The organism is Janthinobacterium sp. GL_088, from assembly GCF_057837845.1.
In genome coordinates this window covers 4,218,086-4,275,756 of sequence record NZ_CM174453.1, presented here as the reverse complement: position 1 = coordinate 4,275,756, position 57,671 = coordinate 4,218,086, and the positions used below count along the sequence as shown (strand labels likewise).

The 57,671-nt window shown below is 59.9% G+C and carries 39 protein-coding genes (2 of these 39 running past the window's edge); 23 read left to right on the top strand and 16 right to left on the bottom strand.

What is annotated here, in order from left to right:
- A protein-coding gene (locus AC3IQ7_RS19110; protein ID WP_489207039.1) for a phospholipase D family protein crosses the window boundary here: on the bottom strand, positions 1 to 627 show its 5' portion. The gene continues 606 nt to the left of window position 1, outside the view; only the first 627 of its 1,233 coding nucleotides appear in the window; it begins with the start codon at positions 625 to 627; its stop codon lies beyond the left edge, outside the window.
- A gap of 501 nt (positions 628 to 1,128) precedes the next feature.
- Here AC3IQ7_RS19110 and AC3IQ7_RS19105 point away from each other — a divergent pair.
- Both AC3IQ7_RS19105 and AC3IQ7_RS19100 read left to right on the top strand, forming a co-directional pair.
- Positions 1,129 to 1,635, top strand: coding sequence for a hypothetical protein (locus tag AC3IQ7_RS19105; RefSeq protein ID WP_489207038.1), 507 nt, complete (start codon positions 1,129 to 1,131; stop codon positions 1,633 to 1,635).
- Positions 1,628 to 2,581, top strand: a complete 954-nt coding sequence (locus AC3IQ7_RS19100; protein ID WP_489207037.1) for a pentapeptide repeat-containing protein — start codon at positions 1,628 to 1,630, stop codon at positions 2,579 to 2,581. Before AC3IQ7_RS19105 ends, AC3IQ7_RS19100 begins: the two co-directional genes overlap by 8 nt.
- Before the next feature lie 675 nt (positions 2,582 to 3,256).
- Here AC3IQ7_RS19100 and AC3IQ7_RS19095 read toward each other — a convergent pair.
- The 5 genes from AC3IQ7_RS19095 to AC3IQ7_RS19075 form a co-directional block, all read right to left on the bottom strand.
- Entirely contained in the window at positions 3,257 to 7,894 is a 4,638-nt protein-coding gene (locus AC3IQ7_RS19095; RefSeq protein WP_489207036.1) for an NACHT domain-containing protein, read from the bottom strand.
- A gap of 371 nt (positions 7,895 to 8,265) precedes the next feature.
- Positions 8,266 to 8,811: an RNA 2'-phosphotransferase gene (locus AC3IQ7_RS19090; RefSeq protein ID WP_489207035.1), complete on the bottom strand. Its 546-nt coding sequence runs from the start codon at positions 8,809 to 8,811 to the stop codon at positions 8,266 to 8,268.
- Positions 8,812 to 9,009: 198 nt separating this feature from the next.
- A complete protein-coding gene (locus AC3IQ7_RS19085) occupies positions 9,010 to 9,660 on the bottom strand; it encodes an HAD domain-containing protein (protein WP_489207034.1) in 651 nt (216 codons plus the stop codon).
- A gap of 736 nt (positions 9,661 to 10,396) precedes the next feature.
- Positions 10,397 to 11,548 carry a hypothetical protein gene (locus tag AC3IQ7_RS19080; RefSeq protein ID WP_489207033.1) on the bottom strand — a complete coding sequence of 384 codons (1,152 nt, stop codon included), beginning with the start codon at positions 11,546 to 11,548 and terminating at the stop codon, positions 10,397 to 10,399.
- A gap of 751 nt (positions 11,549 to 12,299) precedes the next feature.
- The gene (locus AC3IQ7_RS19075) at positions 12,300 to 13,016 is read right to left on the bottom strand and encodes a hypothetical protein (RefSeq protein ID WP_489207032.1); all 717 of its coding nucleotides are present in this window, start codon (positions 13,014 to 13,016) and stop codon (positions 12,300 to 12,302) included.
- Between the two features lie 87 nt (positions 13,017 to 13,103).
- Here AC3IQ7_RS19075 and AC3IQ7_RS19070 point away from each other — a divergent pair, with 87 nt between their 5' ends.
- From AC3IQ7_RS19070 to AC3IQ7_RS19055, 4 genes are all read left to right on the top strand, one after another.
- On the top strand, positions 13,104 to 13,433 hold the full coding sequence (locus AC3IQ7_RS19070; RefSeq protein ID WP_489207031.1) for a helix-turn-helix domain-containing protein: 330 nt from the start codon (positions 13,104 to 13,106) through the stop codon (positions 13,431 to 13,433).
- A gap of 547 nt (positions 13,434 to 13,980) precedes the next feature.
- A complete protein-coding gene (locus AC3IQ7_RS19065; RefSeq protein WP_489207029.1) occupies positions 13,981 to 14,169 on the top strand; it encodes a hypothetical protein in 189 nt (62 codons plus the stop codon).
- 147 nt (positions 14,170 to 14,316) lie between these two features.
- Positions 14,317 to 18,312 (top strand): reverse transcriptase domain-containing protein, encoded by a 3,996-nt coding sequence (locus tag AC3IQ7_RS19060; RefSeq protein ID WP_489207028.1) that lies wholly within the window; start codon positions 14,317 to 14,319, stop codon positions 18,310 to 18,312.
- A 307-nt stretch (positions 18,313 to 18,619) separates the two neighbouring features.
- Positions 18,620 to 19,138 (top strand): thymidine kinase, encoded by a 519-nt coding sequence (locus AC3IQ7_RS19055; protein WP_230504817.1) that lies wholly within the window; start codon positions 18,620 to 18,622, stop codon positions 19,136 to 19,138.
- Position 19,139: 1 nt separating this feature from the next.
- Here the strand turns inward: AC3IQ7_RS19055 and AC3IQ7_RS19050 are convergent, their stop codons facing one another.
- Positions 19,140 to 19,412, bottom strand: a complete 273-nt coding sequence (locus AC3IQ7_RS19050; protein WP_099378798.1) for a putative signal transducing protein — start codon at positions 19,410 to 19,412, stop codon at positions 19,140 to 19,142.
- Positions 19,413 to 19,463: 51 nt separating this feature from the next.
- Positions 19,464 to 21,434, bottom strand: coding sequence for a methyl-accepting chemotaxis protein (locus AC3IQ7_RS19045; protein ID WP_489207027.1), 1,971 nt, complete (start codon positions 21,432 to 21,434; stop codon positions 19,464 to 19,466).
- Between the two features lie 521 nt (positions 21,435 to 21,955).
- On the opposite strand from AC3IQ7_RS19045, the gene AC3IQ7_RS19040 reads away from it, so the two are divergent.
- Positions 21,956 to 24,226, top strand: a complete 2,271-nt coding sequence (locus tag AC3IQ7_RS19040; protein ID WP_489207026.1) for a carboxy terminal-processing peptidase — start codon at positions 21,956 to 21,958, stop codon at positions 24,224 to 24,226.
- A gap of 156 nt (positions 24,227 to 24,382) precedes the next feature.
- Here AC3IQ7_RS19040 and AC3IQ7_RS19035 read toward each other — a convergent pair whose 3' ends face one another.
- Together AC3IQ7_RS19035 and AC3IQ7_RS19030 are read right to left on the bottom strand one after the other, a co-directional pair.
- The gene (locus AC3IQ7_RS19035; RefSeq protein ID WP_489207025.1) at positions 24,383 to 25,351 is read right to left on the bottom strand and encodes an IS1595 family transposase; all 969 of its coding nucleotides are present in this window, start codon (positions 25,349 to 25,351) and stop codon (positions 24,383 to 24,385) included.
- A 102-nt stretch (positions 25,352 to 25,453) separates the two neighbouring features.
- Complete coding sequence (locus AC3IQ7_RS19030) at positions 25,454 to 26,380, bottom strand: LysR family transcriptional regulator (protein WP_489207024.1); 927 nt, start codon at positions 26,378 to 26,380, stop codon at positions 25,454 to 25,456.
- Between the two features lie 120 nt (positions 26,381 to 26,500).
- On the opposite strand from AC3IQ7_RS19030, the gene AC3IQ7_RS19025 reads away from it, so the two are divergent.
- Complete coding sequence (locus tag AC3IQ7_RS19025; protein WP_322427830.1) at positions 26,501 to 27,715, top strand: MFS transporter; 1,215 nt, start codon at positions 26,501 to 26,503, stop codon at positions 27,713 to 27,715.
- Positions 27,716 to 27,883: 168 nt separating this feature from the next.
- Here the strand turns inward: AC3IQ7_RS19025 and AC3IQ7_RS19020 are convergent, their stop codons facing one another.
- Positions 27,884 to 28,567 carry a pentapeptide repeat-containing protein gene (locus AC3IQ7_RS19020; protein ID WP_233516199.1) on the bottom strand — a complete coding sequence of 228 codons (684 nt, stop codon included), beginning with the start codon at positions 28,565 to 28,567 and terminating at the stop codon, positions 27,884 to 27,886.
- A 467-nt stretch (positions 28,568 to 29,034) separates the two neighbouring features.
- Between AC3IQ7_RS19020 and alaC the strand changes: the two genes are divergently transcribed.
- Positions 29,035 to 30,252, top strand: coding sequence for an alanine transaminase (gene alaC / locus AC3IQ7_RS19015; protein WP_489207023.1), 1,218 nt, complete (start codon positions 29,035 to 29,037; stop codon positions 30,250 to 30,252).
- A 363-nt stretch (positions 30,253 to 30,615) separates the two neighbouring features.
- Positions 30,616 to 32,904 carry a 5-methyltetrahydropteroyltriglutamate--homocysteine S-methyltransferase gene (gene metE / locus AC3IQ7_RS19010; protein ID WP_489207022.1) on the top strand — a complete coding sequence of 763 codons (2,289 nt, stop codon included), beginning with the start codon at positions 30,616 to 30,618 and terminating at the stop codon, positions 32,902 to 32,904.
- A gap of 201 nt (positions 32,905 to 33,105) precedes the next feature.
- Here metE and AC3IQ7_RS19005 read toward each other — a convergent pair whose 3' ends face one another.
- Positions 33,106 to 33,294 (bottom strand): hypothetical protein, encoded by a 189-nt coding sequence (locus AC3IQ7_RS19005; protein WP_489207021.1) that lies wholly within the window; start codon positions 33,292 to 33,294, stop codon positions 33,106 to 33,108.
- Between the two features lie 135 nt (positions 33,295 to 33,429).
- Between AC3IQ7_RS19005 and AC3IQ7_RS19000 the strand changes: the two genes are divergently transcribed.
- Positions 33,430 to 34,548 carry a transketolase-like TK C-terminal-containing protein gene (locus AC3IQ7_RS19000; protein ID WP_489207020.1) on the top strand — a complete coding sequence of 373 codons (1,119 nt, stop codon included), beginning with the start codon at positions 33,430 to 33,432 and terminating at the stop codon, positions 34,546 to 34,548.
- On the opposite strand, the gene AC3IQ7_RS18995 is transcribed toward AC3IQ7_RS19000, so the two are convergent.
- Positions 34,533 to 35,024 (bottom strand): MarR family winged helix-turn-helix transcriptional regulator, encoded by a 492-nt coding sequence (locus AC3IQ7_RS18995; protein ID WP_322427837.1) that lies wholly within the window; start codon positions 35,022 to 35,024, stop codon positions 34,533 to 34,535. The genes AC3IQ7_RS19000 and AC3IQ7_RS18995 overlap by 16 nt on opposite strands.
- A gap of 134 nt (positions 35,025 to 35,158) precedes the next feature.
- On the opposite strand from AC3IQ7_RS18995, the gene aceE reads away from it, so the two are divergent.
- The 9 genes from aceE (at position 35,159) to AC3IQ7_RS18950 (ending at position 45,077) form a co-directional block, all read left to right on the top strand.
- Positions 35,159 to 37,834, top strand: a complete 2,676-nt coding sequence (gene aceE, locus AC3IQ7_RS18990; protein ID WP_489207019.1) for a pyruvate dehydrogenase (acetyl-transferring), homodimeric type — start codon at positions 35,159 to 35,161, stop codon at positions 37,832 to 37,834.
- A 17-nt stretch (positions 37,835 to 37,851) separates the two neighbouring features.
- On the top strand, positions 37,852 to 38,472 hold the full coding sequence (gene gstA / locus AC3IQ7_RS18985; RefSeq protein ID WP_489207018.1) for a glutathione transferase GstA: 621 nt from the start codon (positions 37,852 to 37,854) through the stop codon (positions 38,470 to 38,472).
- A 230-nt stretch (positions 38,473 to 38,702) separates the two neighbouring features.
- Positions 38,703 to 40,292 (top strand): aspartate:alanine exchanger family transporter, encoded by a 1,590-nt coding sequence (locus AC3IQ7_RS18980; protein ID WP_489207017.1) that lies wholly within the window; start codon positions 38,703 to 38,705, stop codon positions 40,290 to 40,292.
- Positions 40,293 to 40,439: 147 nt separating this feature from the next.
- Positions 40,440 to 40,655: a hypothetical protein gene (locus tag AC3IQ7_RS18975; RefSeq protein ID WP_158301253.1), complete on the top strand. Its 216-nt coding sequence runs from the start codon at positions 40,440 to 40,442 to the stop codon at positions 40,653 to 40,655.
- A 606-nt stretch (positions 40,656 to 41,261) separates the two neighbouring features.
- Positions 41,262 to 41,612: a VOC family protein gene (locus AC3IQ7_RS18970; protein WP_099378812.1), complete on the top strand. Its 351-nt coding sequence runs from the start codon at positions 41,262 to 41,264 to the stop codon at positions 41,610 to 41,612.
- A gap of 179 nt (positions 41,613 to 41,791) precedes the next feature.
- Complete coding sequence (locus AC3IQ7_RS18965) at positions 41,792 to 42,982, top strand: acyl-CoA dehydrogenase family protein (protein ID WP_489207016.1); 1,191 nt, start codon at positions 41,792 to 41,794, stop codon at positions 42,980 to 42,982.
- A 16-nt stretch (positions 42,983 to 42,998) separates the two neighbouring features.
- Positions 42,999 to 44,144 carry an acyl-CoA dehydrogenase family protein gene (locus tag AC3IQ7_RS18960; RefSeq protein ID WP_489207015.1) on the top strand — a complete coding sequence of 382 codons (1,146 nt, stop codon included), beginning with the start codon at positions 42,999 to 43,001 and terminating at the stop codon, positions 44,142 to 44,144.
- The gene (locus AC3IQ7_RS18955; protein WP_099378815.1) at positions 44,141 to 44,629 is read left to right on the top strand and encodes a MaoC family dehydratase; all 489 of its coding nucleotides are present in this window, start codon (positions 44,141 to 44,143) and stop codon (positions 44,627 to 44,629) included. Before AC3IQ7_RS18960 ends, AC3IQ7_RS18955 begins: the two co-directional genes overlap by 4 nt.
- Positions 44,622 to 45,077, top strand: a complete 456-nt coding sequence (locus AC3IQ7_RS18950) for a MaoC family dehydratase (RefSeq protein ID WP_099378816.1) — start codon at positions 44,622 to 44,624, stop codon at positions 45,075 to 45,077. Before AC3IQ7_RS18955 ends, AC3IQ7_RS18950 begins: the two co-directional genes overlap by 8 nt.
- Positions 45,078 to 45,111: 34 nt before the next feature.
- On the opposite strand, the gene AC3IQ7_RS18945 is transcribed toward AC3IQ7_RS18950, so the two are convergent.
- The 3 genes from AC3IQ7_RS18945 to AC3IQ7_RS18935 are packed head-to-tail and all read right to left on the bottom strand — an operon-like array spanning position 45,112 to position 46,808.
- Positions 45,112 to 45,819: a 4'-phosphopantetheinyl transferase family protein gene (locus tag AC3IQ7_RS18945; RefSeq protein WP_489207014.1), complete on the bottom strand. Its 708-nt coding sequence runs from the start codon at positions 45,817 to 45,819 to the stop codon at positions 45,112 to 45,114.
- Positions 45,820 to 45,822: 3 nt separating this feature from the next.
- On the bottom strand, positions 45,823 to 46,584 hold the full coding sequence (locus AC3IQ7_RS18940; protein ID WP_322427846.1) for a thioesterase II family protein: 762 nt from the start codon (positions 46,582 to 46,584) through the stop codon (positions 45,823 to 45,825).
- Positions 46,581 to 46,808, bottom strand: a complete 228-nt coding sequence (locus tag AC3IQ7_RS18935) for an MbtH family protein (RefSeq protein WP_489207013.1) — start codon at positions 46,806 to 46,808, stop codon at positions 46,581 to 46,583. Before AC3IQ7_RS18935 ends, AC3IQ7_RS18940 begins: the two co-directional genes overlap by 4 nt.
- Positions 46,809 to 47,114: 306 nt before the next feature.
- On the opposite strand from AC3IQ7_RS18935, the gene AC3IQ7_RS18930 reads away from it, so the two are divergent.
- The 3 genes in view from AC3IQ7_RS18930 to AC3IQ7_RS18920 are tightly spaced (each overlapping or abutting the next) and all read left to right on the top strand, a layout consistent with a single transcriptional unit that may run on beyond the window.
- On the top strand, positions 47,115 to 48,104 hold the full coding sequence (locus tag AC3IQ7_RS18930; RefSeq protein WP_489207012.1) for a TauD/TfdA family dioxygenase: 990 nt from the start codon (positions 47,115 to 47,117) through the stop codon (positions 48,102 to 48,104).
- The gene (locus tag AC3IQ7_RS18925) at positions 48,097 to 56,967 is read left to right on the top strand and encodes an amino acid adenylation domain-containing protein (RefSeq protein ID WP_489207011.1); all 8,871 of its coding nucleotides are present in this window, start codon (positions 48,097 to 48,099) and stop codon (positions 56,965 to 56,967) included. Before AC3IQ7_RS18930 ends, AC3IQ7_RS18925 begins: the two co-directional genes overlap by 8 nt.
- Positions 56,964 to 57,671, top strand: the 5' end (the start) of a protein-coding gene (locus AC3IQ7_RS18920; protein WP_489207010.1) for a non-ribosomal peptide synthetase. Its footprint extends 2,316 nt past the window's final position; the window shows 708 of its 3,024 coding nt (coding positions 1-708); its start codon is at positions 56,964 to 56,966; its stop codon lies beyond the right edge, outside the window. Before AC3IQ7_RS18925 ends, AC3IQ7_RS18920 begins: the two co-directional genes overlap by 4 nt.

The window sequence follows — 57,671 nt, the reverse complement described above, 5'->3', positions numbered from 1 at the left end:
GGTCTTCCAGTCCATGGACATCACGGGTGAGTCGATTTCGGGCTTGGTGGCGGTCATCCCTCCGAAGGTGCCGTCAAGCTTCTCTCTATCTTGAGTTTTGAGCTCCCACATCCTGCGGTAGGCATCGGCATCCTCTGGGCTTATGGTCCTGGCATCGGACGCGTAGCCCTTGATGACATCTAGGACCTCACTCAGCAGTTCTGGCGGGCCGTCTGCATGAGTAATGAGGATGGACAGCTCACTGTTATTAGTGATGGCTCCAGCGGTGAGGTTGGCGCTCCCTATGAGCACTTCCCATTTAGTATCATCCCAGAATGCAAATACTTTTGGGTGAAAGACTCCATGAGGCTGCAACACAAACTTGACGGTGGTGGAGTTAATGAACTCGTTTAGCACGTCAGGGTCGGTCTGGTAAAAGTGCGTGCCGATGACCGCACCACGGATGCTCGTCTTGGCTTCCGTGAGGGAGGTGAAGACGTCGGTCCCCGCTGATGCCCATGCGGTGCCAAAGCTGATGTTCTGATACTTCTTGATGAGCCGAATCAAGTTGGACCTGAGCGCCGTATTGGTTGAAATGAGCTTCATAGAATCTTTCTTCGTTTGAATTACAACGATTTCAATAGACACTGCTGATTCTCTTACAGATATCCGCTTCTATTGGACGGCTCCACTCACGAGATGGCGAACCCCATACGATTCAGCACCCACCCCAAAGAGCTGCGCAAGGTACGCCAATAGTACCGCGTGTTTGACGTTGTCAATGGCGTCCATTTCACGGACAGGCACCAAAGTCACCTCCGGGTCAGTGGCGCCGGCTCGAACAAAAAATCCGAGGGCTTCGCCATTCAGCCATACGGTAAACTAAGGCACCACAGATGTCGGTCCTGCGGAATATTCGCGCGTGATTGAAAGCACCACCGGCTAGGCAAAAAGCGTAGATGATGCGGATTGTGGGCGGCTATCATTTTGAAATCACACAAGGCAAAATAGACTTCTCACTGCTAATTGTTAAGCAAATACTGATACTATACGAATCATACTAAAATCGACCGAAATTTTAATGACGACGCAACGAAGTATAGAATCAATACTATGCTACCCGTAGCTTCAATAGGAAATTTTAATAACATGAACTATACTTCAATACCAGGATATGAATTTGCCACTATCCGAGATGCTAACAAAGTACAGCCACAAAAACAGCTCGACGTATATCATGGCACGGCGTATGTTACTAGCGAGCAGTGTCAACGTGAGGATGGACTACCTTTCAAGGGCATGGACATAGACTTGGTGCGTCATGTCGAGCCTCCCCCTTCAGCTGAATCTAATTCAGCATTTATCGGAACTGTTTCTTTTCCTTCATATCCTGGTACTAATGCAGGTGCGGCGTACTGGGCCAATGAAGGAGGATGGGTATATCATATTGTTGACTGGCCTGGATATGATATTAACTTATTATTGAATATGCAAATCCCAGATGGGAGAGGTGGGTTTAGGGGGCCTTTAATGTCTGGGGAACAGGAAATCGCACTGCCTGCACGAATTCCATTGGCACATATTAGCAAGATAGGATTAGTTAATAAAAAACGAGGCGGACTAGCTGTGGATTTTATTTGGAGAGCATATGAATAAGCCAAATGTTTATCAGACTACGACTATTGGCAAGAGTCCAACTAGAAATGATATGTCCAGTCGCTGGACCGCTGAAAATACATCATTGGTAAAAAATGCCATAATTGAAAAAATAGATTTGCCACGAATATTCGAACCTATTCAGGTTGAATTTCTTGGGAAGGAAATTACGCTGGAGGATTTGCGTGGAATAAACCTGCACGGAACAGATGTGGGTGAATATGATTTAGCATTCTGCGCTTTGGACTTTTCAATTCTAGATAATTGCAATTTCACTGGTACATCTTTGCAGTATTCGCGGCTCTTCAAAGCATCACTCAAAAATTCAATATTTTCTAAAGTTCAAGCATCGCCAATAGATGGTCGCTATGCAGATTTCTCTGATGCTAGGCTTACGGATTGTTATATATCCAATTCTGATTTGACTAATGCCCACTTTCAAGGCGTAAATATTGAAAGATGTGACCTATCCTCATCCGAAATGCCTGCAATTGTTACGGCTGTCAAGAGAGAGAGGGAAAAAGCAAAATTACGATTTGGGAATTTGATGGCCGAAGGACTTTATAAGATTAATCGCGCGGTGAATGATTTGCGCGAAGATTTTAATTTAATCGGAGTAGGTGGGAATCAGGCTCAGTATGGCCGACTTCATGTTGGCACAGTGCTTTCTTTGGCGGCGGGTAATAGGAAAGCCGTTGCAAGAGTCCGGGTTTTCGCAAAGAAAAAAACAATGTCGAATGGAAAAATAATTTCGCGACCGATGACATTTTTGGTTGACGCCGGCTCAACACGACTTTATGTTGGGCAGACAGTTGAAATAATTAATAAGAAAGAAGATGGCCGCGCCGAAAAGCAATCAAAAGGACGCTCCAGGAGAAATTCAAAAATTGGAGCGGTTAATCAATCTAAAACAGGCAGTAAATGGTTAATCAGCAAAGTTGGATAATATTCAGACTAAGTATTAATTTTAATGCTGAGTAAATTTACCTATATGCACGTGCGCTGGTCTACTGAAATGACCACCGGCGAACCATTTTCCGTCGCCGGCCCCTAACGGGAATGGGTCGAGGAGGATGGGAAGAGAACATTTTCGTTCATCCCGCTGACCATTGACGCCGACGACCATCCCTTCATGAGTCGCTTCCATCGACCAAGCGAGGCGAAACGTTCGTTAGTCATTGTCCCGCCCAGCGATTACGACGAGTGACTTGATTGCAAAGACCCAGAACGCGCTAGGACATATCTTCAGCCGTATCCGGCCGACCTAATGTGTGGAGAGCCGGCAACGAAGACACCTGTTGTCAAGCAACGTGAACTTTTTTAAGCTGAACGTTCTCTCTAAAAGTCGTGGAACGAGCAGCTTCAAGCGCTATATCACGGCGCAGCAATCATTGAGGTCGTTGCCTGCGGTTTACTAGGCAACCAGGTTGGCCATGGCAACGGTCGTACCGCGACTACCGGCGTCGGCGCGATAACAGGCGCGATGTTCGATGGGCGAATGTCGCCAAACCAAACATACTACACCCCGAAAATGCAATGCTGCAGCACCGCAATCGACAGTGTTCAACTACAGGTCTATTGCGAACCAGTCAAGGCGTGGGTACCGACAAACGGCCGTACATTAATTGTTCAACTTGGCAGTGTCAAAATCAGCTCGTTCAGCACAGAGGTACTCTTTGCGCCAAAGAATATCCGTCCAAGCCAAACAGTCCTTGGTATCAGGATGACGCGGCTCGTCAAATGGGCGTCCCTCTTCCCTGCGTTTGCATTCCAGCGACGCTAGAATTCGGCGAGCAGCTATAGCCGCAACCCCATCACCTTTAGCACGATGGTATAGCTGCTGCCGGAGCGGATTACATGCCTTTGGGTAGACTTCGAATTGGTTACCTCCCAAGGAAGTCTTCTGCGAAAAGAATCTCTCGAGTATCCTATATGCTGGCATGCTTTCGTCACCCGCGCGCCCCGCGTCTAAAGCTTCGAGGGCAATGTCGAGTCGCGTATCATCTAATCCATCTATTTTGAAAAGAACTTCCCCTAGAAGTGCGTCGGCAAGTGGCGAAACACTCGTTCGACATGACTCAATTAGCAGAGACAAATTTTTGGGATTACCTTCCAATGCCAAAACCACAGCTGGGACAATTTGCCTCAGCGGCCAATCATTTTGACACCACGAAAACAACGTTCCCTGGGCGACCAATTGAGCGAACTCGCTGAAATGTTTCTTGGTGAGGCACGCGCCTAGGGCAAATACAAGGTCTGCTGCGGGACTTGCCTTGGCAGGTAGTTCTGCGCCGATAGCTAGTAGCAATGTCCACGCATGTTCGGTTTTCATACCACCTAGAGTTCGCAGGACCTCAGACGGGTGCGCGAACCGCTGCCATTGGCCGAGCAAATGACTAGGCGGGAGATTCAAAAGTGTTGGCGGTTTCACAAGCAACATCAACTGACATAACTGCGCAAGCGTATGCTTAGTAGATTCCTCAATCCAATCACTACCGCTCTCACGTAGAAAGAGAGCTTCAAGCTGCTTGACAACTTTATCGTCTGAAATGACCCATCCTTGACGGGCCAGTCCCCTCAATGCGCCAACAAAACTATACAGTCCAACCAGGCCACTACTAAGAGCGTGCGTAACTGCCGCAAGGATTTCAGTACTAGGAAGGGTTGCAGCGACTTCAACCAAGCGACCGATTCGACCCTCGGCCCGTTTCGAGTTCCATTTGGGGTCAGTTTCCTTGTCAAAAAGTTGTCGGTCGACGTCGCTGCTCAAGATGCCGGCTATTGCTTTGGCCGCCTCGTCGGTCGAACCTTGATAAAGCGTCGTTGGCTGTTGAAATACTAGCCCCGCGATGCGTCGCCGATTTCCCTCTTGAATATCCGCGTTCATAGTACTGAACATTGCGTTATTCGTACTTGCCCACGGAAGACTTGCAAGATGAGTTATTACATGCGGCAGAAGGTCTAATGCGTTTTGATGCGACAACAACTGCAGCACACCTGGTAGCGCCTCAATTCCCCAATTAGCAAGAGACGACGTGACATAACCGCCTAGCGATGGATTTGCTGGGCGCTGCGTATGGGGGCGTTTTTCCCATTCGGCAAGTAACTCTTCATATTTGGTCCAGGCGTCAAGCTGGCGGCGAAGAGCCTTAAGAAGTAGTGGACTGAAGTGTACAGGGTTCACATGACTTGCAATACGAGCCAGCATAACGAACAGATGGTCCTGGAGATTTCCGGATGGTTCCACTTTTTTGCTGAAAAGGTCGAAGAATTCCTCGAACTGCTGAGAAGTCATCGACCATGGGGTGCCCCCTGTTGCTGCTTCTTCTCGCGGGGAAATGCGGCTTAAAAGCAACTCCGCCAACTCTACGGCTTGCTCATACGCGGCTTCAACACCAAGGTCCATGATAATACTTAGCAATTCATGCCCAGGTGCGTGAGCTAGTAAGTATCTGATTTGGCGTCCCCGTTCGCGCTCGGTATCGGATAGACTTTTGCCACTGCCATCACGATAACGTAACCAGGCCGTTACGCTTCGCTCGGTTTGGTGCTTACTCGAAAGTGCTCCCATAGTTTTTGCGTTAAGGCGCCGTCCGTCTCCAAGTTGCAGTGCATCCCATGCTTTTTCAAAAGCCGCCGTACGTACTTCTGGGGTATCGTCCATTAGAACCTCGCCGACCCAGTCGGGCGCCCCTTGAGGCACCCCGACTAGTTCGAAGGCAAGTGCCCTTAGGCGGACTGGCGCATGTGCTCTGGCTAGGAGTATCAGGGATTCCCAATTTCCGCTTTTCTCTTCCTTAAGCTGGGTAAGTACAACATCGGCTGCTGATGGTCCAACTTCGTCCGGGAAGATAAATGCGAGGCGTAAGCGAGATTCATCTGGAATGTCACTTGCTGCAATTACTTGCAACTGTTCGCGCACTTGGCTGCCATCGAAACCTTCTTGGAGTGCATAGCTAATATAGCGCACTAAATCTTGGTCTATCTGCACTATGAGGGGAGCGCCGAGCCATGCTTCGATGGCGCTTGTCGATGCCGGGAAGCCCCAGAATAATGCTGAAATGGCCGCTACACGGACACTCAAGTCCATATCATTAAAAGCTGTACAAACAAGATAATCGTAGTTATCGGGATTGCGGGTAATCTCGTGCATGAACTCAGAGCGTCGGATAGCGGGCCAAGCCTTAATACGTGCATCCATTTCCGGCCCGAGCTGACTCAATGAAACTGTCGAGCCGTTCAATCGATGCGAATGCAGTCGAATTTGCTGGTCAGCACTCTCGAAAAGGGCCCATAAATTATCTGCAAAAGCAGAGAAGCGTGATGCAATTTGACAGGCGATGGCAAGCTCCCGCACCTCATGAATAGTTGACCGGCTCAACTCGGTAACGCTTGCCACAAGTAGAGAGTAAAGCGCAGCATCGTCGTCCTCGTCGAATGCACATAGCCCCGCCAAATCGCAGGCGTAGGCCAAGTCGACCGTTGCGGCAGCCTTTACCAGCCTTGCACGTCCGACTGCCGAACCACCTGAAGCTTTGAGCTTGCCGGCAACAAGTTCGAGTGAGTCTGCCCATGCGGGCTCGTTGACGGAAGTATGAAGGAGCCCCATCAAGTTGTCCGGCGTACTTTCGATGCGCAGAAGGCGGGCAGCGGCAAAGTATTCTTGGAATCGATGATGAGCAAATCGAACTAAACCATCCTGGACATGCAAAAGGTGATGGTTGGCAAGTACGAGCAGAACGCTTGCAGGTTGCGGAACCGTTCCGAGAAGGCGTTTTTCCACCAAGCGACCAGCGGCGACGCTAAATGCGACTAGTGCTTCCTCTCGCGAAATGTCAGTCGACCTGTGTGCATTGAGATTGCAAGCAAGCTCCTCAAGATAATACGCTTGCATGCCGAAAACCGGACCGTCTGCAAGTACGAGACTGTGAGGTTCGCTCGCTTCGAACGACATCACTGCAGCCCCGAGCAGGTCGTACACATTGGACGAAGCTTTGGCGCCAGCTTTGACTTGGGCAATCAGACCGCGAAGAATCAAAGGGCTCCTTGCTGCATTACGCAACCGAGTGTCCTTGGCTAGGGCTTGAAGAAGCCCGTGTGCCGCCTCCTCGTCCATCTCGGAACGAATCACGGAAGACTGGCTCTGCCATGTGAGCCCGCGTACAACAATTCGTCGTGGCGATGGCAAGCTTGTCGCATCATGCTCAGTTCGAGACGCCATTGTTATTACTAAAGCAGGAGCCGTTGCTATCAGCTCGTTTAATCTATCCCTGCAGTACGCCTTCCGGTCCGCAGGGATTTCGTTCCACCCATTAATCATCAATACCAAGAAGCCAGCAGTTGCGAGCTTTGCTAGGTCGCCGGATGTCACACCGTGAGCCTGTGCCGATGAAGTACTTGCCAAGTAATCAAGGATACCTACTCCTGAGCGCGCCCACACTGCGGCATCAACGTACAAAGGGGAACGCCGCCCCAATTCCTGCGTGCACAACGATGCTAGGTCAAGTAGCAACGTTGTCTTGCCAATGCCGCCGTCGCCAAACAAGACCAAACTATGCCCGTCGTCAATGCCCTTCACAAGTTCGCAGATAGTAATTGGACGGAAATCCTTTTCGCCCTTTCCCTCATAAACATCAAGCGTGAGCGGCGCGACAAATGACGGCATCTTCCAACTTGCCTTACCGGCGGTGACCAAATCAGCAGACATGCGCCATAGGTGCTTCAGGTCCAATTCGCTTGGGAAATGACTGAGCTCTGGATGCCGTAGTACGTGGGAATGTGCGGAATTTCGTAGAGCAAGCGCATTATTGAGAGATTGCTTGGCTTTGTCGGTGGCTGATAGCTGTCCGTAGACATATGACACCACCAAATTAATCGGGCCCGTCGCGAGCTTTCTGGTTTCGCCCGTTGCACGCTCATATCGCGAAGCAAGTAGGTCTTCCGCTCGGCTCGCGTGCGCGCCGTCACCACCTGCTTTGGCAATCATGACTTCAACAAAAAGTTCGACGGCGCCCTCAGTCAGTAGCCAATCGCCAAAGGCATCGTTGCGTTGCGCTTCTGGTAGCCCGGAGCTCGTGGCAAGCTTACGTAATTCTGCTTTGACAATGTTTTCGAGGCTACCTTCGCTGGCCAAGTCGTCACCTTGAAATGCCCGCGTGCCAGCGCGTTTCTTAGAGAGCCAACCTCTAGCTCCCGACCAGGCGTATGAGAAAACGCTAACGCTTAATCTTTTTGCAACCATGAACATGTAGTCAGTCATCAATTGCGCCTGTCTTTCAATGGGGGGCAAGCCGTAGCGATGTGTGGCGAATTCTATCATTCCGTCGAGGTCGAAGGCCCTCAAGCCCCGGCAGACTTGACGATGCACTAATTATGACCGAAAGCACTCGAATTTGGCTCGACGTAATCTAATTCGGCGCTTCGGACGAAAGCTAAAATCTAGGTCTCGTTGATTGCATTGCGCTGATACCAGCATACCTCTCATATTTTTTCTCATCCGTCGCCACTTCCCTTGATGTATCGCACTGCATCCGATGAGGACAAGTCATTGGCTTAGTGGGGGGAAACTGAAGACCGTCGGTGTGCAAGAGCGACATGGTGCTACGGAGGCCTTGAGCGTCGCCTGTGCATTCATTTATCGGGGAACTGGATGTACTTTGCCGGGACGCGCTGAATTAGCCAAACGCCGTTCTCAGCACATCTGAATTGATAGCCGTCGTGGAGCAATGGGTATGTCTCGACAATGAGTACAACAGTGGTACCCCGTCGCGCACCGACCTCGTCTGCAGTTTGTTTCGTCGCAGACAGGTGTACGTCTCGTCGCGTTCCAGGCAGCAGACCCTGCCGGCGAATCGATGCGATAAACTTTTGCACCGTACCGTGAAATAGCACCGGAGGCGGGGTTTTGACCGGAAGCTTCAGGTCAACGTCGACAGAGTGCCCTTGTGCCGCGCGGATACGCGTCCGGTCCTCACTCAACGAAAATCGCTGCTTATCGTTTTCGACCACTATTTGCATCAGCTCGTTATGAGTGAGCGCGACGTCGGCACCCGCTGATTTCAAGAGCAACTCAGCTACGTCAACCCATCCACGTTTATCGATTTCAAGGCCGATTGCGTCCGGCCGGTGCCGAAGCCAGCGTGATAGCAACTTGCTCTTCTGTTCCAAAGTTGTCATTTTATTTCTCGCTTTCAATTCATAAACGCAGCCTGCATTTTTCGGAATTCACTTGGCGTTGCTGTTGTTTCCGCCCGACGAACAGTCGTCTATGCGGCGGGTGGTATCAGCTCAGCCGACCGTACACAACGAACTGAGGCACACAGACATGACACTCGAACTGCTGTGGTAGGAATATAGGGCCGCGCTACCGGACGGTTAGATAACGTTGTCACGGCGCGCTCGAGCTTGTAGGAGTATCTCCTCGACTCTGGCATCTTCTTCAAGTGCGCGGAGGACCTCGGCCTCTGTGACGTTGGGCAGTGCAAAAAGACGGTCTACCGTCGAAGTTGACCGCGCGACGTTTGTTACCGCATCAAGGGGAACTCCGGCGCAAAGGGCCTCGAGCATTATCGCCAGCTTTGCGGCGACGCCGGGCTCAATGAGCGCCAGGTATGGGTTGGTTGGGGCAACCAACTGATGCAGGCGCTCTTCCGGCCACCCGCCGTGGTCGTCGTCGAGCGATAACCAATTCGTGAGCCCCCGTTCCTCCGCGTCGATAGATATGGAGCCAAACCGAGTTGGCGCTGGCAACGTCGCAGCACCAATAACGCGCTCTTGAAGCGCCGGTGATAAGCGCTTTAACGCGTTTTCATACCCGAATGCACGTACCCAAGATGTCGCCAATACAATCCGTAAATCAGGGTGTGGGTACAAAAGGAGCTCGAGCAGCGAAACGTACCGAAAAAGAGGTTCATCGGTTGGCCTGCCACGCACATACACCCTCGGGTGCAGAGGTTCTTCAGGCGTAACGCGGACATCTGCCGGATGCAAGATGCCGTCAAAATCGAGATAGAGTACAGGGTTCATGAGCGCCAAAGTTTTGGGCATTGATGACACAGTAAGGACGCTCTGGCGTCCAGGCTGCACGCAGATGTAGGGAGGATTTGCAGTCAAAAGCTGGCCTAAACCTCTATCGGTTACTACGTCCGTTGTGCTAGGAGAATTGCTCTAGCGCGCTCCAATTGGATTCCCGTAAACCCAACCCATTCATCGCAGAACACGGTGTGCGGCTCGAGGACCGAGTCGACCAGAGTGCGGCCACTCGATAAATCGTCGAGGATGACGTACGCGAACGGTCTCGGGGCGCCGTTTGCCCTCAACCAAGCCACGATATCTGTAACACGAAATGAACCCACCTCGATTGCGCTCCGCCAGCGTGAATGTAAAGAAGCAGCGACGAAACCTAGCCCCCCCCTCGAACGAGAACGTCCTGAATCTCGTCGCGTGACATATAGGTCGACCATGATGAACTGATTACGTAACTGGGTTCAAACTCGTGGTGCAGCCGCGCTAGGTTAGCCCTCAGTTCTTGATGAAATACGTTTGCCCAAAGTTCTGTGGCCAGATACGGTTTGCCGGACCTGAGCGCTGCCACGACCACTCCTGACGTGTAGTCAGGGTGGATAGCAATGACATCGTCAAAATCGAGAAATACCAATGGCTTCACGGTCTTCCTTTGATTTGTTTCTAATTGCGCGTCGGCTACAAAGGCGCTTCCAAATATCCCAGCGCTTGGAGTGCAGCCGCACCACGTCGGACCCTGTTACTTCATTCCAGTGCTATTGTTAGTTGCGGCCTGCGCCTTGAGTTCAGCAATGCGCTGCGCTACCGCGCTGCAATCGGCCGCGAACATTTTGCCTTGAGCATCAACCTGGTAGAAGGGATAGCGGCGGGTGAAATACAGCGACGCATTGCTACGGCACGCAGTATCCATGACGAAGTCCATAACTAAGTAGCGACTCACATACTCGTTTAGACGAGGGGCGACTTTAGTGCCGGCAACAGTCCCCGCTACGTTTTGTGCCTCAGGCGTTTTCGCGTCCCGTAGTGCCTTCAGGGTCATTGTCGCGCTGGGGTTAAACGTGCCGTTCGCCCATGTCCCGACACTGATGGGCATGCCCGTACCATCCACATTGGCCAACGCGTAGCTGCCCTGAGCCGCGGCGCCGACAGCCTTGACCACCGCTTGGGCGGGCAGGTCCAGCATCACGCCGAGGTACTCCAGCCCATTCAACAGTTCTTGCCCTTGCAATGATTGGGCACCGTAATATGTCGTGTCGCTCTTGACGGCGCCTTTCAACACATTCAGGTAGACCGACTTGTCTTGCAGGAAAACGACGTTTGCAACGTCTAGTTCGAGCAGGCGCTGCATGCCCTCTACAAATGCGTTGGCCAACGTCGCGCCGCTCCGAGCGCTCGATGTCATCGCGTTAGCCGCGATATCGGTCAGCGGACTAATTTTGAAGTTGTTGTACTCAGTTGTCACGAACGGTGTTATCAGCTCCAGCGAACCACCTGGCTGAATAGTGTTGTCTGCAGCGCGGGCTACTGTTCCGCCAACCGCTACAAGACGCACCGGACCCAGTGGTGCGGCGGTTGCTGCAATGACGAACTGGCCGTTGACATCGGCAGTGGCAGTGGCACCCAATACAACACCGGAGCTGCCATCCGCCTGCACGCTATAGGCGGTCACGGCGGCACCTACATATGCGGTGCCTCGAATAGTCTGGGTAGCAACGCCTGGCGCAGCGGCGCCGGTCAAAATATTGGTTATGGTCGTTGGCGTCGCCGTTACTGGCGGCGTCACCGTAACCGGTGGCGTGGACGAGCCCGCATTGCTATTGGAACTTCCTCCGCCGCATCCACTAATGATAAGCATGGCGGCGGTTGCTGAAATTTTTTGTAGAGTTTTCATTTTTCTCAAGGATGAACAAGCGTAGGGCCACGCGGGCAGGTATAAATTTTTGTATTTGGGTTCACAGGTGAAAGCCTGAGTCGAATGGGGTGACTGCTGCGCACACAGGGCTAGCATCCATCCGGTTTCCAGTCCCATTTACCACTGATGGGGTCGTGGCAATACTGGGCTTGGAACCGCTGCGTGCAGCCATTTTCAAACGTACGTACGCAGTCGCCGCTACTGCACTGGTAGGTAGAGAGAACTGTTCGCCCAGGTGGCGGACCGCACTGCGGCTTCGGCTCCCGTTTCGCCTCATTGCGCTGGCTATATCCAGCCTCGTCCCACCAACTAATGATGTCCGTGGTCTGACAATTCCCCATTTTTTGTTGCTCGCATTGGCGAAATGCCCGGTCCACGGCATCTTGTTGCGTATCGAGGCCTGTGCTGAGATTACAGCCTGCCGCGCCGCATACTATCGCTCCGCCCCCGAACCCTTTTTGCCTATGCATTACGGCGCACGTTGCGACCTTTTTAGTGAGGCCGAGTTGTTTTGCTGCGGTTCTACATCCTTTTACAGCGGCCAAGTCAGCTGCCTTTTGAGTTTTGTAACCCCACGCCGCGTAAAGCGTACCGTGTGGTGTCCCGTCGACCTGCGCAATGGCGGTGTAGGCATGACTGACCGGCGGCATGAGGGTGGCAACTAGTAGCAGCAGATGCCGCCAGGCTCGCTTAACGAACGTGTAATTAGAGTGAACTTCGTCATGCAGTGTCATAGCTTTAACCTCAGTTTAGGTGCCCGCTTTCGAAATTCCTTTACTGCTAGTAGCACTCGTTCAAGCACATGTTCGAGCTCTACGGCGCCACCATGCTGCGTCGCAGCCGCTAATATTTTCAACGGTGTCTGGTTGTCCAAATCCGTATGTTCGGTTGTGAAGAAACGAAATTTACGAATTCCATCAATTCCAAGCAGCGCTTCTGAGACAACGGTAAGAGAAGCCCAGTCGTAGTGCGATTCAGCGAAAAAAGCAGGGTAATAGTCCTCGCCAAAGACACCCTCAACCCAGTGCGGCATCGTGAAGATTTTTCGTTCACGTACCAACTGGAGTAAGTGACCTTCAGCGGTGCCGGTCCGAAGGCACAGCTCAGTTGCGGTGATTAAGGTTCCATCGTCGATTAACTCACGTCCAGTTCTCGCCATGGCCCGGTCGAGACGGAATTCCGTGGCGTATGCCTGGGTTCGAGCACTTTCAACGCAATCTGGCTGAGCGGATATCCAATTCAAGTACTCGGTAACGCGCACCAAATCTGACTGTGCCAAGCCCTTGGTGGCTTCCCTGAACGCTTTCGCCACGGCCTTGCTATTGGCATCGCTTCGGTCTGGCGGCAGAAGCCCACTGCGGAATGCGGCCACCGCAGCTGAAAAAATACAGTAGGAAGAAAGGAATTGAGCTGAAGTCATTTCGTAATTAAAAGTCGCGAAGGTCAAAGCATCATGTGGATGCGTTCTGCTAGTAAACGAGTAGGAGTAAGCCTGCCTTAGCCATATTGATGGCAGTAAAAATAGAAGACAGAAATGAAGCGGAGGCACGCAACAAGTGCGATTTGCCGCATTATGAAATATTGTAACGTATACTTTATAGACCGAGCAAAGTATATAACTCATGCTACGGCTGTCATGAGCAGCCCTTACACAGTCAAAACAGCCCGAGAACGACTCGCTCGTAATCTAAAGGATTGGCGTGCAAAAAGAGGTATGAGCCAGGATGTTCTAGCAGAGCACTCGGGCCTGTCACGCGTTTTTCTTTCTCGCGTCGAGGGGGCTCTCGAGACCGTGTCTCTCGACAATATTGAGAAATTGGCCGATGTGCTGAAGATTGATATCTTGGATTTGTTACATCACTAGCAATTCAACCCAACTGCCCCTCTAATACTCCGATATCGTATTTTTATAAAATACCTTAGGTATAGCTGTGCCCCGCTCGCAACGGGAAGGTATTGACCTTATGCTAAGTGTGCCTCAGATAAGAGGTATATCCATCGGCACATTGCCATTCCTAGTCAGCAACAATGCGAAAAAAATGTATTGATGACATTGTTTCAATGGCGACAACCAATCTATGTTTGTATAAATTGGGAAAATACACGCGAGTAGCGCGAGCTAGTCGAAGGCCTTGTTGTCAGTCGCACACAACTATGAAGAGCAGGTATCGAAGGAGACTCTGTACACGTCTGCCATCGACAGCCGCTACCGCGTAAGGCAGGTCATCTTGCGCCTGGACCAGCGGCGCCATGTCGAATCTTTGAAGTCGAGACAAATTTCCTGAACGATATCCCGCAATTGGCATGCGTGCTTCTTCATGAAGCGCAGTTTCGTATCGCGTTGTAGGTGCAACACTTGCACCAACTGGCGCAAGTGTAGATTGCGCCTAGCCGTCTGCTAGAGCTTGCGGATGCATTTCAAGGGCAAACCTTTCCCCGGGTCTACCTATCTGCTAGCACCGGCTGCCGATATTAAAGGGTTGAAGAATATCTGTACCTGCGGTAAGAGGGCCGCAATGAACATTCGCCCGGACGAGCAGGTCCGCCGCATCAAGGAGGATGAGGAATACGGCCAAGCTTGCGGACGTTGTTACTCGTAAACTTACCCGAGCACGGGAGCGCGCACGTCGGAGTCTAATCTAGCGGCGGAGGCTGAATTAGAACGTTGCTACAGTCAACGTAATATTATCTTGCGGATAACATTGCCGAAGAGTACGATTGGTTATTATCAAGATAGAAAGCTATCCGTGTCCATTATTCAAGAAGAATGCCGAATGTTATTCCCGCAATTAGATAAATTGCGGAGCACATCGGTACTGGCTCAAGCGTGGAAGAAAAGCCATACATTTATCCGTCGTCATAATTGGTATTCTGATACGTTAGAGCTCGACACCTCTGTAATGGATTTGCAGACGCTGCTTAGTGAATGGTCCTTAGCCGTCCAGCAAGAAAATTTTGCTCCTGATGCATTGCGACTGGTTCCGGCACCAAAAAACGGAGTGTGGGAATTCCGTTCTCCTCCGACGCCTTTTTCCAGTGAATGGGTTCCGCCCGCGCCCGGTACCCCTCTCGACCAGCCGATGTTTGCTGAGTGGCGGTCTAAGCGCGACACAAATGTGGAGGCGCCTCAGGTAGCGATTGCGGGCGGGGAAAAGGGGGAGACAACCCTGCAAAGCGCCCGCGCACCGAGCATTCAGAAGCTCCGCCCACTTGCTCATCTCACGATTAAAGACCAGACCTTGGCATCTGCTGTCATGATGTGCTTAGCTGAGGTCGTAGAAAGCGTTCAGGGAGACCCCGCCCTAAGCGTCGAAGAGGCACGTGCGGCGGGAGTTGTCAGTTATGGCAATAGGTTGCAATGTCAATGGGTGACGATGGGGGGCGGCGGAGTAGTGGCACGTTTCTCTTGGGGCAGTAGTAAAATCTATAGAAAATTTTTTGAGGACTACCGGACTTTTCTGTCTCGTCCCACGACCATATGCTCCCAGCTTTCTGCTTCGTCGCCTAGGGGAGATGAATTATTTGTCGCATCTTTAGATATCAGCGCATTCTTCGACGGTATTGATATAGCGGCGCTTCAAAAAGAGCTGCAAAGACTTGAGAGCGAGCATCGCGTAAAGTATGCGATTCCAGAGGATGCTAAGGCAGATGAAGAATTTTGGCGGGCAGCTGCTCGCATTTTTTCTTGGAAGTGGAATAGCACTGACCATCAATTTGCAGCACAAATCAATGGTAAATCAGAGTTGAAGCTTGGCGTGCCCCAAGGATTGGTGGCGTCAGGTTTTCTTGCCAATGCTTATATGGTCCGACTAGACCAAGCATTGGTCGCTGCTTTTCAGAGTAAAGAGAAGTTCGGCGACTTCAAAGTTTTGGACTACTGCCGGTATGTCGATGACATTAGGCTCGTCATCGAAGCCCCGAGTCGATTCAATCACGGAGAGATGCATACGTTGCGCCATCAGGTGATGGAGTACTTCACTTCGAAACTAACTCAACACCAGAAGGATACACAGTCTGCGAGTTCGCTCGAGCTGTCGCCAAAAAAATGCTCCGTAGTCGCTTACCGTTCGATATCGGTGAAAAGTAATCTTTCCGCAACAATGGGGGCGTTGCAGGCCGAACTGAGTGGAACGTTTGATTTGGAATCTTTAATTCAAGCAGATGGTGGATTGGAGAGCCTTCTAAAGCTTTCTGAGCAAATGGAGAGCGAAGCGGTTGCACCGCATTCTAGATTGGCTCTAGCAAACGTAGCGTTGCCGGAATTGGACGTACGCGATGATACTTTAAAGCGTTTTGTCGCCTCTAGGCTATCAAAATCTTTACGGGCGCGATTGTCAATGTCAGAGTCGGCTGACGAGGATGTAGGTTCGGTTGCCAATCAAAAACCGTCCCCTGAGGCTCGTGCAATTGCTCACGACTTTGAATCTACTGCTCGAAAGCTAATCAAGTGCTGGGGGACCAATCCATCCCTAGTGGTTTTGCTGCGCTACGCGCTCGACTTATTTCCTCATCCTAGACTATTGTCCCCTGTGCTGGAGGCTCTCGAGCTGAAACTCTTTGGGCACTCGAGCTCGACTGAAATAGATGATTTGAAGGAGGTAAAAGTTGCAGAGTACTGTTTAGCGGATTTGTTCAACGCGGCCGCGTCCCATACGGGTTACCGGCCCCTTACGCAGTATCCTGCCGGAGTAGACATAACAGGCTATCGCGAACAGTTAAGTTCGTTCGCACAAAGAATTTTACTTGAGCGGCAGACTTCACCTTGGTATTTACAGCAACAGGTCTCGTTATTTTTGGCGACAATGGGGGTGTACCATTTTGCGCCTATAAATCCTATACCTGCCGAGATTACAAAGCATCATACTTTGCATCTTATGATGCTGTACTTGCCAATTAATGCCACTAATTCTGCGACTTTTATGTCTAGTTTGCCGTTATCGTTGGTGGCACAGCAGTTAGCACCGAATCCTAAGCGATTTGGTGAGTGGTTTTCAAGCAGTTTGAAAACGCTTACTCCAGATGTTCAACAATCCGCGATAAAGCTGATAGCCCGGGTCCGGCCAGACTTACTACAGCTCGCTGCTAACACAAGACTTGGAAAAGCTAGCTCTTGGCGAAAATTAATACCCGATGTGCTACTGCAGCCGGCGCGCAGCCTTGTACGCAAAGAAGGGTTCGACGAGGCTGTCTTCTCTCTGCATCAATTGATATGCCAATCTCAAAACGTCTTTGCGCAGGAGAATGCCGTTCTGCTCTTGGCGAGTACCTTGCTAAAAAGTCCGGATATAAAAGCCCATTTAGATGCCGGCGTCAGCGCGGCGGAAATCTACCTGAAATGCCAGGACTTGGGCTTAATAAATTCATTGCCGGACGCGGAAATTCTTAAAGTTTCGAATATCGCACGTGCTTCTGTGCCGAATGAGCTTTACGAGGCCCCACCTTGGGTTGCAACGGATAAGTTGTGGTTATATTCATTAGGTAGAATTTTACGGTCTGCTCTGACTGGCGACTTCGATTTTACAGTCGGGACCACATTGCTCACGGATTCTTCGGGTAGGTATAGAGGAGTACGCAGTAGCTCATTTAACCGCCGTTTTTCGATGTTAAATACTGGTGCCGGTTTGTTTGATGAGCCTGCTCCGGTTACGCCTTGGCTCTCGGGCCTCTTTTCGTCACTGTTACAGTGGCCGGGCATGCATGCGGGGAAAAATAATGCGGCTCCTGCCGGGAATGCTAAAACCGTCGCTGAGCTGCTCACTTTCTTTCAGGCTCGCATCGCGGAGCAAAAAAAGATATACGGTTTTCGTAGCAAAACGCCTATTTATGTCATTCCAACATCGCCCGATTCGCCTCTCCAGGAGCGGGCTATGCGCGTCGCAATTGTTCAGCCTATGTTGCCTCGCCGCGATGAGTTTAATGTAAAGGAGCCTTCGCGTTGGTCAGCAAATGACATGGCTCGGCACGAACAGCATCTCGCACAGGTATGCCGTCTGACCAATCAAAAAATTCGTAGTTGGGAGTCAGCAAAGAAAACTAAATCACCGGACTCAGCTCCAGCCGTCGACATAATTTTGTTCCCTGAGCTCTCTGTTCACCCAGAACACATTTCCTATCTGGACTCGCTTTCGGACGCGACAGGGGCGAGCATTTTTGTTGGCCTTACTTTTATGCATTCGGTGAAGCTTAAGGGTGTAATTAACCAGGGTTTGTGGCTCCTCCGTCGGGAAAGCCCAGGGCGGGGACGTATGATTGAATACGTGTGGCAGGGCAAAAAACATCCGATTAAGCAGGAGATTGCTATGGGTGTAAAAGGCTACAGGCCGCACATTACGCTCGTAGAGTTTCCTATTGGCTCTAAAACACCAACACGGGTAGCCGCAGCAATTTGCTACGATTCTACCGACTTAGACCTACTTGCCGACTTGCGGGAACAGTCCGATATGTTCCTAGTTTCGGCCCTAAACCAAGACGTCACGACATTTGACAACATGGTGGCGGCGCTAAACTTTCATATGTACCAGCCAGTCATTCTCGCGAATAGCGGTGAGTTTGGTGGGTCAACCGCACAAGTGCCATTGCCAAAGCACGAAAAGTTAGTCGCCCATGTACACGGAGGAAACCAAGTGGCGGTGAGTGTATTCGAGGTAGACCCGTCACTGTTCAAAACTATCGTTCCCGGGACTCGGCCCGCTGAACTTAAATCAGCGCCAGCGGGCTATGGGGGGAGACCTCGTAAATCATGAAAGTGTGAGTCCCAGCGCTGGATACGCTAAATCACGATGGCAACGACATGAGTGACGCAGTAGGATTCAATGACCCCTTCTGCTTAAAAATAGAGATAGTCGACGATACATATCAAAGGCCGTTTAGTAACGCTGGCACCCTGCGCTGAGCTTGAGGCCGTCAAGGTTTCGTGGAACCCTGCCATGGTCAAACAATGTATATCTATGTATGTATGCGTTGTGTTATCGAATTGCATAAGTCAATGATTATTAACGGAAAGCTCATTAGTTAGCCTCATCTATGTATAATTTGGGATTAATATCGGCAATGAACGCGGGCAAGTCGACGGCCTTGTTGCAGGTCGCACACAACTATGAAGAGCAGGGCCAACAGGTGCGCCTGTACACGGCCGCCATCGACAGCCGCTACGGCGTGGGCCGGGTTACCTCGCGCCTGGGGCCGCAGCGCCAGGTCGATATCTTCCATGCCGACACGAATTTCCTCGACGATATTCCCCAGGTGGCTTGCCTGCTGGTTGACGAAGCGCAATTTCTCAGCACGGCACAAGTGCAACAATTGCACCAGCTGGCGCAAGTGAAGGGCGTGCCCGTCATCTGCTACGGCTTGCGCACGGATTTCAAGGGCGAACCGTTCCCCGGCTCGGCCTATCTGCTGGCGCTGGCCGACGATATCGAGGAATTGAAGAATATTTGTACTTGCGGCAAGAAGGCCACGATGAACATCCGCGTGGATGAGCAAGGCCGCCGCATCAAGGAAGGCGAGCAGATCAGTATTGGCGGCAATGAGAGTTACCGCCAGGCGTGCGGGCGCTGTTTCTACTCGTAAATTAATCGGCGACGGGCGCGCCCACGTCGGCATCGTCCGCCAGCGCCAGATCACCCCGCTCGAAGGCGGCCAGGATGTCATTCGCGCGCGCCACGTCGTGCTCGCGCACCATGACGCGGGCGCCGCCGATGGCGGCAGCGAGCAGCATGTCGGCCTGCATGTGCTGGTCATCCGTCAGCAGCACGTCGATGCCGGCCGCTGCCAGGCAGCCACGGATGACGTGGGCATCCGTGGGGATCATCAGCCGGGCAATTAAAACGTAGTCGTCGTGCATGGTCTCTCCTGGGGCGGTGGATTCTGCCCCATCTTAGCACCCGGATTGCACTTACAGCTTGAACACGCCCACTACCTGGTTCAGCTCCTGCGCCTGTTCCTGCAAGGCGTCGGCGGCCGCGGCCGCTTCTTCCACCAGGGCCGCATTCTGCTGGGTCACCTGGTCCATCTGGGCGATGGCCTGGTTGACTTGCTCGATGCCGCTGCGCTGCTCTTCGCTGGCCTGGGCGATTTCGGCCATGATGGTGCTCACTTGCTGCACGCTGGCCACTACCGTGTCCATGGTGGCGCTGGCCTGGCTCACTTGCGCGTGGCCCAGGTCCACCGTGCTGGCGGACGCCTGGATCAGATCCTTGATGTCCTTCGCCGCTGCCGTCGAGCGCTGCGCCAGGGTGCGCACTTCCGTGGCGACGACGGCAAAGCCGCGTCCCTGCTCGCCGGCCCTGGCCGCTTCCACGGCCGCGTTCAAGGCCAGGATGTTGGTCTGGAAGGCGATGCCGTCGATGACGCCGATGATGTCGGCGATCTTGCCCGACGAACTGCGGATGGCGTCCATGGTGCTGGCCACTTGCGCCACGGCGGCACCGCCTTCGGCTGCCAGGCTGGACGAGTCATGCGCCAGCCGGCTTGCCTGCTGCGCGTGATCGACGTTCTGGCGCACGGTGGAACTGAGTTCTTCCATCGAGGCGGCCGTTTCTTCCAGTGAACTGGCTTGCTGCTCCGTGCGGCTCGACAAGTCCAGGTTGCCGCTGGCGATTTCACCGGACGCCGTGGCGATCTGCCCGGCGCTGCCGCGCACATTGCTGACCACTTGCGACAGGTTGTCGCTGATGCGGTTCATGGCCAGCAGCAGGCGGCCGATTTCGTCCAGGCTGGTCGTGTCGAGGTGCACCGTCAGGTCGCCGGCGGCGATTTGCGCGGCGGCCGTTTCGGCGGCGGCCAGCGGGCGCGACACGAGGGTGCGCACCAGCCAGTACAGCAGCAGGGCGAAGACGAGCAGGGCGATGAAGCCGGAAACGGCCAGCTGGTTGCGCATCTGGCGCGCTTCGAGGGTGATCTCGTCCGTGAACGTGCCGCCCGCGATGATCCATTGCCAATCCTTGAACTGGCGGTAATACAGCTGCTTTTCGCGCGCGCTGGCAGCCGTTTCGCCCGGCGCCGTCCACGTATAGCGCATGGCGCCGTCTTTTTGCGCCAGCATTTCCTGGATGAACATGCGGCCATCGCTGGCCTTGAACTCGAGCGCGCTCTTGCCTTCGCTGTTCGGGTGCAGCACCAGGTGGCCGTAATTGGCGCCGGGGGCCGTGTCGACGATATAGATGTAGCCCGTCTGGCCGATCTTGACCTGGCGAATCTTCTCTTTCAGCATGGCCAGATTCTTGCTGATATCGAGGCCGATGAACAGCACGCCCACCACCTTGCCGCCCGCATCGCGCACGGGGTCATATTGCGTGATGTATTGCTTGCCAAACAGTGTTGCCATGCCAACGAAGCGCTGGCCGGCGCGCAGCGGCGCATAGCTGGGGTGGTTGTGGTCGAGCTGGGTGCCGATGGCCCGTTCCCCATCCTGTTTTTTCAGCGAGGTGCTGATGCGCACGAATTCATCGCCGTTGGCGGCAAAAATGGTGGCGATCACGCCCGTCTGGGCCGTATAGCGGTCGACCACGGCCGTGTCGAGATTGAGCACCTTGCCGCCGTTGGCCAGCGCTGGCGTGGCCTTGCCGGCGACGGCTACCATGGCGCCCGTGTCGACCGTGAACGGGCCGGGAAATTCGGCCGCGAACAGGCGCGCGAAGCTGGCCGCCTCGTTGACCATGGCCGTGTGAAACACTTCCGTGGTCGTCATGACGCTATTGAGTTCGCTGGTGACGGCCGCTTCGGCGCGCTGTTCCAGGGCATTTGAGGTGCGGATACTGATCAAGGTCGTCAGGCTGGCGAGGATCAGGCTGACGAGCGCAAACGTGAAGACGGTAATCTTGCCGCCGACACTCCAGTGGCGGGGGGAGAACGAAATTGTAGGCATAGTGTGAGTCTGGCAAAGGGTAATCAGCTCGGCCATTCCTGGTCATGACATGACACGCGGGGAGGGGATCTGGTGGGGAATACTGTTGAAACGAAGGCGCGCCAGCCTTGTGGGCCGCGCACAGGCAAGCTGGATTTCAGGGCGCGATGATAGCATGTTGCTTGCGTTTTGTTACTAAGTGTTTCCCGCAGGAATCATTTTTTCGCATAAAAACATCATCTGCATCAAGGATTGCAAAAACAGCCTATTGACTTTTTTGATTGCAATGATGAATTCTGGTATTCATCAGCGACGGGCGATGTAATTTTTGTCACGAATGTTTCACTTTGTAATGAATGAGACGCCGCCCTTAATTCGCGTTTAAGCTTCCGGGAAGAAACTGATATTCCATGGGAGACTGCCAGGCCGTATCCTGTAGAATAATATGCAGACCAGTCGTGTATTCCCCTTACTGTCTTGCTGGCTGGCGCATGCCTATCTGCGCCGCCTGGAATTGATTCAACTAATTTTCGGAGAAGCCGATGAAGAAGCAAATGATGCTGGTCACCCTGGTGCTTGCACTGTCAGCCCACGCTGGCGCAGCCCAGACGGACAAGAGCGCCGCTCCTCCGCTACCCATGAAGCCGCTGGCCCAGCAAACGCAGGCCGCCTTGTGGGCATCGCGCGTATTGACGCGCGTCCATTACAAGGCCACGCCGCTCGACGACGCCATGTCGGAGAAAATCTTCGACCGTTACTTCAAGTCCCTGGACGCGGAAAAACTGTTTTTCGTGCAAGCCGACGTCGACCGTTTCGCGCCGCTGCGCACCAAGCTCGATGACGCCATCATCAATGAAGACCTGACAGCCCCGTTTGCCATCTACAACCTGTATCAGCAGCGTTTCGACGAGCGCATGGCGTATGCGCGTGAATTGCTGAAAACCAAGTTCGACTTTACGGCCGACGAGAGCTACCAGCTCGACCGCGAAAAGGCCGCCTGGCCGAAGAATGACGAGGAAGTGCGCGACCTGTGGCGCAAGCGCGTCAAGAACGACTGGCTGCGCCTGAAACTGGCGGGCAAGGAAGACAAAGCCATCCGCGAGACCCTGGACAAGCGTTATGAAAGCTACACGACCCGTGCGCGCAAGCTCAACAGCGAAGACGTGTTCCAGATCTTCATGAACTCGTACGCCATGTCGATCGAACCGCATACCAATTACCTGGGCCCGCGCGCTTCGGACAACTTCGACATCGCCATGCGGCTGTCGCTCGAAGGCATCGGCGCCGTGCTGCAGACGCGCGATGAATACACGGTGGTGCGCGAAGTCGTGCCGGGCAGCCCTGCCGGCTTGTCGGGCAAGCTGAAAGTGGGCGACCGCATCGTCGGCGTGGGGCAGGGCGAAAGCGGCCCCATCACTGAAGTGCTGGGCATGCGCATCGACGACGTGGTGCAGCTGATCCGCGGCGCCAAGGATTCCGTGGTACGCCTCGACATCCTGCCGGCCGACGCCGGCCCCGATGCCAAGCACGTGGTCTTGCCGCTGGTGCGCAAGAAAATCAGCATGGAAGAGCAGGCGGCGAAGAAATCCATCATCGAAGTGCGTGAAAATGGCGTCAAGCGCCGCATCGGCGTCATTTCCCTGCCGACGTTCTACCAGGACTTCGAAGCGCGCCGCCGTGGCGACAAGGACTTTAAAAGCGCCACGCGCGACGTCACCCGCTTGCTGGGCGAGTTGAAGAAGGACAAGGTCGACAACGTCCTGATCGACTTGCGCAACAACGGCGGCGGTTCGCTGAACGAAGCCGTCGAACTGACGGGCCTGTTCATCGACAAGGGCCCGGTCGTGATGCAGCGCAATGCCGAAGGCAAGGTCGAAGTGGAAAACGATACGAATGCCGGCCTGGCCTGGGATGGCCCGATGGGCGTGCTGATCAACCGCGGCTCGGCTTCGGCCTCCGAAATTTTCGCCGCCGCCGTGCAAGACTATGGCCGTGGCGTCATCATCGGCGAAGGCAGCTTCGGCAAGGGCACCGTGCAGACCTTGTTCAACCTCGACCGTTTCGGCGGCAGCGAGAAAGCCCGTTTCGGCGAGCTGAAAATGACCATCGCCCAGTTCTTCCGCATCAATGGCGGCACCACGCAGTTGCGCGGTGTCACGCCTGACATCAAGCTGCCGGCCATGTCGGACGCGGAAAACTTCGGCGAATCGAGCTATGACAATGCCCTGCCATGGGTGGCCATCAAGCCGGCGCCCTACATGCCGACGGGCGACCTGAAGGAGATCGTGCCGTTGCTGGACAAGAAGCATGATGCGCGCGTGGCCAAGGACAAGGATTTCCAGTACTTGCTCGATGACATCGCCCTTGTCGTCAAGCAGCGCAAGGAAAACCAGATTTCGCTCAATGAAACCGTGCGCCGCAAGGAGCGCGATGCCCAGGAAGCGCGCGCCAAGGCCCGTGAAAAACGCCTGATCGCGCAGATTTCGAATCCTGCCGATGACCTGGTGGTGATTCCCGATCCGAAAGACGTGCTGAAGGGCGCGAAAGCGGCCAACAAGACGGCCAAGCAGATCGCCGCCGTGAAGGGCGCCTTGCGCACCGACGATGGCTTGCAGGGCGACGAACGGGCGCTGAGTGCCGAGCTGGACGCTGAAACGGCTGCCAAGAGCGCCAAGGACGTGCTGCTGAACGAAGCGGCGCGCATCCTGGCCGATGAAGTGGCGCTGATCAAGGCCGATACCCGCCTGGCGTCCAAGGTCTTGCCGTATGCAGCCGATGTCAAGGCGACGCCGGTGGCGGCGACATCGAAGTAATGTACGTGGAGTAAGGGGGAGTTATCTGTTTCGCGTATTTCTATCATTCCAACAATCAATTGGATTGATATGCCGCGACGCAGCATAATGCATTGTCTCCTCTATTCTCCTCCAAGAAAATAGATTCAGCCCGCTCTCGCAGCGGGCTTTTTTTGGCTATGTCACCATTAAGTGTGGGAATGCTCCCAGCGTTGCTTTCAATAACGTTTCTGGTGAACGGATGCGTCTGGCGTCGAGTATCCAGCGCCAGCCCAGGTAATTTGGCAGGTAGCGCGTGGCCACGCCATGAAACGGACCGAGCCATTGTCTCAGGCGGCTGTGATACGCATTGACGTTCTGCACATGCGCGGCGCCCTGCACACGGATGCCGGCGCGCAAGTTGACGGCCTCGTGGCTGATGCCCGCTTCCCTCGCAAACGCCCGGTAGGCCGCATGGCCATCCGTTACCAGCAGAACATCCTTGTCGATAACGGGCAACAAACATCGGTGCAGCTGCGCCTTCGTCAACGCGCCTTTGCCCGTGACGAAATCAAGGGTCTGGCCCGTGCGGTCGCGCGCCACCAGGATGCAGACTTGCTCATTCGAGATACCGCGTTTAAAGGCATGGCCGCCCCGGCGGCGAGCCGGCCGCGTCATCTGCCTCGATCCCTTTTCCGATTCCAGCACGTAGAGTTCATCGGCCTCGGCGATGCCATGCAGGCCATGCGGCCGGTCCGTCTTCGCCACGCTGAGAAAGCGGTGGCGCCAGCGAAACGTGGTATTGCGGTGTAATCCCAGCTGCTGAGCGGCCTGGCGCACCGAGGCGGAGTCGAGCAGGCAATCGGTATACGCGATCCATAGCGCCTTGTGACGCAAGCGGGCCAGCGGCGTGCCCGTCAAGGCATTGAAAGTGCGTCCGCAAGGCACACAGCGGTAGCGCTGCAAGCTGTGCGCATGGCCATGCCGGTGCAGGTGAGGCGAGCGGCAGGCAGGACAGGCCAAGCGCGGCTGCGCCACGCTTTCCAGCAACGCGACGGTCGCATCGTGCGGTACGTTGCCACGCAGCAGGGCCATGCCTGTCTGCCGCTGGCGTCGGTTCAGGTGAGCAAACTGGGCGATAAAACGGATCCATTCGGCTGGCTGCACGATCTGCTCCCTATGTGGTAAGTATGCAGAGTCAGACAGCAATGCCAAGGGAAGATTCCGGCAGTTCCCCTATTTACCGATGACAGAGCCCTTTTTTTTGCCTCAGATTTTGTGCGTGGGCAGTTGCACGTCGGGCTGGGCAGCCAGCAGGGTCGTAAGCCAGCCGGCAAACGCCTGCAGCTTGGGCGTGGCCAGGCGGCCTTGCGGCGTCAGCAGCGACATGGGCATGGGCGTCGGCGGGTGATCGGCCAGCACGGCCACCAGGGCGCCGCTGTCCAGATGTTGGCGCACCTGGTACTGGGCCGCCTGTGCCAGGCCCAGTCCTTGCAAGGCGCAAGCGACGCTGGCGTCCGCGTCGTTGACGGCGATGGGGCCGCTCATCTGCACGCGCACGACCTCCTTGCCTTGTTGAAAATCCCAGTCGAAGGCGCGCCCCGTGCGGCCCGAGTAATGCATGATGCCGCTGTGCGCCGCCAGGTCGGCCAGGGTGTGCGGCGTGCCGTGCCGCGCCAGGTAAGCGGGGGACGCGCACGTGACGAAGCGCATCAGGCCGACTTGCTTGCCGATGAAGGCGGAATCCTGAAGGGTGCCTACGCGCAAGGCGCAATCGATGCCTTCCTGCGTCAGGTCAACCAGGCGGTCCATCAGGCTCAGCTGCAATTGCACGTCCGGCCAGGCGGCGTGGAATTGCGCGATATGGGGAATGACCAGGCGCCGGCCCACCGTATTGGGCAGGTTGATACGTAGCAAACCACGCGGTTTTTTCGCGTCCGGACCACGGAAGGCCAGTTCCGCCGTATCGACGGCTTTCAAAATATCGATGCAATGGCGAAAGTACTCGGCCCCTTCCGGGGTCAGGGACAAACGGCGCGTGGTGCGCTGCAGCAGCTGCGTCCCCAGGTAGGCTTCCAGCTTCTGCAGGGTGGCCGTCAGCGCCGCGCGCGGCAAATTCAAGGTCTCGGCCGCCTTGGAAAAACTGTTGGCCTCGACGATGCGCACGAAGGTCTGCATGGCCTTGATCTTGTCCATGGGATAGCTTCCATTCTAATTGTTCATTTTATGTGAAAAGTATAAGTGGATTATGCCCTGATTATCTTTGCCAGAGTTTTGCCTAGAATGGCAACATCCCTATCGAACTGAGGAAACAACATGAACAAGGCCTCATCTTCCGCTCCCCACGACATTGCGCCGGCCATGGTGCTGCTGCTGGCCATCGCTTCCGGCCTGATCGTGGCCAATCTGTATTACGCGCAAACACTCGTCGGGCCCATCAGCGCTTCGACGGGCCTGTCGGCCAAGGCGGCCGGGCTGATCGTTACCCTGACGCAAGTGGGCTATACCCTGGGCCTGCTGTTTGTCGTGCCCCTGGGCGACTTGCTGGAAAACCGCCGCCTGATCGTCACGGCCTTGCTGGTGACGGCCACGGCCCTCGTGGTGGCGGCCCTTTCCACGGGCGCCATCGTGTTCCTGGCCGCCGCTCTGGCCATCGGCCTCGGTTCCGTGGCGGCGCAAGTGATTGTGCCGTTTGCGGCTCACCTGTCGCAGGAAGCGACGCGGGGGCAGACGGTGGGCAAGGTGGTTAGCGGCTTGTTGCTGGGCATCATGCTGGCCCGCCCCGTGGCCTCGCTGGTGGCGGCCCATGCCAGCTGGCACGTGGTGTTTGGCGGTGCCGCCGTGCTGATGGTGTTGCTGGCGCTGGTGCTGCGCCGCGCCTTGCCCGTGCGCCAGCCGGTGTCCAGCATGAAATATCCGGCCTTGATGGCTTCGCTGTGGCATTTGCTGCTGGGTACGCCCGTGCTGCGCCGCCGTGCCGCCTATCACGCTGGCCTGTTTGGCGCCTTCAGCCTGTTCTGGACCGTCACGCCGCTGGTGCTGGCCAGTCCAGCGTTTGGCCTGTCGCAAACGGGTATCGCCATCTTTGCCCTGGTGGGCATGGCCGGTGCCGTTGCCTCGCCCATCGCCGGCCGCCTGGCCGATGCGGGCCACACCTTGCCGGCCACGGCCGCCGCGCTGGCGCTGGGCATCGTCGCCTTTGCCTTGCCGATGCTGGCGCCAGAGTCAAAACACGTGGCGCTGGGACTGCTGGTGGTCGCTTCCATTGTGCTCGACATGGGCGTGGCGGCCAACCTGGTGCTGGGCCAGCGCGCCATCTTCAGCCTGGGCGCGGAAGTGCGGGGCCGCTTGAACGGCCTGTATTTCGCGCTGTTCTTCGCCGGCGGCGCAGCCGGCTCGGCCATCGGCGCCTGGGTGTACGCCAGCTACGGCTGGCAAGCGACCTTGCTGACCGGCATGGCGTTTCCGGGCTTGGCCCTGCTGGTGTGGCTGGCAGAATTTTTACCGCAGGCTACGCGTCGTACGGCTTGAAACCCTGATGCCGCCTCATTATCACTAATGGATATTTCTATCATCATGAAGATAAAGTGGCGTGATATGCCGCAATGCCGCAAGATGCACTTGTCTCCTCTATCTCCTCCAAGGAAATAGATTCAGCCCGCTTCCATAGCGGGCTTTTTTTTGCCTGTATTTTTTAAACTAAATCACCACCAGATCGAGCGCCCGCATGAAGTTCGCTGCCTGCGCATGCGTGATGACGGCGCCTTTCAGCAGCGCCGCTTCGCTCAATTTGAAGCCATCGATATCGGCGCCGCGCAGGTCCGCGCCCTGGAACTTCGCCAGTTTGATGGTGGCATTGCGCAGGCTGCCGCCTTCGAAGATGGCGTCGCGGAAGTCGCAGCCGGCCAGGTAGGCGTCGGAAAAATCCAGCTGTTTCAATGTCGCCTTGCGGAACGAGAAGCCGCGCAGGTCGGCGCCTACCAGCAGGCTGTCTTCGAAGGTGAGGCCCAGGTGGGCCACTTCTTCGAACGAGGCGCCGGTCAGCTTGCAACCGCGGTAGGTGGCCGAGGCCAGCTTGGCGCGCCGCCATTTCGTGTTGTTCAGGTCGCAGCCTTCAAACGTGGCATCGACGGCGTCGACGGATTCGAAATCGGCGCTGCCCGCGCGGCAGCGGCGCCAGGTGCTGCGCGCCAGTTTGCTGGCAAACAAGTTGGTTTCAGCAAAGGTGCAGCGCTCGAAGGTGCAGCCTTGCAAATCGAGGCGCGACAAGTCTTCGCCATCGAACGCGCAATCGATGAAATGGCGCGCCGATTGCGCCAGTTGCTGCTCGATGCCGGCGCGGTCCAGGGTCATGCTGCTTACTGCGTTGTCGTGTGTTGCCATCCGTCTCATTCCTAAAGTAAAAAACAGGGGAGGGATGGCGCGGCGGGAAAATGCACGAACCAGAACACCTCCCCGGCTGGTGGTGCAGTCAGAGGTCAGCGCCGTGGGTCCGCGTGGGCGGGAGCATGCCGGACGGTGCCGGGCACTTACCGGGTTACCAACCGGTGCGCTCATTTTCGATCAGCGCGTATTGTAGCTTGTCCGAATCAGCCTTGCCAGTTCTTGCGAAGACGGGTTAGTATCGTTGCAGGTGCACTTGGAGCCTATCTCGGCAGATGAATACATCCTCTGCTAGCGCCCCTCAGAAGCGGGGACTGCGTTGCTCGTCGTCGCGTGGTTCGCCACGCGTCCTCCTCACGCCTTGTCCGCGCATCTGATGAACTGCTAGCAGAGGACGCTCCCTACCGAGATAGGCTCTTGCGCCAACGTCGCTCGGACGGATCCGGGCGCTTACGTATAGAGATACCATGACCGACAGCCAAACTCCGCGCAGCTTTTCGCGCATCAATCGCCTTCCCCCCTACGTTTTCAATATCACCGCCGAGCTCAAGATGGCCGCGCGCCGCCGTGGCGAGGACATCATCGACATGTCGATGGGCAATCCCGATGGCGCCACGCCGGCCCACATCGTGGACAAGCTGGTCGAGACGGTCAAACGCCCTGACACGCACGGCTATTCCGCGTCAAAAGGCATCCCGCGCTTGCGCCGCGCCATTGCCCATTGGTACAAGAAGCGCTACGAGGTCGACATCGACCCGGACAGCGAAGCCATCGTCACCATCGGCTCGAAAGAGGGCCTGGCGCACTTGATGCTGGCGACACTCGACCGTGGCGACACGGTGCTGGTGCCGAATCCCAGCTACCCGATCCACATCTGGGGCGCCGTCATCGCGGGCGCCGATATCCGCTCCGTGCGCATGGGGCCGGGCGTGGATTTCTTTGCCGAACTGGAGCGGGCGATCCGCGAAAGTTACCCGAAACCGAAGATGATGGTGCTGGGCTTCCCGTCCAACCCGACGGCGCAGTGCGTGGAACTGGAATTCTTCGAGCGTGTCGTCGCGCTGGCCAAGCAGCACAATATTCTGGTGGTGCATGACCTGGCGTATGCCGACATCACTTTCGATGGCTGGAAGGCGCCGTCCATCATGCAGGTAGCGGGCGCGCGCGACGTGGCCGTCGAGTTTTTCACCATGTCGAAAAGCTACAACATGGCGGGCTGGCGCATCGGCTTCATGGTCGGCAACGCGGAACTGGTGGCGGCCCTGGCGCGCATCAAGAGCTACCACGACTACGGTAGTTTTACTCCGGTGCAAGTGGCGGCCATTGCCGCGCTGGAAGGCGACCAGAGCTGCGTGACGGAAATCTGCGCCCAATACCAGCGCCGCCGCGACGTGCTGGTCAAAGGCTTGCATGAAGCGGGCTGGATGGTGGAAAAACCGAAGGCGTCGATGTATATCTGGGCGCATATCCCGGAAGCGTACCGCCACCTGGGCTCGCTGGAATTTGCCAAGCTGCTGCTGCAAAAAGCCAAGGTGAGTGTCTCGCCCGGCATCGGCTTCGGAGAATACGGCGATGAATACGTGCGCTTCGCCCTGATCGAAAACGAGGCGCGGGTGCGTCAGGCGTTGCGTGGCATAAAGAATATGTTGCGCTCAGGCGACGGGAAAGCGGAAGTGTTGGCATAAAAGTTGCCATATGGAATGCTTCGTTGCCCTTAATATCACTGCTGCGTATTTCTGACATCACGAATATAAAGTGGTTTTATATGCTGCGATGCGGCATTATTCATCTGTCTCCTCTATCTCCTCCAAGGAAATAGATTCAGCCCGCTCCCGCAGCGGGCTTTTTTTTGCCCGTCGTTTTGGCCCTGGGTTCCGGCCGGCACGCTCGGCGAACGAGGCGGTCGCTTCGCGCAGCACGGCCAGGTGGATATGTTAGAACATGGTTTCACATGAATATTAATAATGGATGCATGAAGTTTTACCATTATTTTTCATGGATGAAAGTCTCTATGATGTATTCATACTTCACTAGGAGGCACTACCGCCATGACCGTCACGACACATAATCTGGGCTACCCGCGCATCGGCGCCAAACGCGAACTGAAATTCGCCCTGGAAGATTACTGGAAGGGCAGCAGCACCCTGGATGCGCTGCAAGGCCATGGCGCGGAGTTGCGCCAGCGCCACTGGCAAGACCAGAGCGCACTGGACCTGGCGCCCGTGGGCGACTTTTCCTTTTATGACCAGGTGCTGGACCTGAGTTTTACCTTGGGCAACCTGCCGCAACGCGTGCGCGGCCTGGAAGGCGCGGAGCTCGATAACTATTTCCGCGTGGCCCGCGGCCGTTCGGCCAGCGACAGCGATTGCAGCTGCGTCCACGCTGGCGAAATGACGAAATGGTTCGACACCAATTATCACTACATCGTGCCGGAATTTTCGGCAGGGACACAGTTCAAGCTCGACAGCAGTCGCTTGCTGCAGCAACTGGCGCAGGCGCGCCAGCTGAAGGTCAACGCCAAGCCCGTGCTGATCGGCCCCGTCACCTATCTGTGGCTGGGCAAGGCCAAGGATGATTCCGACAAGCTGGCGCTGCTGCAAGGTTTGCTGCCCGTCTACGTGCAACTGCTGCAGGAACTGGCCGCCCAGGGCGTGGAATGGGTGCAGATCGACGAACCGATCCTCGTCACGGAGCTGGACGGCGCCTGGCAGCAGGCGCTGGTCACGGCCTACGAGGCCTTGAGCAAGGTCAATCACGTAAAACTGTTGCTGGCCACGTATTTCGGCAAGCTACAAGACAATCTGGCACTGGCGTGCAAGCTGCCCGTGCAAGGCTTGCACCTCGATGCCGTCAACGCCCGCGAAGAAGTGGGGCAGGTGATTGCCCAATTGCCCGCCTGCAGCGTGCTGTCCCTGGGCGTGGTGAATGGCCGCAATATCTGGAAGACGGATTTGAACGAAGTGCTGGCATGGCTGGAACCCGTGCACGCCAGCCTGCAGTCGCGCCTGTGGATCGCGCCGTCGTGCTCCTTGCTGCATGTGCCCGTCGACCTGGACAGCGAACAAAAGCTCGATGCCGATATCGGGTCCTGGCTGGCATTTGCTCGCCAAAAACTCGATGAAGTACACACTATCGCCGGCGCCCTGAACCAGGGCCGCGCTTCCGTGCAGGGGGCGCTGGATGCCAATCATGCTGCCGTGCAAGCGCGTCGCCAGTCGAGCCGCGTGCACAATCCGCAAGTGAAAGCGGCCGTGGCCCGCATCGACGCAAGCCTGGGCCAGCGCGCTGGCGGCTATGCCGAGCGTGCCGCCAAGCAAGCTGCACTGCTGCAACTGCCGCTGTACCCGACGACAACGATCGGCTCCTTCCCGCAGACGGCGGAAATCCGCCAGGCGCGCAGCCAGTTCCGCAGCGGCCAGCTCGATGCAGCCGGCTACAAAAAGCTGATGCAGGCGGAAATCGCCCATTGCGTCCAGGAACAAGAGGTGTTGGGCCTGGACGTCTTCGTGCACGGCGAAGCGGAACGCAATGACATGGTGGAATATTTTGGCGAACAGCTCGACGGCTACGCCTTCAGCCAGTTCGGCTGGGTGCAATCGTACGGTTCGCGCTGCGTGAAGCCGCCCATTTTGTTCGGCGACATCAGCCGCCCGCGCGCCATGACGGTCGAGTGGAGTACCTACGCCCAGTCGCTGACGGACAAGCCAATGAAAGGCATGCTGACGGGCCCCGTCACCATCCTGAACTGGTCTTTCGTGCGCGACGACCAGCCGCGCTCCGTGTCATGCTACCAGCTGGCGCTGGCCATGCGCGCCGAAGTGCTGGACCTGGAACAGGCCGGTATCCGCGTGATCCAGATCGACGAGGCGGCGCTGCGCGAAGGCTTGCCGCTGCGCAAATCGCAATGGGCCGACTACCTGCGCTGGGCCGTGGAATCGTTCCGCATCACGGCCAATGGCGTGGCTGACGAAACGCAGATCCACACGCACATGTGCTATTCGGAATTCAACGACATCATCGCGCAGATCGCCGACATGGATGCGGACGTGATCACGATCGAAACGTCGCGCTCCGACATGGAATTGCTGGACGCCTTCGATGATTTCAACTATCCGAACGACATCGGCCCTGGCGTCTACGATATCCATTCGCCGAATATTCCCGGCCAGGAACAGATGGTCAAGCTGATGCGCAAGGCGGCCGAGCGCATCCCCGCCCAGCGCCTGTGGGTCAACCCCGATTGCGGCCTCAAAACGCGGGGCTGGAAAGAAGTCATACCCGCGCTGGTCAACATGGTGGCGGCCGCGAAAACCTTGCGCGGCGACACCGTGGCCTAAGGATGGCAGGGGCAGGGGAGGCCGCTATGGCTGAGACGTGGCTGAGATATAGAACAATCGTATTTCTGTCATCACAACATGCAATTGGATAATGATGCTGCGATGCGGCATCATTCACCTGTCTCCTCTACTTCCTCCAAGGAAATAGATTCAGCCCGCTTCCGTAGCGGGCTTTTTTTTGCCCGCGTGGTACGTGACGCGCTACAACACATTCGCCGCCACGGCCGAACTGTAGTTGCGCGCCAGGGCCGCGATGATGGCGGCCATCGCCTGCGGGTTGTCCGTAGTGCCGAAATGCACGGCATACAGGCGCTTGGCCGCCTCGACTTGCGCGTTCGTCAGTTTCACGGCGTAAGCCATGCGCACGGTTTCAGGATTGTTCAGCGTCATTTTTCACCTTGAAGACAGGAATTTCGGTTGGCTCGTGTCCCTTGCCCGCGCAAAGGATTGCAATTACAATCGTTGCATTTGCAATCGTATAGGCAATGTCTGCCTTGCGCAAGCGATACCGAGACAGGAGCTGCCATGCATACACCCCTTCCCCATCCGCCACTGCCAGGCGGCGAGACGGGCCGCGCCGCCCATGCCTGCATGGCCGCGCTGGCGCCAGTGTCAGGATCGCCGCTGGCACATGCTTCGCCGCGCCGCGCGCTGGGCGCCATGGCTGGCAGCCTGAAGCAGGGTGGCGCCATGGTGGCGCGGATGCGCAAGGTGGGTACGCAGGCGGGACCATTCCCGGACGGCGACTCCTGGGAAGTGGGCGCGTCCGCGGGCGCCTGGGCCGTGCGCTATCGCCATGGCGCGGCGCAGCCGGAAAAGCCGCTGCTCTACCTGTGCAGCCCCGCCTCGCTGCCGGCCTTGCGCGCGGTGCTGGTTGAATCGGGAGGGCGTGGCATCGTCTGCAATGATGCGGAAACGCAAGCCTCGCGCTGGCCGAAAGGCGTGCAGCCGGCGCTGCCCGCCTGGCTGGCCGCGCAGCACAATTGCATGCCGTTCGACCCGGCGACGGGCGAGGAAGTGCGCGCCATCCTGCGCGCGGCACTGGAAACGCTGTACCTGGAACAGCAGCCTGGCTATTACTACCTGGCCATACATGATGAAGGTGCGGATGAAGATGCGGACGAATTTGCGGTGGCGGCGCTCTTGTCGGCTGCCGATGCGGCAGCGGCCAGCCTGGGCATGTACCGCGTGTCGCCGCCGGATCCTGCGCCATGCCGGGTGCGTCTGTGCGGGGCGGGAAGGATGCTGGCCGTCGTTGCTGATGCCGCCCGCCTGCTGAAGGAGGACTGGGATATTGCCGCGCAAGTGTGGAGTTGCCCCAGCTACACCCGCCTGGCGCGCGATGCGCAGGCGGCGGAGCAGTGGAACCTGTGTCACCCGCGCGCCATTCCAAGACTGGCCCATGTGCGGCGCTGCCTCGATGACAGCGCCGCGCCCGTCATCGCCGTCACCGGCTATGGGCAGCACATCGCGGGCCAGATCGGCGGCCATGTGCGTGGGCGTGTCATCGCCATCGGCGCCGATACCAGCATGGAAACGAGTGCGCCGTGGCTGGTCGTCACCGCGTTGAAAGCGCTGGCCGACGATGGCGCGCTGCCGGTGCAGTTCGTCGAGTACGCGCTGCGGCGTTACGCCTTGCTCTGAACCTTGCCCTGGCCTGCGCCGCGTGCCGCCTCGGCGGCGCGCACGAGGGCGGCGCTGAAGTCTTGCTGCCCGTCGCTGTCAAATTGCGCCAGGAACAGGTCGGCCACCGTGGCCTGGTACACGGCCCACATCTGCTTGCGCAGGATTTTCCCGTCTTCCGTGATGGAAACGAAGGCAGCGCGCCCGTCTTCCATCGAACGCGTGCGCGTCACCAGCCGGTCCGTTTCCAGCTTGTCCACCAGGCGCGTCAGGTTGTAGCGTTCGATGGCAAGCGCGTCGGCCAGTTCGTGCATGCGACGCGAACCGTCGGGGCCGCTTTCGAGTCCCCACAGCACGTCATACCACGCATATACGGGTAGCTTGGCCGCTGCCAGGCGGCGTTCGATTTCGCGGATCATCAAACGGTGCGCGCGCACGAACGAAAACCACAGGTCGGGCGCAGGTGCCGAGCCAATTTCAGGCGCAGTTTCAGACATCGGTATTCCTCCAGATCAATCACAGTTGCAAATGCAATTATAGCGCTATACAATGGCCGGCATAACGATTGCAAATGCAATGATTGCAGTAGCAATCGATCATGACGATGTATGCCCACCCTCAGGAGACTGCCATGACCCCATCCCTCGCCGTACCCGATATCGATCCGCAAGAAACCAAAGAATGGCTGGAGGCGATGCAGGCCGTCGTCGCCGTGGAAGGGCGCCCGCGCGCCCATTATCTGATCGACCAGCTCGTCGATATTGATGCCGCGCAGCACGGCGGCATGCACGGCCGCGTCACCACCGCCTATACCAACAGCATCGCCACGGCGCGCCAGCCCGCTTATCCGGGCGACCTGGTCATCGAGCGCCGCCTGAATGCCTACATCCGCTGGAATGCGATGGTGATGGTGCTGCGCGCGGCCAAACACTCGAACGTGGGCGGCCACATCGCCACTTACCAGTCGGCGGCCGTGCTGTACGACGTCGGTTTCAGCCATTTCTTCCGCGGCCATACGGATCAGTTTGCCGGCGACCTGGTCTACATCCAGGGCCATTCCGCGCCCGGCATCTATGGCCGCGCCTATCTGGAAGGCCGCATCACGGAAGCGCAGCTGGACAATTACCGCCGCGAAGCCGGCCGCGAGGGCTTGTCGTCGTATCCGCATCCCCGTCTGATGCCCGATTTCTGGCAATTCCCCACCGTCTCGATGGGACTGGGGCCGCTGACGGCTGCCTACCAGGCCCGTTTCATGCGCTACCTCGAGTATCGCGACTTGACGCCACACCAGGGTCGCAAGGTGTGGGCCTTCCTCGGCGACGGCGAGATGGACCAGCCGGAATCCCTGGCCGCCATTTCCCTGGGCGGCCGCGAGCACCTCGATAACCTGATCTTTGTCGTCAATTGCAACCTGCAGCGCTTGGACGGTCCCGTGCGCGGCAACAGCAAGGTCATCCAGGAGCTGGAGGGCACGTTCCGCGCGGCGGGCTGGCATGTCATCAAGGTCATCTGGGGCAGCGGCTGGGATGCTTTATTGCAGAGCGATACGAGCGGTTTGTTGCGTCAGCGCATGATGGAATGCGTGGACGGCGATTACCAGACTTTCAAATCGCAGAATGGCGCCTATGTGCGCGAGCATTTCTTTGGCAAGTATCCGGAACTGCTGGCGCTGGTGGCACATATGTCAGACGACGACCTCTGGCAGTTGACGCGCGGCGGCCACGATCCCGAAAAAGTCCACGCGGCCTACGCGGAAGCCATGCGCACGACTGGCCGGCCTACCGTGATCCTGGCCAAGACCGTCAAGGGTTTCGGCATGGGTGAGGCGGGCGAAGGGCAAAATATCAACCATCAGCTGAAAAAGATGAGCGCCGACGCCGTGCGCGCGTTCCGCGACCGCTTCGCGCTGCCCGTCAGTGATGCCCAGCTGGAAGAGATGCCCTACCTGAAACCGGCGCCGGACAGCGAGGAAGGGCGCTACTTTGCCGCGCGCCGGGCGCAGCTGGGCGGCTACATTCCGGCCCGCATCAGCAAGGTGGCGCCCTTGCCCATACCGCCGCTGTCCACGTTCGCCACCCAGCTCAAGGATAGCGGCGAGCGGGGCGCGTCCACCACCATGGCCTTCGTGCGCATCCTCGGTACCCTGCTGAAAGATCCCGCCTTGAGCAAGATCATCGTGCCCATCGTGCCCGACGAATCGCGCACGTTTGGCATGGAAGGCCTGTTCCGCCAGATCGGCATCCATTCCTACCTGGGGCAGCTGTACACGCCGCAGGATGCGGGCCAGCTCAGCTACTACAAGGAAGCCAAGGATGGGCAGATATTGCAGGAAGGCATCAACGAATCGGGCGCCATTTCCTCCTGGATCGCCGCCGGTACGTCGTACAGCAACCACGGCCTGGCCACCATTCCGTTCTACATCTTCTATTCGATGTTCGGCTTGCAGCGCGTGGGCGACCTGGCGTGGGCGGCGGCCGATGCCCGCACGCGCGGCTTTCTGCTGGGCGCCACGTCGGGACGCACGACACTGATGGGGGAGGGACTCCAGCACGACGATGGCCACAGCCACGTGCTGTCGTCCGTGATTCCCAACTGTATTTCCTACGATCCCACCTATGCCTACGAGCTGGCCGTGATCATCCACGACGGCATGCGCCGCATGTTTGCCGAGCAAGAAGATATTTTCTATTACATCACCTTGCTCAACGAAAACTATCCGCACCCGGCCATGCCGGCAGGCGCCGAGGCGGGCATCCTGCAGGGCCTGTATCTGCTGCAGGAAAGCCCGGAAGCACTCACGGCAACCACGCCGCGCGTGCAGCTGATGGGCAGCGGCTCCATCCTGCGCGAAGTGCTGGCCGCCAGCGTGCTGCTGCAGCAGGATTTCGGCGTGGCGGCCGACGTGTGGAGCGCCACCAGCCTGACGCAAGTGCGCCGCGACGGCCTGTCCGTGGAGCGTTGGAACATGCTGCACCCGGACAGCGCACCCCGCGTGCCGTATATCGCGCAATGCCTGGCCGGCCGGCAAGGCCCGGTGGTGATCGCTACCGATTACATGAAGATCGTGGCCGACCAGGTGCGCCCCTTCGTGCACGACCGGCGCTTCGTTGCCCTGGGCACGGATGGCTTCGGCCGTTCCGATACGCGCGAATCCTTGCGCACCTTCTTTGAAGTGGACCGCCATTTCATCGTGCTGGCCGCCCTGACGGCGCTGGCGGATGGGGGCCAGCTGCCGCGCAGCAAGATTGGCGAGGCCATCGCCAAATACGGCATCGACGTGGAAAAACTCGATCCCGCGTCCGTGTAACTTTTCGAGGAGTGATCATGAAACTGTATTACGCAACGGGAACGTGTTCCCTGTCGCCGCACATCGTGGCCATCGAGGCGGGCATTACGCTGGAGCTGGAAAGAGTTGATATTCGCAAGATTCCACGCGTCACGGAAACGGGCGCGGACTATGCGCAGGTGAATGCGAACCTGTACGTGCCGGCGCTGGCGCTGGACGATGGCACCATCTTGCTGGAAGGCACGGCCATCGTGCAATACCTGGCCGACCTGGCGCCGGCCAGCGGCCTGGCGCCGCCGCCGGGCTCCCTGGCGCGCGTGCAGCTGCAGTCGTGGCTGGGTTTTATTGCCACCGAGCTGCATAAGGTGTTCAGCCCCTGGCTGTTCCACCCGGAATACGGCACGCAGGCGCAGGACGTGGCCCGCTCGCGCCTGGCCGCACGCCTCGACTATGTGGAGCGGCAACTGGCGGCCGGCGGACCGTATCTGCTGGGCGAGCGTTATTCCATCGCGGATGCCTATCTGTACACCATCCTCAGCTGGTCGGCGCACACCAAGGTGGACTTGTCGGCCTTCCCGCAAGTGAGGCGCTTGATCGAGCGCGTCGGCGAGCGTCCCGCTGTGCAGCAGGCCTTGCGCGAGGAGGAGGGCAGATATTGATAAAACATATTTCTATCATCACAACATAGAATTGGATGAATATGCTGCGATGCGGCATCATTCACCTGTCTCCTCTACTTCCTCACAGGAATTAGATTCAGCCCGCTCCCGCAGCGGGCTTTTTTTTGCCCATTTTTAAGGTGCAAAGCTGCGCACGCTTGCTTGTCATCATCGCCATCGTGTTGCTTTTGTGCATGCTAAACTGGGCCTTCCCCAGACCGAGGTTCCTGATGCTTCAATTATTTCGCCACACGCTGGAGTCCACGCCGATTCTCGCCCTGTTTCTCGTCATCGGCGCCGGTTATGCGCTGGGGCGCATCAGCGTGTTCGGCTTTTCGCTGGGCGTGGGCGGCGTGCTGTTCGCGGGGTTGGCGCTGGGCGCCTTTGCTCCCGGTTCCGTGCCGCCGCCGATGGTCGGCTCCATCGGCTTGCTGCTGTTCCTGTATGGCATCGGCGTGCAGTATGGCGTGCAGTTTTTCGCCGGCTTGCGGGGCGCGGGGCAGAAACACAATCTGATCGCTTTTGTTGCCGTCATGGGCGGCTTGGCCGTGTCCGTCTGGGGCGGGCAGTGGATCGATATCTCGCTGCGCATGGCCAGCGGCGTGTTTGCCGGCGCCATGACCAGTACGGCCGCCCTGCAGGCGGCGCTGGAAGCGTCGCACGGCAATGGCGACGCGGCAGTCGGCTATGCCGTCGCGTATCCGTTCGGCGTGGTCGGCCCCATGCTGGGCCTGTACCTGGCCGGGCGGATATTAAAACCCGTGCTGACGCCGCCGCCGGCACCCATCGTCGTGTCCGAAATTACCATCGACGAAGCCACATTGGCGGGCGCGGCCCTGTCTGAACTGGCCGATGGCCCGCTGGCGGGCGTACAGGTGATCGGCGTGCGCCAGGGCCACCAGAACCGCTTGCCCGATCCTGGCCTGGTGCTGGGCGTGGGCGACGCGCTGATGGTGTCGGGCACGGTGGCGGGCGTGGAAGCGGCGCGCACGGCGCTGGGCCATCTGGATCCGGGCCGGCTGATGAAGGACCGCAGCGCGTTCGACGGCACGGAAGTGTTCGTGTCGGACGCGGAAATCGTCGGCGTGCCGCTGGGCGAATTGAATTTGGCCAAGGATTTCCCCCTGCAGATCGCTTTCATCCGCCGTGGCGATGCCATGATCCTGCCGCACCCGTTCCTGACCCTGGAGTTTGGCGACAGGGTGATGGCCATTGCGCCAGCGAAACATGCGGCCGACGTGCGCAAGCTGTTCGGCAATTCCATCACGGCCACGGCCGAGTTCAGCTATGTCTCGCTGGGCATGGGCATGGTCTTGGGTGTGCTGCTGGGACTCGTGCCGATTCCCTTGCCATGGATAGGCTCGTTCAGCCTGGGCCTGGCCGGCGGCCCGCTGGTGATGGCGCTGATCCTGGGACGCCTGGGCAGGATGGGCAAGATCAGCTGGCGCTTGCCCCTGTCGGCCAACCTGGTCATGCGCAACTATGGCTTGACGATTTTCCTCGCTTCCGTCGGCATGGCGTCCGGCTTGCCCTTCGTGCAGCAAGTGGGTGCGGATGGCTTGCCCATGCTGGCGCTCGGCGCCGTGACCGTGCTGGTGGTGGTGGCCCTCGTCGTGATCCTGGGCAAGGTCTTCCTGCGTCTGCCGTTTCCCGAGTTGCTGGGCATTGCGGCCGGCGCCACGGGCAACCCTGCCGTGCTGGTGTTCGCCAACCGCCTGGCCAAGTCGGACCGCCCGAACCTGGGCTACGCCATGATTTTCCCCAGCATGACCATCGTCAAGATTGTTGCCGTGCAGGTGCTGCTGCATTTGTATGGGTGATGGCGGTCAACAGCAGACATTCGCGTCAACGTGACAATGTGTGAGTTTTTCTTCCTGGTAATTCGTTAAGCTCTGGATCCGCATTCTGCAGGAACCGCTCAAACAGATGAATGTGCAGGTGGTGCAACTGATATAGGAAAGAAATTGATGAGGAATAATGTATGGTTGGGTGCCGTATTTTTAGTATCTTTCCTTTCAGGATGCGCCAAATCTCCGCCAGAGAAGACCCCAGCGGAAATTGAAAAAATTGCGTTTGATTGTGGTGCAACAAAGCCACAAATTGAGGCATGGTTTGCAACGCATAAAACCGGTTGGGCGGAACACACCGCCGAGGGCGTCAAGTGCATTCAAGATCACCCGTAGGCGGCGAGGGAATATTCCCTCGGCACCGATGTCAGTCAGGTTTTTTTCGGCCATCGATCAGCAATAAAGCCAGGTAACAAGCAATAAATACTGACGCAACAGAATTCATATGCCAATCAATGCGAGTCCTTTTTGCTTCCAGGAGCAATTCGACTGGGGCGCAGACATATACTCCGTCTACTACGATGGTGGCTTGGTAATACGCGTCCTTCGAAATCGCAATCAAGTAAGGGAATCGAGGTTACATTTTCCCAAGTTGAAGGTTTTCGGCTTCTGGATGAAATCTCTCTGGCGGAGTATTGGGTTGCTGAAGATTTCCCTTCAGCTTATCCGGTCCTTGAGGTGTTCGATGGCGGATGGGCTAGGGAAGAAGACGAGCGTCTTGGCTATATCCGGTAGCAGCGAGAGTGGATCATTGTGACGGCTGGGGCCTGCGTCAGCGTTTTCTCGCAGCACGAACCAGTGATTCGTGATGCAGTCTGGCGTGCCAACGCTTAGCGATTGCCCACGCTGAATGAAATGGGCCGCCAATGATTCAGTATCGCATCCCACGTCCGCTTTTGAGGTGAATCCTGATAACAACTATCATTGGCAGTGAGGAAAACTATGCAAGTCACGCGTATCGTTGCAAATTTCCTGGCGTCGGATCCGGGCCTGGCGCGGACGTTTTACGAGGACGTGCTGGGCCTGAGCCTGTTGATGGACCATGGCTGGATCATGACGTATGGTTCGCAAACCGAGATGAGCGTTCAAGTGAGCTTTGCGACGGAAGGCGGCTCGAACACTGCCGTGCCCGACCTTTCCATTGAAGTCGATGACGTGGATACCGCATTCGAACGCATGTCCGGAGCAGGGTTCCCTATTGAATATGGCCTCACCGATGAACCTTGGGGTGTCAGGCGGTTTTTTGTGCGCGACCCGTTCGGCAAGCTCATCAATATTTTGTCGCACACATAGACGTGGTGCTACGCCAGCCAGCCGATTCCACCCGCTTCCCTTGCCGCGCCAGCCATTGTAAAAGGCCTGGCGCGTCTCCCATTCTGTTGTACAATCCTTGAGAACGGTCGTGCTTTTTTGTGCGCTGAGCTTCCTTGCGTGCAGTCATCACGGCAACCGATAAGAACAAGGAGACAGACATGGACCTGCATTACACGGCCGAGGAGAGCGCCTTCCGCGACACGGTGCGCGCCTTCCTCGACACCCATTTGCCGGCGGACTTGCAGCGCAAGGTGCGCCAGCATCTGCGCCTGAACCGCGACGATTATGTGCGCTGGCACAAGATTGTCGCGCAGCAAGGCTGGGCCGCGCCGGCCTGGCCCGTCGAACATGGCGGCACGGGCTGGACGGCCGTGCAGCGCCATATCTGGGAAGACGAGTGCGCGCGCGCCGCCACGCCGCCGATCCTGCCCTTCGGCGTCAACATGGTGGCGCCTGTCATCATGGCCTTCGCCAACACCGAACAAAAAGCATATTATTTGCCGCGCATTTTGAATTGCGACGACTGGTGGTGCCAGGGTTACTCCGAGCCGGGCGCCGGTTCCGACCTCGCCTCGCTGAAAACCACAGCCGAGCGCGACGGCGACCATTACATCGTCAACGGCCAGAAAACCTGGACGACGCTGGGCCAGCACGCGGACATGATCTTTTGCCTGGTGCGCACGGATAGCACGGTGCGCAAGCAGGAAGGCATCAGTTTCTTGCTGATCGACATGAAAACGCCGGGCATCACCGTGCGCCCCATCATCATGCTCGATGAAGAGCACGAAGTGAACGAAGTGTTTTTTGATAACGTGCGCGTGCCCGTCAGCAATCTGGTGGGTCAGGAAAACAAGGGCTGGACCTACGCCAAGTATCTGCTGGGGCACGAGCGCACGGGCATCGCCGCCGTCGGCCGCTCCAAGCGCGAGCTGACTTTCCTCAAGCAGCTGGCCATGCAGCAAAGCAAGCGCGGTGCGCCGCTGCTGCACGATCCCGCCTTTGCGGCCAAGGTCGCCACGCTGGAAATCGAGTTGATGGCGCTGGAAATGACGGTCTTGCGCGTCATCAGCGACGAAGGCAAGGGGCCGGGACCGCAGGCGTCGATGCTGAAGGTGCGCGGTTCGGAACTGCAGCAGCAACTGACGGAACTGATGGTCGAAGCCATCGGCCCGCAAGCCTTGCCGTTCGACCCCGATTTTCTTGACGGCAGCGCGCCGCACGGCGCTGGCGGCGACGACCTGGCCGCGCCGCTGGCCGCGTATTACTTCAATTACCGCAAGACATCGATCTATGGCGGCTCGAATGAAATCCAGAAAAACATCATCACGCAGATGATCCTGGGCCTGTAAGCCAGAAGGAGACGACATGGACTTTCATTTTAATCAGGAACAGCAGCAATTCGCCGATGCGCTCAGGCGCTGGGTCGACAAGGATTACCGCTTTGAAACGCGGCAAAAAATCATCCATTCCGCCACGGGCACGTCCGATGCCGCCTGGGCCACCCTGGCCGAGCTGGGCATGACGGCCTTGCCGCTGCCGGCCGGTGCGGGCGGCTTCGACGGTACGGCCGTCGACATGCTGCTGGTGATGCAGGAAATGGGCCGCGGCCTGGTGGTCGAACCGTATTTCGCCACCGTGCTGGGCGCGCGCTTTTTGAGCCTGGCCGGCGGCCACGACGGCGTGCTGGAACAGGTCGCCAGCGGCAGCCTGAAGCTCGCTTGCGCGCTGGGCGAACGCCAGTCGCGCCATGACTTGCACGATATCGCCACCACGGCCACTGCCAGCGGCGACGGTTTCGTGCTGGACGGCGAGAAAACCGTCGTCATCCACGGCGCGCAAGCGGGCGCCTTGATCGTGTCGGCGCGCAGCAGCGGCGGCCAGAGCGATACGGATGGCATTTCGCTATTCCTCGTGCCTGTTGACGCGCCCGGCGTTTCCGTGCGCGACTACCGCACCATCGACGGCCAGCGCGCCGCCACCGTCACCCTCGTGCAAGTGGTGCTGGGCCACGACGCCCTGGTTGGCCAGGCGGGGCAGGGCTGGGCCGTGCTCGACGCGGCCGTGGATTTCGGCGCCGCCCTGCTGTGCGCGGAAGCCGTGGGCGCCATGGACGCCATCTTTGCCGCCACTCTGGAATACCTGAAGACGCGCCAGCAGTTCGGCGCGCCGATCGGCAAGTTCCAGGCTTTGCAGCACCGCATGGCCGACATGTTCATCCACCTGGAGCAGGCACGTTCGATGGCCATGCTGGCCGCCGCCAAGGTCGACAGCGACGACGTGGCGGAGCGCCGCCGTACGGTCTCCGCCGCCAAGGCGCGTGTGGGGCTGGCTGCCACCTTTGTCGGTCAGCAAGCCGTGCAATTGCATGGCGGCATGGGCGTCACCGACGAATTGCCCGCTGCCCACCATTTCAAGCGCCTCTCCATGATCGCCCTGACCCTGGGCGACGTGGACCATCATATCGAGCGCTTTATCGCCCAGCCGGGCTTTTTGCCGACGGAGACCGCATGACCGCATCGCCTGCCACCACCCCGAAACACTGGTATTTCGAAGATTTCACGCAAGGCCTGGAAATCGACCTGGGCCTGCGCCACGTAACGGAAAAGGAAATCATCGCCTTCGCCACGGATTTCGATCCGCAGCCATTCCACGTCGACCATGCGGCCGCCGAAAAGACCATCTTCAAGGGCGTCATCGCCAGCGGCTGGCATACCTGCGGCATGATGATGCGCCTGGTGGTGGATAACCTGCTCAAGCATTCGTCCAGCATGGGCTCGCCCGGCCTGGACAGCATCCGCTGGCTCAAACCCGTGCGCGCCGGCGACACCTTGCAGCTGACCTACCAGGTCAAGGAAGTGCGCCCATCCACGTCGAAGCCGGACCGCGGCATCGTCATTTCCGTGTGGAGCGTGCGCAACCAGCATGGCGAAGTGGTGACGACAGTGGAAGGCATGGGCATGTTCGGCCGCCGTCCTGCAGGCGAAAACCATGCGTGACATCGCCGGCATCGCCGGTTTCCAGGCCTTGTCGGGACAGCACGTGGCTGTTTCGGACTGGCTGACCATCACCCAGCAGCGCATCGACACTTTTGCCGACGCCACGGACGACCATCAGTGGATCCATGTGGACGCCGAACGCTGCGCGCGTGAGTCGCCCTACGGCTGCACCGTGGCGCACGGTTTCCTGACCTTATCCCTGCTGCCGGCCATGTTGCAGGGAGCGCTGCACATGGCCGGCATCCGCATGGCCATCAACTATGGCCTGAACAAGGTGCGCTTTCCTGCGCCCGTGCCTGTCGGCAGCCGTTTGCGCGCACGGCTCGACATCCTCTGCGTGGACGACGTGCCGGAAGGGGCGCAAGTGAACTGGGCTGTCACCATGGAGCGCGAGGGCGACACGAAACCCGTGTGCGTGGCGGAGTTCCTGATGCGTTGCTATCCCTAGGGCAGGTGGCTGACGAGAAGTGTCAAACCATCGTTTATCCGCGGGGGCTGCCGGCAGCTGACAGGCAGCGGAGACTGAGCGGCGCTGCCGGCTGCTGAGAGCAGACGGCAGCATACGATGCCGCATCGCCGTGCGGCAGGTCGCGGCAGTAATAGGGGATGGTAGCGGGCGTGCCTTCATGGCGCACCCGCCACAGTCCGGTGTCCACGGGGGCAAAGCTGAGCAGCCGGCAATCGACGCTCAAGCCCGTGCCGAGCGCCTTCAGATACGCTTCCTTGCGCGTCCACAACTGGTAAAACCGCTGACGGCGCTGGTCCGGCGCCAGGGCCGCCATGGCCGCGCGCTCGTCGGCGTGGCACAGCAAGTCGAGCAGGGGATCGAGATCGAGCGGGGTTTCCGCACACTGTTCCACGTCCACGCCGACGGCATGGCGGGCGACGGCGAGCAGCATCGCGTCGCCGCTATGGGACAGGTTGAAATGCAGTGCATGCCCGGCCAGTGAGGGCTTGCCGAAGGCGCCGTGCCGGAAGGCGACGGCGGCGGGTGACACGTCCAGGTAGTCAGACAGTATCTGGCGCAGAACGCCCTGCGAGCGCCGGTAGCGCGTTTGCAGGGCAAGGCTGCGGAAACGGTCCGCCTTGTCGTTTTCCAGCCGATTCAGGCTGGCGGCAAACGCATCGAGGCGGCTGTCGTCCAGGTCGACCTGCCATAGCGCAATTTCCTGCGCCTCGGGTGTTTGCATAGCTTAGTCCTGCGCCAGCGTGGCGCGGATATCGGCCAGCACCGCCCTGGCGTGCGTCTCGATGAAAAAATGCCCGCCGTCATGCCAGATGCTGTGGCAGCTCCCCGAGGTTTCCAGCGCCCATGCCGCTACGCCGTCTGGGCTGACGCGTGCATCGGCGCGCCCCGCCAATACCGTCAGCGGCACGGTGAGTTGCGGGCCGGGGTGGTAGTGGTAAGTTTCCACCATGCAAAAATCGGCGCGCAAGATCGGCAGCAACAGGGCCATCAGTTCGCGCTCGTCCAGCAGTTCCTGCGGCGTGCCGTCGTAAGTGCGCAATTCTTCCAGCAGGGCGTCATCGGGCAAGCGGTGCAGCATGCGCGATGGCGGGCGGCGCTGCGGCGCGTTCGCGCCGGACACCAGCAGCCGTAGCGGCGGCGGCACATCCAGGCGCGCCAGGCCGCGCGCCACTTCGAACGCCAGCAGGGCACCCAGGCTGTGGCCGAACAGGGCGTAGGGCCGGGGCGTGGCGCGCAGTTCGCGGGCCAGCGCCTGCGTCAGCTCGCCTGCCAGCGGCAGCAGCTGGTCCTGCGGCGCTTCCGCCATGCGCCGTCCATGGCCGGGCAACTCGATGGCGCACACTTCGATGGATGGCTCCAGCCTCGCTTGCCAGGCGCGGAAGGCGGCCGCGCTGGCGCCTGCATGGCCGAAGCAATACAGGCGCAGTGCACGCGTGGCATGCGGCTGGCCGCGCACCAGCCAGCTGGCGCCCAGGCCAGCGCTCACGCTACTTCGGCTTCCCGCGCGCCAGCGTCCATGGCCTGGCGCAAGCTCAGCGGACGCATGTCGGTCCAGACCTGCTCGATATGCGCCAGACACTCCTCCTTGCTGCCCCGCTTGCCGGCTTCGCGCCAGCCGTCCGGGATGGCCTTGTAGTCGGGCCAGATCGAGTATTGCTCTTCCTCATTGACGACAACGTAAAAACGGGTATCAGGGTGATCCCAACTCATGCTGACTCCTTTGATCGGTAAGGGCGCCCATGCGCGGTGAAATCATTCTAAATCTAAATGATTATGATTCCTATTTATATTTCATTGTTTTACTGATAAACTTTGAAAAAGTCAGTTCAATTTGAATTTAAGTTTAATATTGTTTTAAAGATAACGCAATAGCGGTTTCTTACAGACACTCACAATCCCCGATCGCGACGATTGCAGGCGGATTCCAGGCGCACTCTACAAGAGACATTCCATCCAGGGTCTTGCGGACTTGACCGCTCGCCAGGACCTTACGCAATCTCAGATGAAGGAGTTGGCATGCACTCGGCAACAAGTACGGTATTCGATGGTCCGCTGGAGGTATCACCGTTATTCCCGGGAGGCAGCCTTCCCTTGCTGGTCACGCCGGGGCAAGGCGGGCAGTGGCCGGCTGCCATGCCGGCCATGCTGGCCGCCGCGCAAACCCACCTCGACGAGGCGGGCGGCCTGCTGTTTCGCGGTTTCGGGCTGCACGGCGAGCAGCCGTTCCAGCAATTTGCGCGCGCGTTCGGGCATGAGTTGCTGACCTATGAATTCGGCTCCACGCCCCGTTCCTCGCTGGGCAAGGGCGTGTACACTTCGACCGAGTATCCGGCGCACCAGGTGATTCCCCTGCACTGCGAACAGTCCTATACGCGCCAGTGGCCGATGAAGATCTGGTTCCATTGCATCGTGGCCAGCGCGCAGGACGGCGAGACGCCGATCGCCGACAGCCGGCAGATCTTTGCGCGCCTCGACCCGGCCCTGCGCCGGCATTTCGAGCAAAAACGCCTGATGTACGTGCGCAATTACGGCAATGGCCTGGACTTGCCATGGCAGGATGCGTTCAACACGCATGACCGGGCGGAGGCGGAGCGCTATTGCCGGGCCCAGGACATCGCCTTCGAGTGGAAGGATGATGGCGAACTGCGCACGCGGCAAGTGTGCCAGGCGGTGGCACGGCATCCGCGCACGGGGCAGGATGTGTGGTTCAACCAGGCGCACTTGTTCCATGTGTCGAACCTGGCGCCGGCAGTGCGCGAATCGCTGCTGATGCTGGTCGACAGCGACCTCGATCTGCCGCGCAATGTGTATTACGGCGACGGCTCGCCAATCGAGGAGTCGGCGCTGCAGGAGATTCGCGGCGTCCTCGATGCGTGCACGGTGATGTTCCCGTGGGTCGAGGGCGATGTGCTGATGCTCGATAATATGCTGGCCGCGCACGGCCGTTCGACCTTCAAGGGCGCCCGCAAGATCGTGGTGGCGATGGCGGAGGCGGCGCATGAATGACCTTGCCGCCGGCTGGCCAGCCGGATTTCCCGTCGCCGGACAGGCGCTGAGCCACGGCCAGCGCGCCCTGTGGACGTTCTACAAGATGGCGCCGGGCAGCCCTGCCTACAATATGGCGTTCGGCGCCGAACTGGCCGGTCCCGTCGACGCGGCGCTGCTGCGCCAGGCCTTCCTGCATGCGCAGCAAAGCTATGAAGTGCTCGGCTGCGTGTACGCGGAAGGCGAGGACGGGCCGCGCATGCTGCGCCGCGCGGCGCCAGGCGAGGACTTTGCCGTCGACACCACGCAGGGCCTGGGCGAGGCCGGTGCGCGGGCCTACCTGGCCCGCCAGGCCGACCTGCCATTCGTGCTCGAAGACGATGCGCCCGTGCGCGCGCGCCTGCTGGTCGACCACGACGGCGGTGAACAGCGGTTTTATCTGATGGCGTCCATGCATCATATCGCCGCCGATTTCTCCAGCAGCTTCGTGTTCCTGGAAACGCTGTTCGAGGCCTATGAAACTTTGCGCGCTGGCCAGGCGCTGGTGCTGCGTCCCGATGCGCTGTACCGTGAGTGGCTCGACGAACACAGCGCCATGCTGGCGGGACCGCGGGGACGGCGGCTGGAGCAGTTCTGGCGCGAGCGCCTGGCCGGCGAACCGGGGCCGTTGCAGCTGGCTACCGATTTCCCCCGCGCCGCATCGCCGGCCTTCGAAGGCGCCGAAGTCGAATTCGCGATCGGCGCGGAAGAAGCGCAGCAGCTGCGCCTGCTGGCCGCGGACCAGGGCGTGTCGCTGTATGGCTTGCTGATGGCGGCCTATCTGGCCTTCATGCACCGCTATACGGGAGAGCCCGAATTCCTCATCGGCACGCCGGTGGCGGGCCACAGCGGCGCGCGTTACCGGAATTTGCTGGGTTTTACGCTCAATGCGATACCGCTGCGCGCCGATTGCCGCGCCGATCCGGCCTTCGCCGATTTCCTCGCCGCGTGTTGGCTGCAATTGCGCAGCGCCCTGAAGCACCAGCAATATCCGCTGGCGCTGATGACCGAGCATTGCGCGCCGCTGCAGGATGGCGCGCGCACGCCGCTGTTCCGCCACATGATGACCCTGGTGCCGCTGGGCGCGCGGCCCGCGCTGGGACGCCACGTGGCGCGCGAACTGTTCGCCACCCAGCGCGGCGCGGCCAATGACATGAACTTGCGCTGGCAGGATTCGGGCGCCGGCCTGCTGGGGCAGTGGCGCTATGACACGGGCCTGTTCCACGCCGTCAGCATCGAGCGCATGGTCGAGCACTTCCGCGCGCTGCTGCGCGATATCGTGGCGCACCCGCAAGCGCGCCTGAGCCAGTTGCGGCTGGCACCGCGTTATTTGTCGCAGGCGCAGGGCCAGCCTTTGCCAGCCGATACCGCGCCCACGGCGCTGCAGATGTTCCTGCGGCAGGTGGCGCTGCATCCGCAGCATATGGCGCTCGACGCGCCGGGCGGGCGCCTCAGCTACGCGCAGCTGGACCAGGCCGCGCTGCGCCTGGCCATGCGCCTGCAGGCGGCCGGTGTCGCTGCCGGCGACAGGGTCGCCTTGCTGCTGGCGCGCGATACGCCGCTGATCGTCGCCATGCTGGCCGCCTGGCGCGCGGGCGCCGCCTACCTGTGCCTGGATAGCGGCTTGCCGGCGCTGCGCCTGCGCCAGATGCTCGACGATGCCGGCATCGCGCTGACGGTCGGCAGCGGCGCGGCGCCCGCGCTGCTCGAAGGGCGCCGCTGGCTCGATGTTGATGCCGTCGATGCCGATGCCGACATTGGCGCGGCATGGCGCGCGCCCTTGTGCCATGCCGAACTGCCGGCCTACATCATCTATACCTCCGGGTCGACGGGCGCGCCCAAGGGCGTGTCGCTCAGCCAGGGTAACCTGGCCGCCTACGTGGCAGGCGTGATGCCGCGCCTGGCCTTGCCGCCGCAGGCCAGCATGAGCGCCCTGTCTTCGCTGACGGCCGACCTGGGCTACACGGCGTGGTTTGGCGCGCTGCTCAGCGGGCGCACCTTGCGCCTGATCGGCGACGCGCACAGCGCCGATCCGGAAGTGCTGGCGGACCTGCTGGAAGCGCAGCCGCTCGATTGCCTGAAGATCGTGCCGTCGCACCTGAAGGCGCTGCTGTCGGCCAGCCGTCCGGAACGGCTGCTGCCCCTGCATTGCCTGGTGCTGGGCGGCGAGGGGCTGGACCCGGCGCTGGTGCGCCGCGTGGGCGAATTGCGTCCCGGCTGCCGCGTGGTCAACCATTACGGCCCCACCGAAACGACGGTCGGTTGTCTGGCGCAGGAGGCGGCCACGGCGCCAACGGGCTTGTCCGCGTACGTGCCGGTAGGCGCGCCACTGGCCGGGCGCGCCGCCTATGTGCTCGACGCGCGCGGCGAGCTGCTGCCGCTGGGCGCCATCGGCGAACTGTATCTGGGCGGTGCCGGCGTGGCGCACGGCTACCTGGGCCGCGCCGGCCTGAGCGCCGAACGCTTCATTCCCGATGCCTTCGGCTTCGTGCCAGGCGCGCGCCTGTACCGCAGCGGCGACAGGGTGCGCATGCTGGACGGCGGCGTGCTGGAGTTCTTCGGCCGCAGCGATGACCAGGTCAAGATCCGCGGCTTCCGCGTCGAACTCGGCGAAGTCGAGGCCTGGCTCAAGGCCCGCGTGGAACTGGCCGATGCGGCCGTGGTGGCGCGTCCGCTGCCGGGCGGCGACGGCTTGCGCCTGCTGGCCAGCGTGGTGGCGCGCGATGGCGCCGCCGCGCAGGCGGGCCTGATCGACACGCTGCGCGCGGCGATGGCGCAAGCGTTGCCGGAAGCGATGGTGCCGGCCCTGTGGCAGGTGCTGGCGCGCCTGCCATTGCTGGCGAACGGCAAGGTTGACCGCAAAGGCTTGCCGGAACCTGCTTTAGCCGCACCGGCGCCGGCAGCCGCAGCGGCCGCGCCGCGCAGCGCCCACGAAAACGTGCTGGCCGAAGTGTGGGCCGAAGTCCTGGGCGGCACGGCGGACGGCGTGTCGCTGCACGACAATTTCTTTGCCAGCGGCGGCGACTCCATCCTCGGCCTGCAAATGATCGCCAGGGCGCGCAAGCGGGGCTTGAAGCTGACGCCGAAAAACCTGTTCGACCATCCCAGCATCGCGCAGCTGGTCACCTGTATTGCCGCACCGGCGCCGGCGCCGTCCGCGCCTGCCGTGCAGCTGGAACATGCCGCGCCGTTTGCACTGGCGGGCCTCGATGCGGCGCAACTGGCGGCCCTGCAGGCGGCGCGTCCTGGCTTGCAGGATGCCTATCCGCTGTCGCTGCTGCAAACGGGCTTGCTGTTCCACAGCCGCCTCGATGCGGAGGAGGGCGGCAGCGGCGTGTATTGCAACCAGCTGGTGCTGGAAGTGAATGGCCCGTTCGCGCCGGACGCCATGCGCGTGGCGTGGCAGCAAGCCATCGACGCGCATGCCATCCTGCGCACGGGTTTTGCGTGGCTGGGGCTGGAACAGCCGCTGCAATGCGTGCAGACCGCCACCACCCTCGACCTGCTGCAACTGGACTGGCAGGCGTTCGACGCAGCAGGGCAGGACGAGGCGCTGCAGGCATTCTGCAGCGCCGACCGCAAGCGCGGCCACGTGCTGGAGCAGGCGCCGCTGATGCGCGTGGCGCTGGTTCGCCTGGCAGCGCAGCGCTGGCTGCTGGTCTGGAGCCGCCATCATTTGATCGTCGATGGCTGGTGCTCGGTGATGCTGCTCGAAGAGGTGCTGGAACGCTACCGCGCCAGCCAGGCTGGCGGCATCCCCGTGCTGCCGCGGCGGCACGCCTACCGCGACTATATCGAGTGGTTGGGACGGCGCGGCGGCGAGGCTGCGGGCCGCGCGTTCTGGCGCGCCCGCATGGCCGGCGTGGAGGGCGCGACGCCCTTGCCGCCGCTGCTGCCGGCGTCCAGGTCCAATGGCGTGCACCAGACCCTGGCGCTGCACTTTGGCGCGGAAAAAGCCGAGCGGCTGCGGCAGCTGGCGCGCAGCAGCCAGGTGACCCTGAATACCGTGATGCAGGCCGCGTGGGCCATGCTGCTGGCGCGCTACAGTGGTCAGCAGGACGTGATTTTCGGCGTGACCTCGGCCGGCCGCCCGGCGGATTTGCCCGGTGCGCAGGACATGCTGGGCGTCTTCATCAACACCCTGCCGCTGCGCCTGCAGCCACGCGGCGTGCTGGCGCTCGGTGAATTCCTGCGTGCCGTGCAGCAGGAAAATGTCGAGATCCGCGAATACGAACAAAGTCCGCTGGTCGAGATCCAGAAGCAGGCGGGCCATGGCGGCGCGCTGTTCGATACCCTGATGGTCTTCCAGAACCTGCCGATGGCGCAGGGCCGGCGCTGGAGCTGCGCCACGCCGCAAGGCCCGCTGCAGCTGCACCAGCGCGACAATCACGAGCAAAGCAGCTATGGGCTGACCATCGAGGTGATGCCGGACCAGCACATCGACGTGCTGTTCAGCGCTGATGCGGGACGCCTGCCCGAAGCGCAGCTCAAGGCGCTGATGCGGCACTACCAGCAACTGGTGGAAGCGCTGGCGCAGGCGGCGGGCAGCGAGGTGCTGGCCGCGCTGCCCATGCTGTCCGCTGCGCAGGCGCACGACCTGTTGGAGCAGGGCCGCAACGAAGGAGGGCCTTGGCGCGACGAAGCCGTGCACGCGCAGTTCGAGCTGCAGGCCGTGCTGCACCCGGATGCGCTGGCGCTGCTGTACCAGGACGAGGCGCTCACTTACCGCGCGCTGAATCTGCGCGCCAACCGCCTCGCGCACGCGCTGCTGGCGCGGGGTGCGGGGCCGGAAGTACGCGTCGGCATCGCCGTCGAGCGCTCGGTCGACATGCTGGCCGGCTTGCTGGCCATCCTCAAGACGGGCGCCGCCTACGTGCCGCTCGATCCCGGCTATCCGGCCGAACGCCTGGCCTACATGATCGCCGACAGCGGCATGGCGCTGCTGCTGACGCAGGCGTCCGTGCTGCCTCGGCTGGCGCTGCCGGCGGGACTGCCGGTGCAACTGGTGGAACAGCCATCCGCGCTGGAGCACGATCCCGGCCACGCGCCGCTGCCGCAGCAGCTGGCCTACGTGATCTACACGTCCGGTTCGACGGGCAAACCGAAGGGCGTGGGCATCGCGCATCAGGCGTTAAGCCGGCATGCGCAAGTGTCCGTCGGCTTCTTTGGCTTGACGGCGCAGGACCGCGTGCTGCAGTTTTCGACCCTGAACTTCGACGGCTTCGTCGAACAGGCCTGGCCGACCCTGTGCGTGGGCGCGGCGCTGGTCTTGCGCGGCCCGGAGCTGTGGGACAGCGAGACGTTTTACCAGGCGCTGCACCGCTACCGCATCAGCGTGGCCGATTTGACGACGGCCTACTGGTCGCTGCTGGCGCAGGATTTTGCCCAGCAAGGCCCGCGCGACTACGGCGCGCTGCGCCAGGTGCACGCGGGCGGCGAGGCGATGCCGCCGGAAGCGCTGCAGGCGTGGCGCCAGGCGGGCATGCGCCACATCCGCCTGCTCAATACGTATGGGCCGACGGAAGCGGCGGTGACGGCGGCCACGCTTGACTGCGCGCCCTACCTCGATGGCGCGGCGCCGGCGCAGATGCCGATCGGCCTGCCGCTGGCGGGGCGCGCGCTGCAGGTGCTGGATGCGGACCTGGCATTGACGCCGCCCGGCGCGGCCGGTGAACTGTGCATCGGCGGCGCCTTGCTGGCGCGTGGCTATCTTGGCCGTCCTGCGCTGACGGCCGAACGTTTCGTGCCGGACCCGCATGGCGCGCCCGGTGCGCGCTTGTACCGCACGGGTGACCTGGTGCGCTGGCGCGGCGGGCAGCTCGATTACCTGGGACGCATCGACCACCAGATCAAGATCCGCGGCTTCCGCGTGGAGCTGGGCGAGATCGAGGCGCAGCTGCTGGCGCAGCCTGGTGTGCGCGAAGCGGTGGTGGTGGCGCAGGACGGCGTCGCCGGCGCGCGCCTGGTGGCGTATGTGAGTCCGGCGCAGGTGTCGGTGGAGGCTTTGCGCGTGGCCCTGGCGGCGGCGCTGCCCGACTACATGCTGCCGGCGGCCATCGTGGCCCTGGCGCGATTGCCACTGAGCCCGGCAGGCAAGGTGGAGCGCAGCGCGCTGCCGGCGCCGGTGCTGGAAAGCGCGGCGTACGCGCCGCCGCAGGGCGAGCTGGAACAGGCGCTGGCGGCCATCTGGAGCGTCTTGCTGGGCGTGTCGCGCGTGGGGCGCGAGGATAACTTCTTTGCGCTGGGCGGGCATTCGCTGCTGGCCACACGGCTGGTGTCGCGCCTGCGCGGCACGCTGCAATGCGAGCTGCCGCTGCGCACCGTGTTTGCCACGCCCACGCTGGCGGCGCTGGCGGCCGCCATCGGCGTGCACCGCGAGGAGGGGCTGCATGCCGAGGCACTGCCTGCGCTGCTGCCCTTGCCGCGCAGCGGCGCGCCGATGGCGCTATCGCTGGCGCAGCAGCGTTTGTGGCTGGTCGAACGCCTGGCCGCGACGGCGTCCGCCACCTATAACATGGGCGCCACGGTGCGCCTGACTGGGCCGCTGCAGGTGCCGGCCTTGCAGGCGGCGCTGAACTGGCTGGTGGCGCGCCATGAAAACCTGCGCAGCCGCTATCCGGAGCAGGACGGCGATCCGCAGGTGGAGATCGCCGCGCAGCTGCAGCTGGACTTGCCCGTCACCGACCTGCGCCACTTGCCGCTGGCCACCCGCGAGGCGGCGGCCGCCGAAGCCGTCCGCGCCGACGCGCGCCTGCCTTTCGACCTGGTGCACGGACCCGTGCTGCGCGCCAGCCTGCTGCGCATGGAGGATGAGCAGTACCTGCTGCTGTTCGCCATGCATCATATGGTGGCCGATGGCTGGTCGGTCGGCATCCTGGCCGACGAGCTGGCCCATGGCTATGCCGCGCACTGCCTGGGCGAGGCGCCACGGCTACCCGCACTGCCGCTGCAGTATGCCGATTACGCGGCCTGGCAGCGCGCCGTGCTCGATGGCCCGGCGGGCCGCAGGCAGGCGGCGTTCTGGCGCGAGGCGCTGGCCGGCGCGCCCGTGCTGCTGCCATTGCCGCTGGACTTCCCGCGCGCGCCTGTAGCGAGTCACGCCGGCGCCGAGCTGCGCTTCGTCCTGCCCGCCGCGCTGGTGGCCAGGGTAGAGGCGCTGGCCAGACAGCAGCAGGCGACGCCCTTCATGGTATTGCTGGCCAGCTTCCAGTGGCTGCTGCACCGCCTGACCCTGGCCGACGATATCGTCATCGGCACGGACGTGGCCGGACGGCGCCACAGCGACCTGGAAGGCTTGATCGGCTTCTTTGTCAATGTGCTGCCGCTGCGTTCGCGCATCGCGGCCGGCGACGATTTCAACGCGCTGCTGGCGCAAGCCAGGCGCACCACGCTCGATGCGTTCGAACACCAGGAGCTGCCGTTCGACCGCATCGTCGAGGCGGCAGGCACGCCGCGCGACCGGCGCTGGAATCCGCTGGTGCAGCTGCTGTTCGTGCTGCAGAACACGCCGGCCGGCCAGCTGGCGATGCCCGGCATCGACGCGGTCATCGTGCCATCGCTTGAACGCTCCTCGAAGTTCGACATGGCGCTTTTCCTGGAACCGCGCGCCGATGGCGCGCTGGCCGCCGAATGGGTGTATGCCAGCGCGCTGTTCCGGCCCGACAGCGTGGCGCGCCTGGCCGACGCCTGGCTGGACTTGCTCGACCGGGCGCTTGCCGCGCCTGCCACCCCTTTGATCCATTTCAGCGTACCCGCACACAAGGACATCATGGATAGCACACCCGTAACGCCATTCGCGGCCGGCAAGCTCGACGGCCTGAAGAAGAAAATGCCGCTGGCCGGCGCCAGGCCCGCGCCGCGCGCCGCCATCCGCCAGGGGCCGCTGCAGGCCGGCCGCGATTTTCCGCAACTGATCGAGCCGGCCAGCGACGACCTCGATCCCGTCGCCTGGGCGCGCGGCCAGCGCGAGTTCATCGACGCCACCTTGCGCCGGCACGGCGGCATCGTCTTCCGTGGGTTCGGCTTGCGCACGGCGCAGGAATTCGAGTCCTTTGCCGAAGCCATCGACGCGCAGCTGTATGGCGAATACGCGGACTTGCCGAAAAAGGAGGGCGGCAAGAAGACCTACCGTTCGACGCCGTATCCGGAACAGCAGATGATATTGTTCCACAACGAGAGCGCCCACCTTGACCGCTGGCCGCGCAAGCAGTGGTTCTTCTGCGAGCTGCCGTCGCCCGTGGGCGGCGCCACGCCCATCGTCGATTGCCGCGAAATGCTGCGCCGCCTGCCGGCCGAGGTGGCCGAGACGTTCGAGCGCAAGCAGCTGATGTACGTGCGCACGTTTACCGACAAGTTCGACGTGTCATGGCGCGATTTCTACCGCACCGACGACCGCGCCGAAGTCGAGGCGCGCTGCGCTGCCGCCGGCATCGAATGCCGCTGGCTGGAAAACGACACGCTGCAGACGCGCACCATCTGCCCGGCCGTGATCCGCCACCCGATGACGGGCGAGCGCAGTTTCTTCAACCAGGTGCAGCTGCACCATATCTATTTCCTCGAACCCGAGGTGCGCGAGGACTTGCTGGCGATGGTGGGCATCGAGCGCATGCCGCGCCACGTGTATTACGGCGATGGCACGCCGATCGGCGATGACGTCATGCGCCTGGTCGGCGAATTGTACGAGGCGTGCGCCGTGCGCTTCGCGTGGCAGCAGGGCGACGTCGTCATGCTCGACAATATGCTGGCGGCGCACGCGCGCGATCCGTTCCAGGGGCCGCGCAAGATCGTCGTGGCGATGAGCGAATTGCTGGGACGCGCGCAACTGGCGCAAGGCGGTGCGGCATGAGCGCGCCGGACGCCATCGCGCTGAGCGCCGAACAGCGCGCCGTGCCGCCCGATGCAGCCATGCTGCAGCTGACGGTGGATATCGCCGGCCAGCCCGATATGGCGCGCCTGCGCGTGGCGGCAGATACGCTGGCGGCGCGCCACACGCAGTTGCGCGCCCAGTTTGGCGCCGTCGACGGCTACCGCGGCCTGCGCCAGTGGATCGTGCCGCCGGAGGCGGTGGACCAGGCGCTGCAGATCCACGCGACGCCGCAAGGCTGCCAGCTGGTACTGCGCCTGCCGGCCCTGGCGGCGGACCGGCGCAGCATGGAAATCCTGTACCGCGACCTGCTGCGCCTGTATGACGGCGCGGCGCTGGACGAACCGTTGCAGTACGCCGAATTCGTGGAATGGCGGCGCGACATCGAGCAGGGCGACGATGGCCAGGCCGGGCGCGCCTACTGGGCCAATGTGGGCCGGCAGGCGCCGGTGCGCCTGGCCTATCGCGATGGCGCCGCGGCAGGAGCGCAGCGTGCGGTGCAAGCGCGCGAGCTGCCCGCGCCGGTGGCGGCCAGCCTGGGCCGGCTGGCCGATGCTTTCGGTGTGCTGCCGGTGGCGCTGTTGCAGGCTGCGTGGTGGGCGCTGCTGGCCCGCATCCAGGGGCATGGCAGTTTCAGCGCCGGCTGGCAGCACGACTGCCGCCGTGACTATGCGGTGATGGATGGC

Bases quoted from the DNA above. Each gene is read 5' to 3' on its own strand.
- AC3IQ7_RS19105 (WP_489207038.1), top strand. From the start codon at position 1,129: ATGAACTATACTTCAATACCAGGATATGAATTTGCCACTATCCGAGAT.
- AC3IQ7_RS19100 (WP_489207037.1), top strand. From the start codon at position 1,628: ATGAATAAGCCAAATGTTTATCAGACTACGACTATTGGCAAGAGTCCA.
- AC3IQ7_RS19095 (WP_489207036.1), bottom strand. From the start codon at position 7,894: ATGACTGACTACATGTTCATGGTTGCAAAAAGATTAAGCGTTAGCGTT.
- AC3IQ7_RS19090 (WP_489207035.1), bottom strand. From the start codon at position 8,811: ATGACAACTTTGGAACAGAAGAGCAAGTTGCTATCACGCTGGCTTCGG.
- AC3IQ7_RS19085 (WP_489207034.1), bottom strand. From the start codon at position 9,660: ATGAACCCTGTACTCTATCTCGATTTTGACGGCATCTTGCATCCGGCA.
- AC3IQ7_RS19080 (WP_489207033.1), bottom strand. From the start codon at position 11,548: ATGAAAACTCTACAAAAAATTTCAGCAACCGCCGCCATGCTTATCATT.
- AC3IQ7_RS19070 (WP_489207031.1), top strand. From the start codon at position 13,104: ATGAAGCGGAGGCACGCAACAAGTGCGATTTGCCGCATTATGAAATAT.
- AC3IQ7_RS19065 (WP_489207029.1), top strand. From the start codon at position 13,981: ATGCATTTCAAGGGCAAACCTTTCCCCGGGTCTACCTATCTGCTAGCA.
- AC3IQ7_RS19055 (WP_230504817.1), top strand. From the start codon at position 18,620: ATGAACGCGGGCAAGTCGACGGCCTTGTTGCAGGTCGCACACAACTAT.
- AC3IQ7_RS19050 (WP_099378798.1), bottom strand. From the start codon at position 19,412: ATGCACGACGACTACGTTTTAATTGCCCGGCTGATGATCCCCACGGAT.
- AC3IQ7_RS19045 (WP_489207027.1), bottom strand. From the start codon at position 21,434: ATGCCTACAATTTCGTTCTCCCCCCGCCACTGGAGTGTCGGCGGCAAG.
- AC3IQ7_RS19040 (WP_489207026.1), top strand. From the start codon at position 21,956: ATGAAGAAGCAAATGATGCTGGTCACCCTGGTGCTTGCACTGTCAGCC.
- AC3IQ7_RS19030 (WP_489207024.1), bottom strand. From the start codon at position 26,380: ATGGACAAGATCAAGGCCATGCAGACCTTCGTGCGCATCGTCGAGGCC.
- AC3IQ7_RS19025 (WP_322427830.1), top strand. From the start codon at position 26,501: ATGAACAAGGCCTCATCTTCCGCTCCCCACGACATTGCGCCGGCCATG.
- AC3IQ7_RS19020 (WP_233516199.1), bottom strand. From the start codon at position 28,567: ATGGCAACACACGACAACGCAGTAAGCAGCATGACCCTGGACCGCGCC.
- alaC (WP_489207023.1), top strand. From the start codon at position 29,035: ATGACCGACAGCCAAACTCCGCGCAGCTTTTCGCGCATCAATCGCCTT.
- metE (WP_489207022.1), top strand. From the start codon at position 30,616: ATGACCGTCACGACACATAATCTGGGCTACCCGCGCATCGGCGCCAAA.
- AC3IQ7_RS19005 (WP_489207021.1), bottom strand. From the start codon at position 33,294: ATGACGCTGAACAATCCTGAAACCGTGCGCATGGCTTACGCCGTGAAA.
- AC3IQ7_RS19000 (WP_489207020.1), top strand. From the start codon at position 33,430: ATGCATACACCCCTTCCCCATCCGCCACTGCCAGGCGGCGAGACGGGC.
- AC3IQ7_RS18995 (WP_322427837.1), bottom strand. From the start codon at position 35,024: ATGTCTGAAACTGCGCCTGAAATTGGCTCGGCACCTGCGCCCGACCTG.
- aceE (WP_489207019.1), top strand. From the start codon at position 35,159: ATGACCCCATCCCTCGCCGTACCCGATATCGATCCGCAAGAAACCAAA.
- gstA (WP_489207018.1), top strand. From the start codon at position 37,852: ATGAAACTGTATTACGCAACGGGAACGTGTTCCCTGTCGCCGCACATC.
- AC3IQ7_RS18980 (WP_489207017.1), top strand. From the start codon at position 38,703: ATGCTTCAATTATTTCGCCACACGCTGGAGTCCACGCCGATTCTCGCC.
- AC3IQ7_RS18975 (WP_158301253.1), top strand. From the start codon at position 40,440: ATGAGGAATAATGTATGGTTGGGTGCCGTATTTTTAGTATCTTTCCTT.
- AC3IQ7_RS18970 (WP_099378812.1), top strand. From the start codon at position 41,262: ATGCAAGTCACGCGTATCGTTGCAAATTTCCTGGCGTCGGATCCGGGC.
- AC3IQ7_RS18965 (WP_489207016.1), top strand. From the start codon at position 41,792: ATGGACCTGCATTACACGGCCGAGGAGAGCGCCTTCCGCGACACGGTG.
- AC3IQ7_RS18960 (WP_489207015.1), top strand. From the start codon at position 42,999: ATGGACTTTCATTTTAATCAGGAACAGCAGCAATTCGCCGATGCGCTC.
- AC3IQ7_RS18955 (WP_099378815.1), top strand. From the start codon at position 44,141: ATGACCGCATCGCCTGCCACCACCCCGAAACACTGGTATTTCGAAGAT.
- AC3IQ7_RS18950 (WP_099378816.1), top strand. From the start codon at position 44,622: ATGCGTGACATCGCCGGCATCGCCGGTTTCCAGGCCTTGTCGGGACAG.
- AC3IQ7_RS18945 (WP_489207014.1), bottom strand. From the start codon at position 45,819: ATGCAAACACCCGAGGCGCAGGAAATTGCGCTATGGCAGGTCGACCTG.
- AC3IQ7_RS18935 (WP_489207013.1), bottom strand. From the start codon at position 46,808: ATGAGTTGGGATCACCCTGATACCCGTTTTTACGTTGTCGTCAATGAG.
- AC3IQ7_RS18930 (WP_489207012.1), top strand. From the start codon at position 47,115: ATGCACTCGGCAACAAGTACGGTATTCGATGGTCCGCTGGAGGTATCA.
- AC3IQ7_RS18925 (WP_489207011.1), top strand. From the start codon at position 48,097: ATGAATGACCTTGCCGCCGGCTGGCCAGCCGGATTTCCCGTCGCCGGA.